Genomic DNA, 57,442 nt, shown 5'->3' on the forward strand with positions numbered 1-57,442 from the left:
GGTCCCGGTCCCCGGCGGCATCGGGCCGCCCAAGGCCGCGCTGGCGGCGGCGCTGGCCGCCGGCGGCGTCCCGCCCGGTCCGGCGCTGCACGCTGTGCTGGTGTTCCGGGCCGCCACGTTCTGGGCGCCCGTCCCGGTCGGACTGCTCGCCTGCCGGACGCTGCGCCGGTGACCGCCTTTACGTTGTAGATCATTAGATCCGGAACACGGCGCGGGCGTTGCCGGACAGGAACGCCTCCCGCGCCGCGTCGTCCAGGCCCAGCCCGTCCAGCCCCCGCAGCGCCCGCTCCGGCGTGATCATCGGGAAGTTCGTGCCGAACATGACCTTGTGGTGCCGGTCCTGCGCCATGTACCGGACGAGCTCCGGCGGGTACCGGCGGACCGTGTACGCCGAGGTGTCGATGTAGACGTTCGGGTGCTTGCGGCACACCGCGACCATCTCCTCCGTCCACGGGTACCCGACGTGGCCGCCGACGATGACCAGCTCGGGGAAGTCCAGCGCGACCTGGTCGACGTACGGGATCGGACGCCCCGTCTCGCTCGGCCGCAGCGGACCGGTGTGCCCGACCTGCGTACAGAACGGGACCCCGAGCTCCACGCATTCGGCGAACAGCGGATAGAACCGCCGGTCCGTCGGCGGCAGCTCCCACAGCCACGGCACCACGCGCAGGGCCTTGAAGCCCAGCTCGTTCACGCACCGCCGCAGCTCCCGGACCGCCTCCATCGGCTTGCGCAGGTCGACCGACGCCACTCCCGCCAGCCGGTCCGGCGCCTGCTCGACGAACGACGCGACCTCGTCGTTGCTCACCAGCGCGCCCTCCGGGCCGTACCAGGCGCTGATCAGCCCGACGTCCACCCCGCCGGCGTCCATGGCGCCGACCGTGACCGAGACCGGCACCTCCTCCTCCGGCGGTTTCTGCCCGGTCCACCGCCACAGCGAGTCCAGCATCTCGTGCCGCAGGAACCGGACCGTTCCATGCTGCATCCACGCGTCGACGATCATCGACGTCTCCTCTCGACCAGGCGATTATCGTGTGCGGCCCACGGCGCCGCGCTGGTACCCTCACGATCATGTCCGGCCCGGAGGCGAACAGACGCTGACCCCCGGCGCGCGCGGCCCCTCGACGGCCGCCGCGCCGCGGTGCGGGCCGCCCTCGACGCCATCGCGTCTCCCTGAGGGCCTCTTCCTTGTGGCCGCCGCCGTCGATGACGGCTCTCCGCGGCACCGCCCCCACCGATTCAGCGCACCCCTGTTCGCCGTCTCGGGAGTTCTGCCTTGCCTCTCGCCGTCTACGTCCTCGGGCTCGCCGTGTTCGCCCAGGGCACCTCCGAGTTCATGCTGTCGGGCCTGCTGCCCGGCATCGCCGCCGGCCTGCACGTGTCCGTGCCCGCCGCCGGGCTGCTCACCTCCGCCTTCGCCATCGGCATGGCGGTGGGCGCGCCGGCCATGGCGCTGCTCGCCCGCGGCCGGCCGCGCCGCCGCGCGCTGCTGGCCTTCCTGTGCGCCTTCATCGCCGTCCACGTGATCGGCGCCGTCACCACCAGCTACGCCGTCCTGCTCACGACCCGCGTCGCCGCCGCCCTCGCCAACGCCGGGTTCTGGGCCGTCGCGCTCGCCGCCGCCGTCGCGCTCGTCCCGCCGGACGCCCGGGCACGAGCGACGTCCGTCGTGGTCGGCGGCGTCACCGTCGCCTGCGTCGCGGGCGTCCCCGCCGGAGCGCTGCTCGGCGAACACCTCGGCTGGCGCTCGGCGTTCTGGGCGGTGGCGCTGGTGTCGCTGCCCGCCGTCGCCGCCATCGCCCGGACGATCCCGGACGACCGCTCCCCCGCGGCGGGCACCGCGAACGAGCTGCGCGTCCTAACCTCCCGGCCGCTCCTGCTCACCCTGGCGATGAACGCGCTGTTCCAGGGCGCGACATTCTGCACCTTCACCTACCTCGCACCGCTCGCGACGCACGTCACCGGCCTGCGCACCGCCTGGGTGCCCGCGCTGCTGGCGCTGTTCGGCCTCGGCTCCTTCGCCGGAGTCACCATCGGAGGCCGCATAGCCGACACCCATCCGCGCATCCTGACCATCGCCGGGATGACCGCGCTGGCGGCCGGCTGGACGGCCCTGGCGCTGACCGCCGGGTCCCCCGCCGCCGCGGTGCCGCTGGTGTTCGTCCAGGGCATGCTGGCGTTCGGCACCGGCCCCGCGCTGATCACCCGCGTCCTGCACCTGGCCGCGGACGCACCGGCACTCGCCGGCGGCCTCACCACCGCCGCGTTCAACGTCGGCGCGACGATCGGCCCGTGGCTCGGCGGCCTGGCGATCGGCGCGGGCCTCGGCTACCGCTCCCCCGCCTGGGTGAGCGCCCTGCTCATGGCGGGCGCCCTCGCCACGGCGGCGTTCGCCCTGCGGGTCAGGTCTGCGCCTGCAGCGACGCCTTCGCCGACCCGGTGAGCGCGGGCAGGTAGCCCAGCCGGTGCCCCGTGGCGGTCGGGTGGTAGCTGGAGCCGATCGGGATCGTCACCGCGTGCAGCCAGTCGTCGCCGGAGCACAGCTCGTGCCCGGCGAACTCGTCGCGGACGTCCGACCAGGTGAACCCGGCCCGCCCGGCCGCCGCCTTCACGGTGCCGTCGAGCACGTCGGCGGCACCGTTCAGCGCCGTCCGCTTGGCGTTGCTCAGCCCCACGCACACGCTCACGATCTTGTAGAGGTGCGGGTACCCGAGCACCACCACCCGCGCGCCCGGCGCCTTGGCCCGGACCTTGCCGTACAGCGAGTCGAGCCTGCCGGGCAGCGTGTTCTTCATGAAGCTCTCCGCCGAGGCCACCGCGCTCTCGCACGTCGACGCCGAGTGCAGCACGCACGTCTGCATCACGTCGCTGAACCCGGCGTCGTTCCCCCCGACCGTCATGCTGACCAGCGTCGTGGCCGAACTCAACGCGCCGAGCTGCCCCGACGCCACGGTCGAGGTCGTCGCGCCCGAGCACGCGACGAACTTGAACGAACTCGTCGTGTGGGCCGCGGCCCACAGCTCCGCATAGGCGTTCTTGCTCCGGTTGCACGACCCGCTCGCCGGGTCGTAGTCCCCGGCCCCCGTACCGGACGAGTACGAATCGCCGAGGGCGACGTAGTTCGTCCCGGCCGCCGAGGCGGCACCGGACCAGGTGATCATGCCGGCGGCGAAGGTCACCGCACCGAAAGCGGCCAGACAGGGGCGGGAGAGACGCATCTGCACTCCGGGGCGACGTATCGAATTGTGTCCCCCACCACGTACCCGCCCGGCCATTCCCCCAAGCCCCGACCTGATCAACTTTCTTTCGTCACATTCCGCCATTGAAATGGCGGATAACAAGGCATCCCCACATACGCCGCAAACCTGGCGATCACCCTGGCCACACCGGCACCACCCGCCCCATCCGCCGTCTGCTCCGCTTCGGGACGCACCGGACCCGCCGTTTCCTCCGAACCATAAAAGGCGAAACGGGAAACGCCCCCATTCCTCTTGCGAGCCGCCCGCCGGGAACGCACTCTTGCTCCCGATGAGCCCCGCTGTTCGGATGGACGGCATGACGGTTCGCATGAACGACGGTCCAGCGGATTTCGGGAAAGAGCTTCGGAGGAGGCGGCTCGCGGCGGGCATGTCGCTCGCGCGCCTCGCCGCCCGGGTGCATTACAGCAAAGGGCACCTGAGCCTGGTCGAGCGCGGACTCCGGCCTCCGGCCCGGGATCTGGCGCGGCTCTGCGACACCGAACTGCGCGCGGACGGCGCGCTCGCGGCGCTCGCCGCCGGTCCCTCCGGGCCCGTGCCGGGAGGGCTCGGAGACCGGGAGGCGGAGGTGTGGCTGATGCGGCTGTCGGCGGACGGCCCGAGCTGGTTCCAGCCCGTGAGCCGGCGGCAGGCGGTGGCCGTCGGCGCCGCGTCCCTCGCGGGCCTCGGGATCGGCCACGCCGGACCGGCGGCCGCCGACAACCCGACGCTCCCGGGCCTCTACCGGTCGATGCTCGCGCAGTACCGGCAGCTCGGCCAGGCGGTCGCCCCCGGCCTCGTGCTGCCCGTCCTCATCGCCCAGACCCACACGCTGCGCGAACTGGCGTCGCACGCCGGCCCGCGTACCCGCCCCGATCTGCTGCGGCTCGCCTCCCGCTACGCCGAGTACGTCGGCTGGCTCGTGCAGGAGACCGGCAACGACGAGTCCGCGCTCTGGTGGACCCGGTACGCGGCCGCCGGCGGCGACCAGGAGCTCACCGCGTACGGGCTGGTCCGCCACGCGCTGGTCACCCTCTACCGGGACGACGCCCGGAGCACGATCGACCTCGCGAGGCGGGCGCAGGCCGGCCGGGTCTCGCCGCGCGTCCTCGGGCTCGCCGCGCAACGGGAGGCACAGGGGCACGCCCTCGCCGGCGACCACGACGCCTGCATGCGCTGCATCGATCGAGCCCGGGACCTGCTCGCCGCCGCGTCGCGCGAACAGGAGACGCCGGTCCTCGGCACCACGAACGTGGCCGATCCGGCGGAGATGGGACGCGGCTGGTGCCTGTACGAGCTGGGACGTCCGAAAGCGGCCGCCGAGATCCTGGACGCCCAGCTCGCCCGCGTACCGCCCGATGCCGTCCGCACCCGCACCCGATTCGGCATGCGGCGAGCGCTGGCGGTGGCTGCGTCGGGGGAGATCGACCGCGCCTGCGAGCAGACCCGCGAACTCCTGGGCGGAGCGGCCACCGTCGCCTCCGCCACCATCGCCACGGACCTGCGCAAACTCGCGCGGACGCTGTCGCGCCATCCGACGAGCCCGTCCGTGCGCGAGCTGGCGCCCGAGCTCGGAACGGCCCTGCGGAACTCGAGCCCATGAAAGGGGACGGGACATGCACGAGGTATTCATCAACTACCGCACCGGGGACGGCGACGAGGCCGCGTTCGCGATCGAACGCGAACTGTCCGGACGCTTCGGCCCCGAAGCGGTGTTCCGTGCGTCCAAATCCATCGGTGCGGGAGAGGACTTCAACAGGGAACTGCTCCGCGCCGCCCAGAACTGCACCGTCCTGCTGGCCGTCATCGGCCCGGACTGGCTCGGTCATCCGCGCCTCCGGGACGAGAACGACTGGGTGCGGCGAGAGATTCTGGAGGCGTACGCCAACGCGGCGATGGTCATCCCTGTCCTCAAGGGCAGGTTGACGGAGCGGCTTCGCAAGGACCTTCTCCCCCCGGAGTTGGGCCGCCTCGCCGACGCCCAGTCGCTTCGCCTGGACGTCCGGGACGGCGAGTCCGGCCTCGCGCGCATCGCCCAGGTCGTCGCGAAGGCGGTCCCGGCCCTGAGGGACGCCGCCTCCGCCGACGCGCCGGGGAAGGACTCGGTGCGCAATTCGTCCTCCGACGCGTCCGGAACCGTCGTCCAGGCACGCGACATCTCCGGCGTCGTCGGCAACCCCGGACCGGTGATCCGGAACGTCCACGGATCCGTCCATGCCGGTTCCGGTGACATGAACAACTATTCCCAGACCTTTTCCGGCGACGGCGCCACCTACATCCAGGGCGATCACCACGGGAACATCGCCCACCGGTTCGGCGGCAAGAGCGACGACGGAGCCGATCGATGACCACGCAAACCGGCCCGCAAATATCCCATGCCCACGGCCCCGTACAAGCGGGCGACGCTCCGCAGAACAATTACAACTACAACTACATGTTGCGGGATTCGAAAGGGAGGGAGCCCAGGAAGAAGGACATCGACGAACTCGAGTGGCTCTGGCAGCGTTTCGTCGAACCACCCGGGCTCGGCACGGCACGCGACGTCCTGAAGCGGCACAGCACCGTCTTCCTCGAGGGGCTGCCGGGCAGCGGAAGGCTCGCCGCCGCGAAGATGCTCCTGTGGCAACTGGCGCAGCGTCCCGTCCACGAGATCGTGCTGCAGGACGAAGAGCGATCGAGCTGCCTGGACCTCGATCACGTCGGCGAATCCGACTGCATCCTGCTGGACCTTTCCACTGCCAGCGAGAACGACTGGAACAAGGTGCACGGCGAACTGTCCAGCCTGCGCAGCCGGACCCGCGACAGAAACGGCCATCTGGTCGTCGTCCTGCCGCCCAGGAACGCATCGCCCCGCAAAGAGTTGGAACTCGAACCAGAACTGCTGCCGTTCTGCGTCGAACTCGGCGAGGTTCCATCCGACACCGTGTTCCGGCGCTACCTCAAGCAGGACGATGTGCCCTTCCCCACGCCGCTGCCCTCGCTGCCGCCGCTGACCGCGCGCCCGTCTCTTGAGAGGGTCGCCCGGTACGCGCACTTCGTCGTGGTGGAGCACAAGAAGGGAATAGGAGGCAGCAGCTTCACCGAGTGGTGCGAAGTCGCAGAACGCGCCCTGTCCGGTCACCGCGATGAGCTCGCCAGACACATCGCCAAGCTGACGCGAGGAACACAACGAGCATTCCTGCTCGTGACCGCGATGTTGCACGGCGCACATGCCGAGACGGTGTATCGGGGCGCCACAGAATTCCTGCGAATCATGGAGCAACCACCGGAGGACGTTCCGCTTCTGGAGCATTCGCCTCTTCAGCAGCGGCTGGCCGACGTCAACGCGAGCCTCGACGACTCGGGTCACGTCCACTTCGAAGAAACCGGCTACGACGCTGCGGTCCGGTCGTACATCTGGACGCACCTGCCTTTCCTTCAAGGGCACATCCGCGAATGGGTCGCCCGGACGGCCCAGGACGCGAGCCTCTCCGACACCGAACGAACGGATCTGATCGGGCGTTTCACCGCGCTGTGCCTCACCGACCGGCACTGCGGCCTTCTGCCGAAACTCGTGGAGAACTGGACGGAGAAACCGCCCTCCCGCCCGAGGATCGCGGCGGCGGCCCTCGTCCTCCAGGACGGACTGCGCCACCGCGCGCACGGCCGCTTCTTCCGCCGGAGGATCTACGAATGGTCCAAGCGGCATGATGCGCCGCCGGCCCTGGCCGAGGTCGTCATGGTCGCCTGCCGGGACGAGATGGTGGTGAGCCATCCGGACGAAGCGATCGTGCGCCTGCACCACCTGGCCAGGCGCGAGCGGGGCACGCGCGCTCGCGACGCCCTGACCGCCCTGGTTCGCGACAATCCTCGTCTCCTCCGCCAGATGCTCGACCGCGTCACGCTGCCGAGCACGGACGAACGGCGGCGGGCCTCCGACGCACCGATCTTCCTCGCGCTCGCCGACCCGGCGCTCTTCACGTCCCCGGGTGCGCGCGGGCGTCCGCTCCTCGACGATGCGGCGGTCCAGGCAGGGCTGACCGACGGCTGGGACCGCGCCATCGGCTCGCTCCCCGAGGAAGCGTGGGCGCCGGCCGCACGCGCCTGGCTGCGTTACGCCTTGGACGACGGGCGACATCGGGACCTGCTGCTCGACCTGCTCATCGCCGGATGCGCGCACCGGCCGCGCGTCCTGGCCCGGATGTACACGCTCGCGCGCGAGGCCGCACCGCACGCGGACCTGGAGGATCTCGTGCTCCGCAAGATCAGGACGGGCAGGAGGTCCGGTTCCCTATGAGCGAATTCGACAAGATGCGCCGCCTCGATGCGGGTCGCGTTCCGCCGGTGTTCTTTCCGCTGCTGATCGGCGGGCTGCTGCTCGCCACGCTGATCCTGCTCGCGCCGGTCTTCGTCTGGGGACCGGTCCTCGCAGTCGCAGCGCTCGCCGGGCTCGCGGTCGTCGCGCGCCGGACGTTCCGCCGTGCGCCGCCGCCCGAGTTCAGGTACGTGCCCGACGCTCCGCCGTCCACCGAGATCGGCCGCATCACCGAGGTGCGTCTGCCGAGCAACCGCCCCGACTACTTCTTCGTCTTCTCCGCGAACGTAGTGTGGACGCGTTCGAACGGGATCGTCGAAGGCTCGGCGATCAATCTGGACGCCGTCGCGCGGAACGCGATCGTCCGGCGTGCGCGTGACATCGTCCGGCGCTGGGATCCCGAGCACGTCTCGCTGGTGGCGCACGAACTCGCCTGCGCGCTGGCCGAGATGCAGCCTGACGCCACCGGCCGCCTCCGGGCCATGGCCCAGGCGGTCAAGCTCTCCGTCCCCGAGGATGACCGGCAACGACTCGACGAACTCGCCACGGTGCGCAAAACGGAGGCCGTCTGGGAGCACGAACGCAAGCAGGAGCAGAGCCGGCGGCGCTACCTCGGCGAGGACGCCCTCAAGGACCCGGGCAGCGCCGTCGTGTGGTGGCTGGCCCGCAACGACGGGCGGCTGGACGGCACCGTCGAGCACATCGACGACCTGAAAGACCTGGCCGACGTCGCGAACAACGTCCAGCCGCCGCCCGAACCGGAGAGGTCCGCCGCCGACCACTTCGGCGCCATGCTGGACCGCCTGGGACTGTCCACCGATGACCCGCAACGCAACCTCGTCGCCCGCGAATTCGCCGACACCATCGCGCACAACGGCCACCCCGGCGTGGCCGACGAGATCAAGGCCCGCTTCGACCCGCCGCGCACCCCGGACGACGCCGACGTGTCCGGCTCCGCACCCGGCCCGGAGCCCTGGCCACCCTCGGACAGCGATCGCTGACGAACCGGGCGGCGGTGACGGAACCGCAGCGCTCACACTCGGAACGCCGGCCGCCACCGAACGGTGACGGCCGGCGTTCGGCCGCGCACGTGCGCCGGTTAGCAGAATGCGCGGCGCGCCGTTCCGGATCACCGCTGCGCCCCGTAAACGGGAGCCTGCGCTGAACCGTCCCACTGAACGGCGGCGGCCACTGCCGCCACTTTTCCCACAGTTGAAGAAAGGCCGGGCCGCATGCCCCGAGAAGTCCGTCCCGACGGCGGTCGTCCATGACCGGCAGCAGGCCGCTGACATCGAGGGACCCGGAGCGGCTCGGCGAGCACCGCCTCCTCGGGCGGCTCGGCGAGGGCGGCCAGGGCGTCGTCTACCTCGCCGAGGACCCGTCGGGCCGGCAGGTCGCGCTGAAGGTCCTGCACGACCGCGGGGGCTCGCGCGACGGATTCCTCAGGGAGATATCGGCGGCCCGCAAAGTGGCGCCTTTCTGCACCGCCGAGATCCTGCGCGTCGGCGAGGACGATGGCCTGCCCTACGTCGTCACCGAATTCATCGACGGCCCTTCATTGCGCGAACTGGTGGACGACACGGGCCCGCAGAGCGGTCCCGCGCTCTACCGCCTCGCGATCGGGACGGCGACGGCGCTCGCGGCCATCCACCAGGCGGGCATCGTGCACCGCGACTTCAAACCCGGCAACGTCCTGGTCGGCCCGGACGGCCCGCGCGTGATCGACTTCGGCGTCGCGCGCTCCGTCGACGCCACCGTCACCGCCGCGAGCACGGTCATCGGCACCCCGTCCTACATGGCCCCCGAGCAGCTCGCCGGCGCGGCCGTCGGCCCGCCCGCGGACGTCTTCGCCTGGGGCGCGACGATCGCCTACGCCGCCAGCGGCCGCCCGCCCTACGGCCAGGACACCATCCCCGCCGTGATGAACCGCATCGTCAAGGGCAAACCGGACCTTGGCGGCCTCACCGGTCCCCTCCGCGATCTGGTCGCCGAGTCCTTGCACAAGGACGCGTCCCGTCGCCCCGAAAGCCGGGACCTCCTCCTCCGCCTCCTCGAACACTCCCAAGGCCCCGTCGCCGCCCCTGAAGCCCTCGCCCAAGGCCGCGCCCTCGCCATGGCGGACGACCGGACCCTCACCGACCGCACTGCCCGCTGGGCAACCGCGCAAGCCCCGCGGCGCCCGCTCTTCCAGCGCCACATCCTCCTCACCGGCATCGCCGCCGCGACCGCCCTCCTGGTCCTCACCACCGCCCTCGCCATCCGCCACCGCACGTCCCCGAACCGCGCTCACCCCATGGCCGCCTCAAGCGGGGGAGCCGCCCCTCTCCCCGCCGCGCGTGCGGCCGTTCCGACCGCGGATCCCACCAGCCCGACACAGATCGCCAGTGCCATCGAACGCGCGGTCGCTCAACGCGAAACCGCCGCCTTCACGGCCACGGGCGCTTTTCCAGAAGGAGAGGACGCCTTTGAGGCACACGGAAGGCTTCACTACCGGCAAAGAGAGAGCACCAATTACGATCTCACGGTCCGGAACCCCAACATCACCGACGACTACGCGCAACGCCTGATCATCCTCGGGGACTGTGCCTACTACCGGGACAACCCGAAGCACTGCGCGCACATCACGGCCACGGCGACCGAACTCGACGACCCCCACCTATGGATGGCCGGCGACGTCCGCTGGGTCAGTTCACCGTACAACCTGCAGGAACTCCTTCAAAACTCCACTTCTCTAACGCATGGCAGTGACGTCGGAACGATCACTTACCGAGGCACCGCATCCGGCGCCGCGATGGCGGCCGGCGGTCCGGTGGCCGCCTTCTACAGATCATTCGGCAACAAGGTCACGAAGATAACCTTCACACTCGTCATCACCCGCGACCACCTGCCGAAACGCCTCGACCTCGATCTCTGGACGACCGTCGAGCCCAAGGTGATCTACCACTCGCTCTTCACCGCCGCCTACAGCGACTGGGGCAAGAGCGGAACCATCACCAGCGCCTACTGACCAATGACGAAAGACCACCAAATCACTGGATACGTCTGCGCCTTCTGCACGAACGATATCCCTATGTCTTCACCGGACCTTCGTCGGCTGAACATCGAGACCATGGACGGGTTCCCCTCCCAGGAACTCTTCGCCCACCGCGCGTGCCTGGCCCGAGCCATTTCACCGGAGATCCCCCTGGGCGAGGTACTCGACGAAGACCCATGAGCGTCACGTCTTGGCAGACTCCCGGTCGCGATAACCACCGACATTCCGCGTCCGGGAACCTGCGACAGGATCGAGCGCGCTCTTCAGCGGTTCGGCGTCCGGCTCTGGCAGGCGCAGCAGGGCCCGGCGGAGCCGAACGCTCCGACCCCGGGCGTTGCGCTCCTCCCCCAGCATCCACGCGATCGCGTCCCGATCCCCGGAGGGTCAGCGGAGACGCCACGGCAGAGGGCAACGACCCGATCACGCTCCCACCGAAGGGACGACAGGGCCGCCCGGCGAATGTCAGCATTGACTGGTAAAAGCGCGGACGGGACGGCGTACTCGGCAGGGGGAAGAATGAAGGCGGGAGAAAGCACACTGCGCAAGCTGATCCAGGGAGAGCAGCAGTTCGTGGTGCCGCTCTACCAGCGCACGTACGCCTGGGGACCGCAGCAGCTGCGCACCCTTTGGTCGGACGTCCTGGATCAGGCGGACGGTCTCGCAAAGGGCCGCGACTCCGGTCATTTCCTGGGGTCGATCGTGCTGGCACCCGGGCCCGACCTGGCCCCGACGAACTCGCAATGGATCGTGGTCGACGGGCAGCAGCGGCTGACGACGCTTCTCCTGGCCCTCTGCGCGATCCGCGACCATCTCGCGGCCGAGGATCCGAGCAGCCTGGACCGGATCAACGAACTGCACCTGATCAACAAGTGGCGGCACGGCGACCTCCGTTACCGACTGCTCCCCACCCAGGCGGACCGGGCCGCGCTCATGGCCCTCATCGACGGGCAGATCGACCAGCGGGTGACCGGCCCGATCGCCGACGCCTACGGGTTCTTCCGCGCGCAACTGGTCGACGCCGACGACCCCGCGGACCCGCACGACATCACGCGGATCGAGAACGTGATCCTCGACCGGCTGAGCCTGGTCCAGATCACCGTGGAGTCCGACGACAACGCGTTCCGGATCTTCGAGTCCCTCAACAACACCGGAACGCGGCTCAGCCCGGTCGATCTGATTCGCAACTACGTCTTCATGTGCCTGCCGAACCGCGGACAGTACGTCTACGACATGTACTGGCTGCCACTCCAGGAAAAGCTCCGGGACCAACACGGGACGCAGGCTCTCGAACTGCTCATGTATCTCGTCCTCGTGCTCAGACTCGGCGAGGACGCGAAGTACTCCGACGTCTACCGCGGGCACCAGGAACTGCTGGACGAAACGGCGGGCGACGAGGCCAAGGTCGAGGCCTACGTCGCCGATCTCGCGAGAAGGGCCGCGCACCTCAAGCTCGTTCTGGCACCGGAAACGGAGAAGGATCCGCGGATCCGGGACAGGTTCCGCTTCCTGAACCAGTGGCAGGCACAGACGACCTACCCGGCCATCATGAAGCTGCTGGAACTCCGCGAGGACGGCGACGCCACCGATGACGACGTGGCCGCTTCCCTCGCTTACATCGAGAGCTTCCTCGTGCGCAGGCTGGTTGGCGGAATCCCGACCCGAAATCTGAACCGGATCTTCCAACGGCTCACCGGCCAGCTCCCAAGGGACGAATCCGTGCCCGAGGCCGTGCAGGCCGCGCTTTCGCCCGCGCGCTCGTACTGGCTGGACGACGACGAGCTGCGGGCCGCGATCCGCAGCAGCAAGTTCTACTGGCAGGGCCGGGCCGGGCAGAAGAAGCTGGTGCTGGGGCGTCTCGCGGAGACGTACCCGGGCGGCGAGCCGGTCAGGCTGGACGACAAGCGGATCACGATCGAGCATGTCCTCCCGCAGCACCTCACCGACGCCTGGCGCGAAGAGCTCCGCGCGAACGGGGAGGATCCCGAGCTGCTGCACAAGGAGCTCGTGCACACGCTCGGGAATCTCACGTTGACCGCCTACAACTCCGAGCTCGGAGACCTGCCGTACGAGCATAAGCGGACCAGGCTGGGCCAGACGGGGATCGCGATGACCCAGGCGATCGTGGAGCGGCCGCACTGGGGCAAGAACGAGATCCTGACCCGCGCCGACGAGCTGGCGGACCGCGCGATCGAGCTCTGGCCCGGCCCCGCCCAACGCGAGCCGGACAGGTCGGCGGGCCGGGACTGGACACTGCTCCACAACGCCTTGGCGGCCCTGCCGACCGGCACCTGGACGACGTACGCGGAGGTCGCCGAGCTGACCGGGTCCGCGGCGCTGCCGGTGGGCGTCCACCTCGCCAACGTCCCGGTGCTCAACGCCCACCGGGTCCTCACCAGCGAGGGACGCCCGGCGAAGGGGTTCCACTGGCATGACCCGGACGACGACCGTGACGTACACGACGTGCTGGCCAAGGAGGGGATCACGTTCGACGAGTCCGGACGGGCCGACCTGGCGCAGCGGATCTCCGCGGCGGAACTGGCCGAGTTGCTCGGCCTCCCGGGCGCGGAGGACATGCAGGCACCCGAGATCGTGGACGTGGATCCCGGGGAGATGTCCAAGCACGAGCACCGGTTCCACAGCCAGGTCGTCGAACGCAACGGCCCCGAGGTGGCGGGGGCGGTGGCGAGGTTGCTGGACCACTGGTCCGCGCTGGGTCTCGGTTGCAGTTTCGGCTCCGCCGCGACCGCACGCTGCACACCGTCGCTGGGACGCGACGGCCGCGGCTACTGGCTCCTCAACATCTACCCGGACGGCGTCGAGGTCCCGTTCTCGCCGTTGACGACTCGGCCCCCGTTCGACGATCCGGAGGTGCGGGACCAGCTGCGCCGGCGACTCAATGAGGCACCGGGCATCGACATCCCCGCGGCGAAACTGGCGCTCTACCCCAACTTCCCGATCTCACGTCTGGCGGACCAGCCGGTCTGGGACGTGGTGGTGGCCACTCTGGACTGGTTCGTCCACATGACCCGGAACGGATAGCGCCGCCCGGCGGTACCGGCGACCACCGAAGCGACGGCCGCTTCGCGGACCGGCCAGCCCCCTTGCGGTAGCGCTCGTCTTCGCAGACAAGCACGTCGAACGGCATGGACGACCAGCGGCTCAGCGCGCCCTTCTCCCGGTCGACGACCAGCAGGGGCTCACGTGGTCGCCGCTGTCGAGGGCGCAGCGGACCAGACATCCGTCCGGGAACTCCCTGACGACCAGAGGGACGGAAGCCGGCGGCGAATTGGGCGTCGGCACGGCGCCCGGCTTCGGCACGGTCGACGGCGCCCACGGAGTAGGCGGCGAGGACATCGGAAACGCTTGCAGCGGTCGTCAGCCGGGAGTCCGTGGGACGATTCGGAGGTGAGCAGGGGCGTGGCGCGGCGGGCGGCCGTTTGGGGTTGGCGGAGGTTGGGCGGGCGGATGCAGTGGCGGCTCGCCCGTTTCCGGCACCACACGTTCCTGGTCTACGCGGCCGGGGTCGTCCGGGACGATCAAGGGCGGATCCTGCTGCTGCGGCACCGGCTCTGGCCGGAGTACCGCGCCTGGGGCCTGCCCGGCGGGTACGTCAACGCGGGCGAGCGGCTGGAGGACGGCGTGGCCCGCGAGATCCGCGAGGAGACCTCACTGGAGGTGGAGGTCGCCGGTCCTCCGGTCCGGCTCGCCAGTGGTTTTCGGTACCGGGTAGAGGCGTACTACGATGCCCGCGTCACCGGCGGGCGCCTCGAACTCGATCCGGCGGAGATCCTCGAGGCGCGCTGGTGTGACCCCGACGAGGTCCCGGACGAGATGTCCCCCTGCCTGCGGCCGGTCGTCCTCTCCCTGTTCCGCTCGTAACCGTCTGCCAGCCGCGCGCCGGTTCACGTCCAGACTCTGGGGCGCACATGGTCGGCACCGCACGTGCACGCGACCTGCGGCCGCGGGCGGGAGCGCCGCGGGACCACGCCGATGTGCGGAACCAGTGTCAAGATCGTGCGGATCTTGCCGAACGCGGGGCGCCCGTTCTCGATCAGCTCGGTCACGAGGAGTGTGACGGCGGCGCGCCAGAGAAGCCGGAACGCTCGGAACGGCCGTCGGTGCGACAGATGCAGCCGTGCCAGTTCGAAGGAGTACTGGATCACTCCGCGCGAAAAGGAGGTCCCCGCGGCCTTGCCCAGGGCCGATTCGAGAAGCTCGAATGCCTTGTCCGGACGCCCGGCCTTCAGTTCCCAGCGGGCCGACGCGTGGTCGAGCTGCGCCTCGCCGTTGCTGACCTGATAGACGCGGCGGAAGAAGTACGCGCATTCGTTCAGGTGGTAATAGGCCTCATCCTGCTCCCCGTACTCGATGAGGATCTCGGCAATGCGAAGGTGATGGAAGCCCCGCCCGGTGAGGCGGCCGGTGGACAGCTCCTGCGCTTCGAGGTACTGCTCGATCGCCTCTCCGAATTCACCCCGGCTGTAGGCCAGACGGCCGAGATAGTGGTGGGCCTGGGCCGCCGACTGGGCGACGTCCGGGTCGTCGCGGTAGGGCTCGGCCTCCTGGATCGCCTGGCGGAACAGTTCTTCGGCCCTGCCGGAGTCCGCGTAGAAGTACGACATCGCCCTGCTGCAGTGCAGGTCGGCACGGTATCTGTCCGTGTCACGTGATCGCCGCATCAGGTTCTCGCAGCCGTCCAGGACCGAATGGGCGGCGCGGTATTCGCTGGTGTCGATATGGAATTTGGCCAGGATCAGTTCCGCGCGCAGCCGCTCCAGCGCGTCCTGGGACGACTCGACCGCCTTCCGTATGCTGCGCCGACGGCGTTCACCGCCGTTGTCGTAATGAGCGTGGTATGCCGCCACAAGCAGCCAGAGGTCGGCGACCCGCACGCCGGCGCTCATCAGCGTTCCGACCGCGGTCTCGGCGACCCCGGCAAAGGCCTCGTCCGACTGCCCCCGCCCGATCCCCTGGGTGATCCTGGCCTCGAGTGCCCTGCGCACCAGTTCGGCGAACAGCGGGTGGCGCGGATCCATGCACTGGCCGACGGCGTTCGCCAGGCTGTCGAACAGGTTGCCGGCGTCGCCGTTGGCCAGATCGTGTTCGATGGCCCGCGGGAGCAACTCCAGTGCCCGGGCACGCATCCGCCGTTTGAGGTCGTTTCCCCTCGAGGACGCTCGTCCGCCGGACGAGGGGTCATCCGGTGAGGAACTCATAGAGCAGGCTGTGGATCGAGTACCGCTTGTCAGGTTCGGTGACGCGGACCAGGTTGAGGCGGCACGCCATCGTCAGGGCTTTACCGAACACCTCGTCGTCGGAGATACCGCTGAGCTGCTTGAGGTCTTCGTACTTCACCGCGTCACCCTTGGGGCGGTTGCGGAAGGCCGCTATGAGGCTCTCCTGGATCTCCGCGTTGAAGCGGTGTTCCAGCCGCTCGAGGGATTGCGTGTACAGGTAGTCGCGTACCTGGGCTCCCGCGTCGTCCGGATTCTCGCTCCGCCTCCCCTGCTCGATCAGCTCGTCGATCACCATTTTCAGCGGACGCTGCTCTTCCTGGTAGAGGCCCACGATGAGCTTGATCAGGTACGGGTTTCCCTCGGCCGTCTCCACGATCCTCGCCAGATCCCGCTGGGACGCCTGCGTGATCGCGTTGCTGAGATCGCCGACGTGCCTGATGAGCTCCATGGCGGCCCGCTCCGACAGCGGCGGGACCGCGATGTTCCTGCTCGCGGCGAGGTTGCGCAGCGGGAGGGAGAACCTCGTCGTCACCAGGACCTTGTGCGGGCGACTGAAACCCGATTTCAGCAGCTTGTCGACCGTGGCCTCCGCGTCCTGGAGATTCTCCAGGTTGTCGAGCACGAGCAGGAAGCGTTCGTGTTCGCCGGCCTGGCCCAGCCGGCCGGAGAGCTGACGATCCCAGAGCGCCGAGTTCGGGCCGGGGTCGGCGCCGAGCTGCAGGACGATCGACCGGACCACGTCCTGCCAGTTGATGGTGCCGATCACCCCGTCGCCCGCCGTTCGCACGCTCATGTGCGCGTCTTTCGCCGACGCCCAGACGATCTCGGTGAACGCCGCGCCGTCGTCGCACTGCCTCGCCACCTCGTAGGCGAGTGTCGTCTTGCCGATTCCCCCGTCCCCCGAAAGGCCGACGACTGCGGCGCCGCCGGGAGCTCTCACCACCTCCGCCACCTCCCGGATCAGGTGCGCGATACCGAAGGTCTTGTCGTGCGAGACGAGTGCGAGGCGCTCCCAGCCCGCCAACCGCGGGGCCGCAGGCTGGGCCGGCGCGGTACGCGGCGGCTCGATAATGGCCTGGTTGCCAAGGGTCGGCTCCGGGGACGGCGGCGCGTTCGAGGACGGCACGGTAGGTGGCGACACGGTGAGCGATGGTGGGGCGTCGCCAGCCCGCAGGGACTCGACCTCCTGGTCTGCAGGCGTCTCCGGATCGCCCTCTCCCTGTCCTTTGCCCAAGCGCGCGCCGATGGATACCCCGAACAGTGTCAACGCACGCCCCTGCCAGAACGCGGCAAGGAAAACACCCAGCGCGATGAGGGCAACGAACACCAGCAGGGACGCCAGCAACCAGGCGGGCATATGATCAGTGAGCCAGCCGAAGACCTTTTCCATACTGTCCTCAGTGTCGGTAGCAGCGTCGCCAGTCTAGTACGGAGATAAACGACCAAGGCTCGGACAGGGAAAGCCGACAGAGGCCGCCGTTGGCCAGAAAGGTCACCGACATACCCGCCCAGGGTGGCCTCAGGAAATTGGAACGATCCGATATCGCGGGTGCTTGCTGATGGCGACCTGTCCGGCACGCCCGCCACCGGGAGTTCCCATCAGAGCCGACGAACGGCTGTTCACCCCGCCCCGCAACATGATCGTCACCGCAACACCGAATATGCCCGATGCTTGACCGCTCTCCTCCGCCTTGCAGTCCTTCCCGCCACTCAGAAATATTTCGACGCCCTACGGCGCCCTTCCAAGGAGGTGAGGGCGACTTCTGGAAGCCGGGGCGCATCCGGTCGTTGCGCGAGACGGAGCCGCACCGGGTCACCCGATTTCACCGCATGCGATTTTTTCGACGCTGTCGACAAATTCACTGCGCGGAACGCCGACGCTCTTCCGATGCGCCGTCTCGACGTCATCGAGAGCGTCTTCGACGTAGGGTGCTATTCACATGGCCGCGCCATGGAGACCTTCCGCGAGCAGCAGAAGATCGACCGAGGCGGCGGCGTGGTGTCCAAATCGTTCGCACTGACATCATCGGCGACTGGGACAACTGGCAGCACAAGAAGCCGTTGACCGGCAATTGAGCATACTGGCCGTGAAAGGCGGGCGGGAGATGGCGTGCGAGCACAAGCTGCAGAAATCTTACCGGCCCGCACTTGTTTCATTCTGGACCACCGGAGCGGTACTGATCGTCGCCATGGTGACGGCGGCCGGTGTAGCGATCAGCGTGGCCGATCTCATCTTCCTTGTCCTCGCCCTTCCGTTCGCATTCAATGCATGGCGATTCCATCGTGAGTCCGTCGAGCGCGAGCACGATGGTGTGCTCCTGCGACGAATGAGAAGTCGGCGGATTCTCTGGTCACAGGTGTCAGAGCTCAAGATCGGGCAAGGTGTCACTGGAAGACGCGTTGTCGTGATGCTTCGCAGCGGCAGAACTGTCGCTCTTCCGGTCCCCCGCGACCTCGGTCCTCTCAAGGAGCGGGCCTTCGGCGAGAAGGCGGCCACACTGGTCTCGTGGCATCGAGAGTCCCAGGCGCGTCTGTAGTGGAAACAGGGTTTCGGGCGGTTCAGGTCGTCTTGTCGGTCAGGTGGGGGCCTGTCGGGCCGGCGAAGGGCTCGCCGCCGGGGGCCTGGTCGGAGGAGGTCGGCGGAGGTTGTTCGTCGCCGGAGCCCGGCGCCGAAGGCTCTTCGGACGGAGTCGGCTCGCTGGTTTCGGGCGGTGAGGGCTCCTCGGTAGGCGTCGACGGTTCTTCGGTCGGCGTCGAGGGCTGCTCGGTGGGAGTCGTCGGCTGCTCGGTGGGAGTCGTGGGTTGCTCCGTCGGGGTGGACGGATGCTCAGTGGGGGTTAAGGGCTGCTCGGTGAAGCCTGGTTCGCAGTCGATGCCATCGTGGTCGCGGTCGATGTACCAGTTGTATTCGGGGTCGATGCCGCGGTAGTACGGGCCGTAGCCGTGGGCGTTGGCTTCCTTGCAGGTGGAGAAGTGCGGGTCCAGGCCAGGGCTCGCGGGTGGGACGGTGGGCACCACGCCGTGGGCGGGTTCGCAGTCGATGCCGTCGTGGTCGCGGTCGATGTACCAGTAGTACTCGGGGTCCCGGCCCTTGACGTAGTCGTGGTAGCCGTGGGCGTTGGCCTCCTGGCAGGTGCGGAAGCGCGGGTCGAGGCCGGGTTGGCCTGGGGTGGGGCTGCCGGCGGGCTGCCTGTGCGGGGCCGGGCTGCCGGGGACGGTGGTGGTCGAGGGCGGGGACGGGGAAACCGTCCGGGTGGGCTCGTTCTGCGTCTGGGACTGCTGTCCGCAGGCCCCGGCGAGCGCGACGGCGGCCAGTCCGGCGAAGGCCGCGGCCAGCCGCCGGCGCGGCGGGACCGGATGTAGCGCCATGGAACGGGCTGTTCCACCACAAAGACCCCTTTAAGGGCATGAAACCTCAACGTTCCCTCAAAGCGCCGGAGGCCGTCCATGAGGCGAGGGCGGGTCTCGGGCGCGGCGGGTGCGGCGCATGGCGGGCAGCGCGGCCTCGTGCTCGCCGATCAGCGGGCGGAAGAGATCGCAGTTCAAGGGGTGCGGCCGTGCGCTGAGGTTGCAACACGTTGTGACCTATGGCCACGGCCCTCGCGTCCCTCCACTTCGCGCCGGACGTGGAGATGATGCGGGCCGGCGGCACAAGGGACCCCCGCCGAGGCGCTGCGCCTGCACGTCCCGTAGGCCCTCGGCCGGTACACGAGGACACGGCTGTTCACGTCCGGCGGGCTCTCCCTCGGCCTGCTCGCCTGCCACGTAATGCCGGAAGTGAATTCAGCGGAGAGGGTTCGCGACCCGGCTGGTGAAGGAGCCATGGAAGCCCATCGGGATGTGGTGGCGCAGGTGGGCGACCGCGAGCGGCTCGGCCTCGACGTCCCGGGCGTCCAGGATCAGCAACCGCGAGCGGTGCTCGTCCGGGTCGTAGGCGAGCGTCAGCAGCCAGCCGTCCCCTTCGTCCGCGTCAGGCGTCCGCGGGACGAAGACAGGCTCACCGAAACCGTGCCCGAGCGGTAGTTCGTGGGTCGCCCGGCGGCCGGTCGCGTGATCGTACGCGTGAATGCCCGTACTGGCCTTCGTCCGACCGGCGAAATAGGTGTAGCGGTGCGGGCGGCCCGCCTGCCGGACGTCAGCGTGCGGAAGCTCCATCGGACCCTTGCAGACCGCCTGCTCCTCGATCCTTCCGGACGGGGTGACGCGGTACCGCATCAGCGCGTCACCCCACGGGAAATCGCTGGTGCGGAAGTCGCGGAACCGAGTGGCGACCTGGTTCCAGTCGGCGAAGCGCACGAACTCCACCACGACGTCGTCGCCGTCCTCGAACGCGTTGACGAAATGGAACCCAAGCAGGGCATCGTGCTCGATGATCCGTGCCTTGCCGCCATCTCTTGGAACGATGGCGAAACACGTCGGCCGGTGCGGCTCGTAGGACAGGGCGTCCGCGATCGACCCGGTGCCGAACAGGATCGGCGCCGCCTTCGGAATGACCGGATTGATGACGAACACGAGATACCAACGGGTCAGCGCGAAGTCGTGATTCCACGGACTGTAGGGCAGCGATATCCGCGGCATGTGATGCAACTTCCCGCCTGGATCGACCCGGTAGCAGCGCAGGCTCCGCAGCCGCGTGAAATCCATTCCGAAGTTGAACAACTCACCGGTCTCCGGACACCGCGACGGGTGGGCCGAGAACGCCGACATCACCTTCAGCCGTCCGTCGAACGAATGCTCACCAATGGTGGCCAGGCTATCCGGATCCAGCCGGTAAGGGCGTCCACCTTCCCACAGCGCCAGCAACTGGCCGCCGTGCAGGATCACCCCCGTGTTGGCGACGTTCGCCGGCGGCCGGAGCATATTGCCCAGCACCCCGCCCGGCCGCTGAGTGCCGAGGCCCCGCAGCCCGGCCCGTCCTTTCCGCTGCCCGTAACGGTAATGCCTCGTCCTCACGTACCGATTCCGGTAATGGATGCGGCCGTCACCCGGAAACGCGAACAGTGACAGCATCCCGTCGCCGTCGAAGATGTGGTCGAGCAGAGTCTCGCCCACCTGCCAGCGCCCTGGACCGTTCCGATAGAGCGTCCCGACGAGACCTTCTGGAAGCCGCCCGTCGACCTCGCCGATCTCGTAGTCGTGCTCCTCGGTGAGCGCCTCGTAAAGCCCATGCCACGCCTCGACGCCCTCGACCGCTGCGGTCACGTTCCGACTCCTCACCCGACGAGGTCCTCAACCAGAAGAGCGTGCCACACTGCCCATGCGTAGTTCAACAGCTAACGACTATCGCTCACCAGGCAAATCTCTATCGCGAACTGCGCATGACCGTCACCACGCCGCCAACGACACGACTCCGAGGTCCATAACGGGAGTCCGAAATGCCCGTATCCCTCGACAAGGCCTTTGACACTCGCGTCGCACTCCGGAAAGATCCGTGTCCAAGTCCCCGCGCCCCATGCTTCCTCGCTCCCCCTTGGAGGTACTTGTGCCGCCGACCCCTCCGGGACTTCCGCCGAACGCGCGCGCCTGGCCCGGACTCGACAGCAAGGGTCCCGACCTGGTCGTCGGCGACCTGAAGACCCTGGCGCGGAGGCTGGAGAAGCAGCTCGAGGACATGATCTCGACCGCCACCGCGCACCTGCAGGCCGCCGGCTCCGCCCCGCCCACCGCCTACGGCCAGTGGGACGCCGCCTCCCAACTCGCCTCGACGGCGTCCACGGCACATGCCGCGATCACCGATCACCACATGCGGTTCATCTACGCGATGCAGGCCGTCGTGAAGAAGCTCTATGCGACCGCGCAGGTGTACGACGAGCACGAGGCGGCGATCGAAGCGAAGATCCGGAAGCTCAACCGCCTGCTCAGCGGGGCTCCGGCACCCACCACCAAGGGAGCCTCCGCGACGAAGACGCCCGGCGCGGGGCCGACATGGCCCGTTTCAGGTTCCGGACCGACATGGCCGCAGGCAGGAGAGTAGTTCAGTGACCACCTACAAGGACTCGCCTCTCCGCACTTCGCCCCCGTCGGGCTCCCCGAACTCATACACGTCCAAAGAGCAGATCACGGCCTACCTCAGGAACGTCGATCCTGGGACGGTGACCACTTCCGGTCAAGGGTATCTCGATCTGGCGAAGAGCTACGACAAGGCCATGACCGAGTTGCGCGGTTTCGCCCACGATCTGAGCGACGCATGGAAGGGCCCGGCATCCAGCGCCGCACAAGCACAATTGCGCGAAATCTTTAGCGCGGCCTTCGTGATCTCTTCTCATTCCCAGCAGATCGGTACCGCCGTCAGGACGCACGGCGACAGTTACCTCGCCTGGTACAAATCCAATATGCCTACCGCACAGACGGTCGAAGAGGCTCGGCAATGGATGCAGGGGGCCAACGAGCGCGCGAGTGAGACTTGGAGCGCCATTCCCGCGGACATCTCTACAGGGCTTCCTTCCGTCACGACGAAGCGGAACGAATTCGGCGCGCCGGCCACCGGTTCCGGGGGCGGCACAGGCGCTGGAGGCACCGGCAGTGGAAGCGCCAGCGCCTCAGGGGGCGGATCCGGGGCAGTGGCGGGGACTGCGGAGGGGTTCACCGGTGGCCACTCGACCAGCCCGTCCAGCGGTCACGCATCGGGGAGTCAAACCGCCCCTCTTTACAGTGATGGCCCCGGCCATGTCATCGGTCAACCAGGCAACAGCACCAACCAGGTCCATGGGGGACCTCTCTCCCCGGGCGATGGCAGCGGTACTGAACTGTCTGGCCTCAGCCCCTCTGGCATGGCCGGAGGGGGTTTGACTACCGAAGGACCCGGCAGCCCTGGCATCGGTGGTGGCGCTTTCGGTGGCGGTCTCGGGCCAGGTGGCTCGGCAAGCCCAGGGCTTCCTGGTGGCAGCACCGGCGGCGGACTTCCCGGTTCGGGCGGCGGGCTCCCCGGCACAGCGGGCGGTTTCGTACCCGGCCCTGGTGCCATTGGCGGTGCGCTCGGGCGAGGTGCTGCGGGCAGTGGTGGCAATCCGATCGCCGGACGTCCTGGCGCACCGGGCACCGGCATTCCAGGGACCACTGGTCACGGCGGGCGCGATGACAAGGAACGGGAACGCGGCGCCTGGCTGCCGGACGACCCGGATATCTGGGACGGAGACATCGAGGCCGTGCCCGGCGTCATCGGCAGCGCTCCCCCGAAGCCCGTTGATCCCGAGAAGCCCGGCCAAGCCGAAAAGACCGACGAGGCAGCGCTTCTGCGCAGAGTACTTGCTCGCTTGGCCGAGCTGGAGACGCAGGCCGATAGCGCTCCGCCGCCTCCGGCGGCACCTCGGATGGAGTGGACGGATTGAGGATCCGAAGACTGAGCCGCCGATTCTGTGCCTTGGCGGCGGCCACCGCCATGACCTACGGAGCAACGGCATCCATTGCTTTCGCGGCGCCGACACCCCGGGCGGACGAGTGGTGGTTCCATGCTTGGTCGGTACAGGGCAAGGTCTGGCCGCTCAGCAGGGGCTCGGGGGTGACCGTCGCGGTGATAGACACCGGGGTGAACGCAAAACTCCCCGAACTTTCCGGCGCCGTCCTGCCAGGCCTCGATACGGTCGGCGGGCGCACCGGTGGCCAAGTCGATTTCGACAAGCCAGGCCACGGTACCGCAATGGCTGCGCTCATCGCCGGTCAGGGCGGAGGCACCACCGACTTCACCGGTCTGGCCCCGGAGGCGAAGATAATGCCCGTTCGCCTATTGGATCGCAGCGAAGGCGACTGGGTCACTCCTATTTCACAGGGGATCAAATATGCCGTCGATCACGGTGCCAAAGTCGTCAACATGTCGATCGGCCAGCAAGCATTTCAATGTCCAGAAGAACTGCAGGATTCCATCGGATACGCGATTCAGCACGACGTCGTCCTCGTCGCTCCAGCGGGCAATGAGGGGCCGACCGGTAACGCGCCGGAGATCCCTGCCAGATGCCCTGGAGTACTCACTGTCGGAGCAGTGACAAAGGAATCAAAGGCCTGGTCGGGCTCAGTTCCGCATAACTACGTCACACTGGCGGCTCCTGGTGCACAGATGGGGGCGGTGGGTAAGGACGGCACCTACTACCCGCATAGCCAAGGCACCAGCGGGGCAGCGGCGTTGACCTCCGCCGCGATAGCACTGATCCGGGCGCACAACCCAACGATGTCCGGGCGAACCGTCGTACAGCGGCTCATCGCCACGGCGATGCGAATAGGCGACAAGAAATGGAATCCGAAGACCGGCTTCGGAGTGATTCTCGTCCGCGGTGCGATGGACCCCGGCAACTACTCTGTATCGGCCAACGCACCCAACCCCGTCTACGCCGCCTTCGACAAATGGAAAGCGTCGACCTACCGCGCACCCTCGAGACCGCTGGCGACGGCGAAACCGAAGACCGTCCATTCGGGCGGAGTCGCGACGTCCACGATCGTCGCCGGAGTGGCTGCGGCATTGCTCGTCGTCGGCGGTTTGATCACCGGACTTCTCGTGCTGAGCCGCAGGCGCGGGCTCGGCCGTACTTCTCACTTGTAGGACGCTCACAAGGAAGAAAGCCAGTGACCGAGACTCGGCAGTTCGGCCCTGCGCACCTGCGGGAGACGGGGAAGTCGGCGGACGACCTCGGCGATCACGTTCAGAAGGCGCTGAAGAGGCTGGAGGACGCGCACCAGGGCGTCAAAAGCGGAGCGGACGGCTTCGCGTTCGCCGGTGCGCTGACCAAGGTGTTCGACTCGTGGGATCACCGGCTGGGGGCGCTGCGTGGCGAGTGCTGGTCGATCGCCGCGACGTTCCGCGCGAACGCGGGCAACGACCAGGCGACGGAGCAGGGGCTCGTGGCCGGGATGAACAAGAATTTCAACGACCTGATCAATTTCAGAACGGCCGACTGACATGGTGTCGATGGAGCAACTCCAGAAGCTGGATCTGGCGCCGGTGAAGACCGCCGCCGACGGCTGGGGCGGCCTCATGTCGGATCTGGAGACCGGTCAGCACACCACCGACCGCCGGATCATGGCGCCGCTGCACGGCACATGGCAGGGGAAGGACGCGGAAGCCGCGTTCCAGCGGCTGTCCCGGTTGAGCCAGAACTTCGAGTACGGAATGACGGAGTCCGGAGACGTCCGGACGTTGCTGGCCTCGATGCACGCGGAGCTGAGCGCCGAGCAGAAGTCCCTCCAGCAGGCGCTCGCACAGGCGGCCAGGCTCGGCTTCACCGTCAGTCCCGACGGACGGGTCGGTTACCCGGCCTCTCCCCCGATGCTGAACGGCGGCAGCGCCACCGGGTCCGGCGTCGCGCCGTTCGGTGCTCCGGCGGGCGACAACAGGGCTCAGGCGCAAGCGATCGCCGATCAGATCCGCCGCGCCGTAACCCAAGCGACCGCAATCGACGAGAAGTACGCCACCGCCCTCGCCAAGCTCGCCGCCACTGCCGATATCCAGGTGACGTCGAAGACGTGGGCGGACGCCCGAGGCGACGGCCGGCTGACGACCCAGCTGGCCGATGCCGGCCTCCGGTTGAAGATCCCGGACGGCAAGGACCCGAAGAAGACGGCGGCCTGGTGGCGCAGTCTGGCTCCCGAGCAGCGCCAGGAGTACATCACCACGCACCCCGACAAGATCGGCGCGTTGGACGGCCTGCCCGCAGAGGTCCGCGACCAGGCCAACCGCCTGGTCCTCCGCGAAACCCGCGCCGACGCCCAGCAACGCCTCAACGCCCTCGGCCCTGAGCCGAGCAGGACCATCATCAATCCGACCCTGGGCCCGATGACGAATCCCACCTACCAGGCGTGGAAAGAACAGCACGATCGACTCACCGGCCAACTGAAGGGTATGGACGCCATCCAGGGGAACCTGGACATGGCCGGCGAGAAGAACCTGCCTGATGGATATCTTCTGGGATTCGATACTCGTGGTAACGGTCACGCTATCGTCGCCAGGGGAAATCCTGACACGGCCACCCATACGGGCGTCTATGTTCCCGGCACGTATGCCAATCTCTCCGGGATAGGAAGTGACCTGACCCGCGCGAACCGTCTCTGGCTGACGTCCGTCCCCCTGGCCGCCGGGCAGCCTGTTTCCACGGTCACATGGCTTGGTTACGATGCTCCGCAGAGCATCCCACTGGAGGCACCATTTCGTCACTACGCCGATCACGGCGCTCCTTCACTGAACCAATTCGTCGACGGCGTCCGTACCTCTCACGAAGGTCCACCGACCCACCTGACGCTGATCGGGCACAGTTACGGAACAACGGTCATCGGTTCGGCCGCGGTCCACGGGCATCTGAACGCGGACGACATCGTCCTCGCAGGAAGTCCTGGCGTGGAGACTCCGAATGCCTCGGGGCTCGGGATCGGCTCCGAGCATGTCTATGTCGACCGCGCACCGGGGGATCCGGTTCCCCCTGGAGGCTCCCAGACTGAGCTACCAGGCAGATACTTGGGCGTACCATCGGTTCCGGGAGACCCGACGTTCGGCGGCAGGACACTGGAATACGGGCTGCGAGCGGACGGCTTCAATCCCCTCAGCGCCCACAGCACTTACTTCGATGAGAACTCGACCAGCCTCAGGAACATGAGCAAAGTAATAGTGGGACGCGAGTGAACCGGCGACATGCAGATATTTCGAGGTAAATTCCGAAGCAGGTTTCTGTCGATAGCACTGATCGTCCTGATATTTTCGAGCGGGTGCCACGGAATGAATGATATCGGATACGATCCCGAAGTGGCCGACCCGGAGGCGGTCCGCGGTCAGATCGAGTCCCACCTGACGGCCGTCAAGAAAATGGCGGACCTCCCAAAGGGCAAGGGGAATCCTCCGGGCGCTCTGATCAACACCGACGACCGTGGCGTTAAACGCGGATACTCCATGTACGGCGTATGGTCCGTGTACGGCCTGCCGAACGAGGAGATCGGTGCCGGATATGCACGGGTCCGGAGTGCGCTCCCGACGGCCGGGTGGCGGATCGTGAACGAAGGCCGGGATGCGACAACGGCTCGCGATCCAGAGCTTTGGGCGGAGAGTCCGACAGATCACGCCAAGCTGATTTTGGAATGGGTGCAACCGTCCCATGGGAAGGGGGCGGTCCTGCTCGCCACCATCGACTCGCGCATCTATGTGGCACCGCCAGACGTCGATTTGAATACGAAAATCTGAGCAGCGGGACCGCAGTCCACCACGCCACAGGCGAGCAGCGTCCGGATGCCGGCAGTCCCGGATTCCGGTAGTGCGTTGCGTGCGAACACGGTCGACTTGATCGGCGTGGGCTGTTCGGATGGATTCGATGTCGATCGCGCCTGCAGTCCGGCAGATGCTGGGCGATCCGTCATCTCCCGAGCGGATGCGGATGTCACGTTCGATCGTGGGAGACCGCCCGGTCCCGGCGGACTCCCAGCGGTCGCCTGGTGCTCGTGTCGGCGGCCGCGGTGGAGACGGGGGCGGCTGCGCTTCGCGGGCAACCAGGGGGACGCTTCAAACGTCCCACCTGGCACAGGAATCGCTTCAAGGGCGGGAACTCAGGGGTCGGTCGGCGGCAGGGCGCGGCGCCTGCCGGACGCGGGCATGTGGGGGGAACAGTTGAGCGGTGATGCGGCGGCGCGGGGGCGGATCGGGCATCTCTACGACTACCTCGGCGCGCTGGCGCAGGAGGTGTACGCCAAACCCATCCGGCATGTCGGCGAGTACGACGCGGTGGCGTCGCCGGACGAGTTGCCCGCGCATGCGTCGGTGCAGGTCGGGGAGGGGGCCGGGGACGCCTGGCTGCGCGTCGCCAAGACGCCGAAGCCGCATCCACCCGGGTGGCCTGCCGGGATCACCGACGCCGTGCGGGACGTCGCGCGCGATGATCCGAGGCGGCCGCCCGAGCTTCCGGAGGACGCGGACGAGAAGGTGCGCGAGGTCTTCGAACGGTGGCTCGAGGACGTGTGGACGCCGTGGGCGGAATCGGCGCGCGATGCCGTGGCGGCGCGGGAACTGTACGAGACGCTGTTCCGGATGCGGCAGCGGATGCGCGCCGACGAGGCCACGCACGAGCTGGTGTGGGGGCATGGGGTCCTCGGCTGGAACCACGGTGGACACCGGCTCTGCCATCCGTTGCTGGTCACGCGGATGCGGATCGTGTTCGACCAGGAGTCCGGCGAGATCGCGATCGTCCCGGACGGTACGCCGGCACTGGAGACCGACTTCCTTCAGGGCCTCGGCGTCGCCGGGCTGGACCGGCTGGAGGAGCTGCGGGGGACCGCCCCGGATCCGTGGACGCCGGAGGAGGCGCGCCCGTTCTACCGGCGGGTGGTGGCGCCGCTCGGGCTGGACGGGCGGGTCGGTGCCGGCCCGGGGCTGCCCGAGGTCGGGGACGCACCGGTGGTCGCGGAGACTTGGCGGCTGTTCGTCCGCAGGCGCCGGGTGATGTTCCTGCGATTCTTCGAGCAGCTCAAGAAGGCCGTCGCGGCGGGCGACCGGCTGCCGGCGCCGATGGTCGCGCTGGCCGCCGGGGAGGACGCGGCGCGGGACGTCCTGGCGGAGGGCGCCGGTGACTGGGCGCACGTCGCCGAGCGGCTGCTGCTGCCGCTGGCCGCCAACGACGAGCAGGAGCAGATCGCGCGCAAGCTCGCCCGGCACAGCGGCGTGACGGTGCAGGGCCCGCCCGGCACCGGCAAAAGCCACACGATCGCGAACCTGGTGTCGCATCTGGTCGCGCACGGCAAGCGGGTTCTTGTCACCGCGCACAAGGACCAAGCGCTGGCCGTCCTGCGCGAGAAGATCCCGCCGGAACTGCGGGACCTCTCCTTGGCGGTGCTCGGCTCGTCGTCGGCGCACCTGACCGAGCTGCAGGGCTCGGTGCAGGCGATCACGGCCGCGGCGGACGGCGTCGACGAGGAGCGGGAGCAGCGGGCCGTCACAGGGCTGCGGGAGCGGCTCGACGCGGTCGAGCGGGACGTGCTGGTGCTGCGCAAGCGGCTGCGCGAGTCGCTCGAACGCGAGCAGGAGAGCCTGGAGATCGGCGGACTGCCGCGCCGGGCGGCGGACGTGGCCGCGTGGCTGGCCGAGCATCAGGACGGGCTCGGCCACATCCCGGACCAGCTGCCGATGTCGTCGGTTCCGCCGTTGAGCGGACCGGAGGTCGTCGAGCTGTACGGGCTTGCCGCCGCGATCGGGGAGCGGGACGCGGCCGCCGCGACCACGGACCTGCCACCCGCCGAGCGGCTGCCGTCGGGTGCGGAGCTGGGGGCGCGGTGGGACGAGCTGCGGCGGCTCGGCGAGGTCCTCGCCGGCTACCGGGACTACGTCGACGACTTGGCCCGTGTGGACGCGGCCGGGGACGCCGAACTGGCCGAACTCGCCGACCGGTGCGCGAGCGCGGGCCACGGCCTCGACGGGCTCCAGGAGCCCTGGCTGCTGCGGCTGCGCGACCAGGTCGTGCAGGGCCCGCAGTGGCATGCGCTGTGGTCGGAGCACGCGCGGCGGCTCGGTGCGGATGCGGCGGAGTGTGCCCGACTGCGCGCCGCGTGCGCGGGGGCGGCGGTCGAGGTCCCGTCCGGCCCCTACCGGGAGACGCTGTCGATGCTGGAGCAGGCGCGGGCCCGGTTCGCGGAGGGCAAACGGGTCTCGGCGCTCACGCAGCGCGGCCTCGCCCAGTTCCTGAAGGCCGCGAGCATCGACGGCGAGTCACCGCGGACGGTCGCCGACGTCGACCGCATCGCCGCGCACGTCGAGCTGCGGCGCCGCCGCGAGAGCGCCGCGCGGTTGTGGAACGACGAGCTGGTCGCCGCACTGGGCGCGCCCGAGCCGCAGGGCGGCGCCGTGGAGATCTGGGTCGACGCGAAGGTCCAGCAGATCGTCGCCGCGCTGACCTGGGAGACCGGCGGCTGGCCGGAGCTGCGCGGACGGCTGTGCCGGGTGATGTCCGCCGAGACGGTGCCGGTGCGTCCCGTCCCGGACGATCTGCATCGTCTCGCCGGCGTCCTCGGCGGGTTGCGGGCGCGCGCACGGCAACGGCGACTCCGGGACGAGCTGGACGCCCTCGCCGGGTTCCTCTCGGACGGGCGGAGCCGTCCCGGCGCGAGCCCGTTGTGGACGGACCTGGCGACCGCCCTCGCGCAGGCGGACCGGCACGTGTGGGAGGCGGCGCTGGCGTCGTCGGTCCGGCTGACTTCGCTGCGGCCGCAGGTCGAGCGGCTGAGCGTGCTGTACGATCGGCTGGCGGCGGTGGCGCCGCGGTGGGCCGGGCTGATCCGCTCGACCGGCGGGGACGTCGCGGAATGCGGCGATCCGGCGCGACTGGATCTGCTGTGGCGGTGGCGGCGGGCCGAGACGTGGCTGCGCGCGATCATCGACGCGGACGACCTGGCGGCCGTGCAGCAGCGCCTCGACCAGGCGCAGGACGAGCAGCGGCGCCTCACCCTGGAGCTGACGCGGCGCTCGGCGTGGCTGGCGATGAAGCGCAACCTCGGCGCCTCCCAGCGGCAGGCCCTCGTCGGCTGGCTGCAGACCCTCCGCAAGATCGGCAAGGGCACCGGCGTCAACGCGAACAAGTGGCGGGCCGAGGCGCAGCGGCTGATGCCGGAGGCCATGGGCGCCGTGCCGGTGTGGATCATGCCGTACTACCGGGTGGCCGAGTCGTTCGACCCGTCCGTCGCACCCCGGTTCGACGTCGTCATCATCGACGAGAGCAGCCAGTGCGACGTCTTCGCGCTCGGCCTGCTCGGGCTCGGCCACAAGGTGGTCGTGGTCGGCGACGACAAGCAGATCAGCCCGTCCGCCGTCGGCGTCCGCCGCGACCGCGTCGACGAGCTGATCCGCACCCACCTGCCCGACTTCCCCAACGCGTTGCTGCTGGACATGGAGTCGAGCCTGTACGACGCGTCCGCGCGGCTCTTCCCCGGCGTCGTGCGGCTGCGCGAGCACTTCCGCAGCCTGCCCCGCATCATCGAGTTCTCGTCGCAGCACTACTACGGCGGCGAGATCCAGCCGTTGCGCGAGGAGTCCGCCGAGCGGCTTCCGGGTTCCGCCGTGCGCGCGTTCTACGTTCCGGACGGCGTCCGCCGCGACCTCCCCATCGGCAACGTGAACGAGGCGGAGGCGGACGCACTGGTCGATCAGGTCGTCCAATGCTGTTCGGATCCGGCCTACAACGGACGCACGATGGGCGTCATCTCCCTGCTCGGAACGAGCCGCCAGGCCCAGTACATCGACGGCGCGCTGCTCACGAAGCTCGGGCCGGAGGAGTATGAGCGGCGCCGGCTGCGCTGCGGCGACTCCTACAGCTTCCAGGGCGACGAACGCGATGTCGTCTTCATCAGCGTCGTCGCGGACTCCAACCGGGCCCCGTTCACGTCCCGGCAGTACGAGCAGCGCGTCAACGTCGCCGCGAGCCGCGCCCGCGACCAGATGTGGGTGTTCCACAGCGTCCAGCCGAACCAGTTGCACCCCGACGACCAGCGCGGGCACCTCATCCGGTACGCCACCGACGGACAGCGCTCCACCGACCTCGCCCGCGGCCTCGAGGCCCGCTGCGACTCCGACTTCGAGCGCCGCGTCCTGCGCATGCTGCTCGCGCGCGACTACCTCGTCACTCCGCAGCACCCCGTCGGCAACCTGCGGATCGACCTGGTCGTGCGCGGCGCCAGCGGCGCCAAGCTCGCCATCGAGTGCGACGGCGACAAGTTCCACGGCCCCGACCAGTGGGAGGACGACCTGCGCCGCCAGACCGTCCTCGAACGCCTGGGCTGGCGTTTCTGGCGCGTCCGCGGCAGCGTCTTCTACCGCGACCCCGAAGTCGCGATGTCGTCCCTGTGGCCCCTCCTCGACGACCTCGGCATCACCCCGGCCGGCCCTCCGCTTCCGGCGCCGGCACCGGTCTCCCCGGCTGAGCCGCCCGCAGCGAACCCCGCCTCCGCGCCCCCAGCCCGCTCAGGCGCCGAGGCCGGCGGGCCTCCCGGGCCGGACGACTTCATCACGGCCTTCGACGTCTTCACTCCCCCGCCGGCGCCCAGGCCAAAGCCGTCCGGCGAGAGCGCACCACCGGCCGGAGCGCCGGGCCGGACCGCCACCATCGAAGAAGTCCGAGCCTGGGCCCGCGAAACGGGCCGGCATGTCGGCGCCCGCGGCCGCCTCGCGAAGGCCGTCATCGACGACTACAACTGGGAGCACCCCGAAGCCCAGCACAACCCCGACCCCTCCAAACCTGGAGTCTCTACGTAGAGCTTCTGGTGCGGCACGGATTGTCACACCCTCTTGCCATGCTGGCTCTCGACCAGGGAGGAGCCATGGCGAAGAGACCGATGGTCGTCGGACGCGAGAATGTCCACGCAACACTCGGGCTTGCCGTTTGGGAGATCGAACTTGCGGTCGAGACGGGTCTGCTACGCCGTTCGACGACCGGACCTTCAGCCCCGTGCCAGTTCGGGCGGTACAGGACGACCTGGGCGGCTTCCGGCAGTCACTGAGCCGCGAGCATCGGTGCAACGCGACCGAGTCGGCCGCAAGACTGGGGATCACGATCCCATGCTTCAAACGCGTGGCCGCAGCCACCGCCCTTTCGAGGGAACGGGCTGCCCCGAAGGCCGCCGCCACACGAAGCGCAACACTCGGCTCGCCACCGCGGCAAGAGCAGAGTTGGAGGCACGCCACCCTGAAAATGCTCCGACCCCATCGAAGTGACGGCGATGGCAATCGCACTGACGCGCATCCTCGGAGAGGTCCCGGCATCGCTCGAAGGATGCGCGAACACGAGCAAATCCCGAATCGGAGAATGAGCATTACTTCTCCGCCGCGTACGCCTCGGTGACGATAAGCTTCGCACCTTTTGGAAGGCATCCGGGCGCGCGCGGCCGAAGCCGCATGCCAACTCGCCGATCCGAGTGAGGTGCGGCGAGTGCTCGGTATACCGGCCGCCCGGCAGAACGACCGCGCCGAGGCACTCGCTATCGAGTCGGCCTTACGAGCGACATCGAAATTGAGCGATGCCACGGTAGCCGATCTTTTCTGCCTCACCGAAGAGGTCGTCTGGCACCTGAGACCGCGCGGCGGGCACTGGAACGCCTCGTTTGTCGAAGGGCTACTGCGACGCCGGCCCGAGTGGTCGCTACGGAAGTCGCCGCTTGGGCGGAAGTCGACCCACGAAGACGCAAGTAGGAAGGACGAGAGGAGCGGTGGGCCTCCTGGCGCCGGACCTGGGCCCGGACGCTCGGGGTCCCCGTCGACGCCGTTCCGCAAAACGTGGGGCGCCCAACTCGTAAAGCCCTGGCCGCAGCCAGGGAATCGCCGCCCAACTGGTCAGAAGAGCGGTCAGTGGGTTGTGGTTTGGGGGCGGGGGGTCAGTTTGGCGCGGAGGAGGCCGCCGAGGCCTTTGGCGGAGGCGGTTAGGAAGGTGGTCCAGTCGAAGTAGTCGCGCCAGAGGGTGATGAGGCCGTCGTGGACCTCGAAGGTGCCGCAGACCCAGAACTCGGCGCGCCAGGCGCCGGCTTCGAGGACGTCGGTGCGCTCGGTGAGGACGACGGGGCCGTTCGCGGCGATGTTGTGCAGGCGGGCCTCGAAGCCGGTGCCGTAGCGGGTCATGGCGCGCAGGGTCTTCTCGACGGCGGGCAGGCCGCGGGCGGGGGGAAGCGGGACGTTCTGGTAGACCATGGCCGGGTCGGCGAGGGTGAGGGCCCGGTCCACGTCGAGGGCCTCGAGGGCGGACAGGAAGTCGCGGACGGTCTGGATCTCGCTCATGGACGACCACGGTACTTGAGGTGATACGCCAGAATCAGGGCCATGCTGTTCGGCGTTCTGGGGTCCGTCGAGGCCCGTGGCGGTGCGGGGGCCGTGCCGGTGGGGGGTCCGCGGGTGCGGGCGCTGCTGGCGATGCTGGCGCTGGACGCGGGGCGGGTCGTGACGGGCGAGCGGCTGATCGACGGCCTGTACGGGGAGGATCCGCCGGCCGGGGCGGCGAACGCGCTGCAGTCGCAGGTGTCGCGGCTGCGCCGGGGGCTCGGCGACGCCGGGCTGGTCGAGGGGCATCCCGCCGGGTACCGGCTGCTCGCCGAGCGGGAGCAGGTCGACGCGCACCGGTTCGAGGCGCTGGCCCGGGACGGGCGGCGGGCGCTCGCGGCGGGCGACCGGGCGCGGGCGGCCGTGCTGCTGAAGGAGGCGCTGGAGCTGTGGCGGGGCCCGGCGCTGGCGGACGTGCGGTCGGCGCCGTTCGCGGAGCCGCAGGCGGCGCGGCTGGAGGAGGCGCGGGCCGCCGTCGCCGAGGACCACGCCGAGGCGCGGCTGGCGCTCGGCGAGTTCGACGCGGTGGTCGCCGCGCTGCGCGAAGTGCTGGACGGGCGGCCGCTGCGGGAGCGGGCGCGGGCGCTGCTGATGCGGGCGCTGTACGGGGCCGGGCGGCAGGCGGAGGCGCTGGAGGTGTTCGAGGAGGGCCGGCGGGTCCTCGCGGACGAGCTGGGCGCCGATCCGTCGCCGGAGCTGGCGGAGGTGCACCTGGCGATCCTGCGCGGCGGCCTGGAGGGCCCGGCGGCGGGGGCGGAGAGCGTCCGGCTCAACCTGCCGGCGCAGCTCACCAGCTTCGTCGGGCGCGACGAGGAGGTCCGGCGGGTCGGGGCGATGCTCGCCGAGGGCCGGCTCGTGACGCTGCTCGGCCCCGGCGGCGCGGGCAAGACGCGGCTGGCGGTCGAGGCGGCGGCCCGCGAGGACGGCGAGGTCTGCTTCGTCGACCTGGCGCCGGTCGACCGGGCCGAGGTGACCACGGCGGTGCTCGGGGCGCTCGGGCTGCGCGAGGGCGGGATGATGCCCGCGCCCGGGGAGCGTCCGGCGGACGCGGCGGAGCGGCTGGTCACGGCGCTGAGCGGGCGGCGGATCCTGCTCGTCCTGGACAACTGCGAGCACGTGGTGGCGACGGTCGCGCCGCTGGCGCACCGGCTGCTGAGCGCCTGCCCCGAGCTGCGGGTGCTGGCGACCAGCCGGGAGGCGCTGGCGATCACCGGGGAGGCGCTGTGGCCGCTGCCGCCGCTGGCGCTGCCGCCGGAGGGCACGCCCGCCGGCGACGTGACCCGGTACCCGGCGGTGCGGCTGTTCGCCGACCGGGCCGCGGCGGTCCGTCCCGGCTTCGCGGTGGACGAGGGCAACGCGGAGGCGGTGCTGCGGATCTGCGGGGCGCTGGACGGGCTGCCGCTGGCGATCGAGCTGGCGGCGGCGCGGCTGCGGTCGCTGCCGGTGGAGCAGGTCGCGAACCGGCTGGACGACCGGTTCCGGCTGCTGTCGCGCGGGAACCGGACGGCGGCGCCCCGGCACCAGACGCTGCGGGCGGTCGTGGAGTGGAGCTGGGAGCTGCTGGACGAGGCGGAGCAGACGCTCGCGCGGCGGCTGACGGTGTTCTCCGGCGGCCTGACGCTGGAGGCGGCCGCGCAGGTCTGCGACCTCGACGACGCCGACGAGCTGCTGGTCGAGCTGGCCGACAAGTCGCTGCTGCAGAGCGACGGGACGCGGTACCGGATGCTCGACACCGTCCGGGCGTTCTGCGCCGAGCGGCTCGCGGAGGCGGGCGAGGCGGAGCGGTTCGAGCGGGCGCACGCCGCGTACTTCCTCGACCTGGCGCGGCGGGCGGAACCGCATCTGCGGGGCGCCGAGCAGCTGGAGTGGCTCGGGCTGCTGGCCGCCGACCACGGCAACCTGCACGCGGCGCTGCGCCGGTGCGTGCGGCTGGACACCGTCGTCGCGCTGCGGCTGGTGGCGGCGATGTCGTGGTACTGGTGGCTGCGCGGGCGGGTCGAGGGCGCCTCGATCGCGTCCGGGCTGCTGGACGTCGTGGGCCTCGACCCGCCGGAGGGGTGCGAGGAGGAGTACGTCCTGTGCGTGATGAACGCGGTGTCGGCGGGCGTGACGGGCGGGCGCGCCCAGGCGTGGCTGGACCGGGCCGAGGCGCTGCTGCACGGCATCCGCCGGGTGCTGACGTACCCGTCCACGATCGTGCAGTACGCGCTGACCGCCGGGCCCAGCCGGACGCAGTTCGCGGTGTTCGCGGTGCACGTCGGCGCCGACCCGTGGGCGCAGGCGCTGATCCACATGAGCGACGGGTTCCTGCGCCAGTTCAGCGGCGACGTCGACCGCGCGGAGGAGTCGTGCACCGCGGCGGTCGCGGGCTTCCGGGCCTGCGGCGACCGCTGGGGCACGGCGAACTCCCTCGACCCGCTCGCCCAGGTCGCGGCCTGGCGCGGCGACCTGGACCGGGCGCTGGAGCTGCTGGACGAGGCGCTGGAGCTGACCGGGCAGCTCGGCGCGCTGGAGGACACCGCGGATCTGCTGTACCGGCGCGCGGAGGTCCTCGTCCGGGCGGGCGACGCGGACCGGGCGGCCGCCGAGCTGGAGCGCGGCATCGAGCTGGCGCGCCGGGCGGGCGCCCCGGACAAGGTCGCCGGCGGGTACGCCGGGCTCGCGCGGATCGCGCGGCTGCGGGGCGACCTGGGCGAGGCGCGGCGGCTGTACGAGACGGCGCTGACCGGGTTCGCGTCGGAGCGGTTCATCGCGACGGCGGTGCGCGGCACGGCGCTGGTCGGGCTCGGCTGGCTCGAGCTGGACGGGAACGCCGACGCGGCGCGGGCGCGGGAGCTGTTCCGCGAGGCGCTGGACATCTCGTTCGACCATCCGATCTTCACCTACCAGGCCGCGGCGGCGGTCGGGCTGGGCGGCGCCGCCCTCGCGGACGGCGACGCGAAGCGCGCGGCGCTGCTGGCGGGGGTCGCGTCGACGCTGCGCGGCGTCCAGGTCCCCGGCGACGATGACGCCGGACGGGTCGCGGCGGACGCCCGGGCCGCGCTCGGCGACGCCGGTTACGACGCCGCCTTCGCCGAGGGCGCGACCCTCACCCGCGACGAGGGGCTCGCGATGCTCAACGTTGGGGGCGGCCTGCCCCAGCCCGATTCCTGGCGGGAACTGACCGAGGGCTGACAGCCGGGCGCGGGCCCGGCGCGAGCCACGCACGAGCCGGGCGCGAGCCACGCACGAGCCAAGCGCGGGACGGTCAGCGGACGGTGCGCGCACGGTCAGCGCACCCGGCGAACCTTGCGGACATGTACTCCTCAGCCCGCAAATGGGGCACGTTCGCGATCTGCTGCCTGCTCGCCATCGTGCCGAACATCGACATGACCGCGCTCAACCAGGCCGTCCCGCACCTGAGCGCCGACCTGCACCCCTCGGCCACCCAGATCCTGTGGATCGCGGACGCCTACGGGTTCGCGCTCGCCGGCCTGCTGATCACCATGGGCGGGATCGGCGACCGGATCGGGCACAAGAAGCTGCTGCTGATGGGCACGGCGCTGTTCGCCGCCGCGTCCGCGGTGACCGCCTACGCGCCGAGCGCCGAGCTGCTGATCGCGGCGCGGGCGCTGCTCGGCGTCGCCGGCGCGACGCTGATGCCGTCCGGGCTGTCGCTGATCCGCCGGGTGTTCACCGACCCGAAGGAGCGGACGATGGCGGTCGGCATCTTCAGCGGCGTCGGCGGCCTCGCGGTGGGGCTCGGCCCGGTCATCGGCGGCGCGCTGCTGGACCACTTCTGGTGGGGCTCGGTCTTCCTGATCAACGTCCCGATCATGCTCGTGGCGCTCCTCGCCGGGTCGGTCGTGCTGCCGGAGGCCCGCGCCGCGGTGACCGGACGGCTGGACCTGGCCAGCGTGCCGCTGTCCATCACCGGCGTCCTCGGCCTGGTGTACGCGGTCAAGGAGGCGGCCGCGCACGGGCTCGACGAGCCGAAGGTCGCCGTCGCCGCGGTGGCCGGCGCGGTGGCGCTCGCCGCGTTCTGGTTCCGGCAGACCCGGATCGCCGAGCCGCTGATCGACGTCCGGCTGTTCCGCCGCGCCGCGTTCTCCGGCTCGGTCGGCACCAACATGTTCGCGATGTTCGCACTGGTCGCCCAGTCGCTGATCTTCTCGCTGTTCTTCCAGCTCGCGCTCGGCTGGTCGCCGCTGAAGGCGGGCCTGGCAGGGCTGCCCGGCGCGGCCGGCGCCATGATCGGCGGCGCCGCGCTCGCCCCGCCGCTGATCGGCGCCCTCGGCCGGGCCCGCGTCGTCGCGATCGGCATGCTGGTCGCCGCCGGCGGGTTCTCCCTCTTCCTCACGGTCGGCCTGGACACCTCGTACTGGACGATGCTGCCGGCCATGCTGCTGTCCGGCACCGGGATGGGAATGGCCCTGACCACCACCGCCGACACCGTCCTCGCCTCGGTCCCGAAGGACCGCTCCGGCGCCGCGTCGGCGATCTCCGAGACGGCCACCGAACTCGGCGGCGCGCTCGGCATGGCGATCCTCGGCAGCGTCCTGAACGCCGTCTACCGCGACGCGCTGCACCTGCCGGCGAACGTGCCCGCGCCGGCCGCGTCCGCCGCCCGCGACTCCCTCGCCGGCGCGTTCGAGGCCGCGTCCGCGCTTCCCGGCCGGCTCGGCGGCCAGGTCCTCGGGGCCGCCCGCGGCGCCTTCGTGGACGGCATGCACGGCGCCCTGCTGTGCAGCGCGGGCCTCGCCGCCCTGGTCGCGGTGTTCGCCCTCGTCACGCTCCGGTCCGTCCCCAAGGTCATCCCCGACGCCGTCGAGGACGCCGGCGCCGGGCCCGTCCCGGCCGCCAAGTAGCCCCTCCCGGAAGCGCCCGGTCCCGTCCAGGGCCGGGCCTTCCGCGTTTGGATAAAGTGATATCACTTTGCTATGTTGGTGATAACCGAGGAGGAGGCGAGCGTGGTGGACGCTACGGCGCAGGTGGAGATGCCCAGGCCGCGGATCGGGGAGCGCGCGGCGCGCGACCGGGGCGGGTGGCCGATGCTGGGGGCCGCCGCGGTGCTCGTGCTGGCCGGGATCGCGGTGCTCGTGGCCGGCTTCGCCGCCGGCGGCGGCGCCGCGATGGCGGCCGGGATCGCGGTCGGGGTGCTGCTGATCATCGCGGGGATGGTCGCGGCGGCGGGGCTGACGCCGGTGGCGCCGGGCGAGGCGCGGGTGCTGCAGCTGCTCGGCCGGTACAAGGGGACGGTCCGCGAGGACGGGCTGCGCTGGGTGAACCCGCTGACCGAACGGCGGCGGGTGTCGACCCGGATCCGCAACCACGAGACCGGGCTGGCGAAGGTCAACGACCTGGACGGCAACCCGATCGAGATTTCGGCGGTGGTCGTCTGGCAGGTGCGCGACACCGCCCGTGCCGTGTTCGAGGTGGACGACTTCGTGGAGTTCGTCGCGTTCCAGACCGAGGCGGCCGTCCGGCACATCGCGGGCAGCTTCCCCTACGACGCCGGCGACCGGACCTCGCTGCGCGACAACGCCGACGAGATCACCGGGCAGCTGTCGGAGGAGCTGCGGCAGCGGGTCGCCTCGGCGGGCGTCGGCATCGTCGAGTCGCGGATCACCCGGCTGGCGTACGCGCCGGAGATCGCGCAGGCGATGCTGCGCCGGCAGCAGGCGGGCGCGGTCGTCGCCGCGCGGGAGCGGATCGTGGACGGGGCGGTCGGCATGGTGCACCGGGCGCTGGAGCGGCTGGACGAGGAGGACGTCGTGGAGCTGGACGAGGAGCGCAAGGCGGCGATGGTCAGCAACCTGCTGGTCGTGCTGTGCGCCGACCGGGACGCCCAGCCGGTGGTCAACACCGGCACCCTCTACCAGTGACCGCGGGCCGTGGCCACGGAGCGCAAGAAGATCCTTCTGCGGCTGGACCCGGCCGTGCACGACGCGCTGGCGCGGTGGGCCGGGGACGAGCTGCGCAGCACCAACGCCCAGATCGAGTTCCTGCTGCGGCAGGCGCTGGCCGACGCCGGGCGGATGCCCGGGGCGGCCGGGCGGATGCGACGGCCGGGCCGGCCGCGCAAGGGCCCCGGCGAGCACGGGGTATCGGATGGACAGGGGGCGCCGGGCGACGAGCGCGGCCCGCGGCCCGGGGCGAGCGAGGAGTAGGCATGGTCGAGGTTCCGGACACGCTGCCGGCGAGGATGTACCTGCTGGCGTACGACCTGCGCAAGCAGAAGCTGACCGCGCGCGGCCCGCAGCTCGGGTACGTGCTGCGGGCGGCGGCGCTGACCGAGCTGTTCCTGGACGGGCGGCTGGAGGAGCGGCGGGGCCGGCCGGTGCCGGGCACGCCGGGCGAGGACCCGTACGGCGTGCTGGCGCAGATCTCCGCGTCGCGCCCGCGGTCCTGGCAGCACTGGGTACGCAAGGACAGCCGGGCCTTCGTCCGGACGGTCCGGGACGAGCTGGTGCGGGACGGCTGGATCCGGGTGCGGGGGCGCCGGAGGCTGGGGCTCTTCCCGTACGAGGAGGTCACCGTGCGGGACCCGCGCGTCGTGAAGGACCTGTGGGGCGGGGCGTCGTCGGCGCTGCGGGGGCGTCCGGTGGCGCACGTGAACAGCTACGACGCGGCGGCGGTGGCGCTGGCGGCGGCGGGCGAGCTGAAGTCGGTGCTGCCGGGGCCGGAGCGGCGGCGGCACAAGCAGCGGATCAAGGAGCTGACGGCGCGGTCGGGCCCGGCGCCGGTGGCGGCCCGCAAGGCCCTCCGCTCCCAGCGTGCCGCGATGGCCTCGGGCGCGGCCTCCGGCAGCGGCTCCTGACGTCGGCGGAGCGTCCGCCCCAAGGGGCGCCAGTGCGGAGACCTACAAATTTCCAAGGGTCGAACTTGTAACGGTGCCCCACCGCCGGGGCGGGCGCAGGCGCCATAGCGTTCTCGGACATGGATCCCGAACGCGTTGTCTATCCCCTGATGAAGTACGTCGTTCTCGGCCCCGCGATGCGGGTGGCGTTCCTTCCGCAAGTGAGCGGTCTGCGGAACGTGCCGCGCACGGGGCCGGTGATCCTGGCGGCCAACCACCTGGCGTTCGTCGACTCGTTCGTGCTGCCGCTGATCGTGCCGCGCCGCGTCCACTTCCTGGGCAAGAACGAGTACTTCACCGGGACGGGCATGAAGGGCCAGGCGACCGCCACGTTCTTCCGCGGCGTCGGCGCGATCGCGGTGGACCGCTCGGGCGGGCGGGCCGCGTTCGACGCGCTCGACACCTGCGCGGCCGTGCTGGAGCGCGGCGACGTCTTCGCGATCCACCCCGAGGGGACCCGGTCGCCGGACGGACGTCTCTACCGCGGCCGGACGGGGGTGGCGCGGCTGGCGATGCGGACCGGCGCGCCGGTCGTGCCGGTGGCGATCAGGGGCACCGACAAGGTGCAGCCGCGCGGGCAGGTCGTCCCGAAGCCGGGCCGGATCGGGGTGCGGATCGGTCCGCCGATGCGGTTCGCGGGGCGCGACGACGGGATGCCGCGCGGCAAGGTCGCCCGGCAGGTCACCGACGAGATCATGGAGGCGATCCAGAGCCTGTCAGGGCAGGAGTACGTGGACGACTACGCGCCGCGCCCGGCCGAGACGCCCTGACGGCGGCGGGGCGCCGGGAAAACCGGTCGTGCCGCCGGCCCGCGCGCCGGTACCGTCGCGGTCCATGGACGAGCGGTTCGGCCGGTACCTCAACGTGGTCGACGTCGAGGCGACCTGCTGGGAGCACCGGGCCCCCGGACAGGTCAACGAGATCATCGAGATCGGGCTCTGCGTCGTCGACCTCGGCGAGCGCAGGCGCGTCGCGAAGCACCGGATCCTGGTGCGGCCGGAACGGTCGGCGGTCAGCCCGTTCTGCACTGAGCTGACCGGGCTCACGCAGGACGAGGTGGACGGCGGGATCTCCTTCGCCGAGGCGTGCGCGCTGCTGGAGCGCGAGCACCGGTCGCATTTCCGGGCGTGGGCGAGCTGGGGCGACTACGACCGCAAGCAGTTCGAGCGGCAGTGCGCCGGCGGCGTCCGGTACCCGTTCGGGCGGCGGCACACCAACGCCAAGGCCGCCTACTCCGCCGCGCACGCGCTGCCGCGCCGGCTGGGCATGGCCGGGGCGCTGCGGCACGCGGGGCTGCCGCTGGAGGGCCGGCACCACTGCGGCGCCGACGACGCGTGGAACATCGGCGCGCTCGTCCTGGACATCGCGGGGCGCGGCGCATGGCCGGACGGTGCCGAGGGGAACGCCGGGACCGCCGGGGCCCATGGGGCTTCCGCGGACTGAACCGGATGTTTGAGCGCGGGCGCCGGGGCACCAGTCATGGTGACGGACGCCGGAGACGACGGAGACGCGACATGGACATCAGCCTGGACCTCCTGCTCCCCCGGGAGACGGCGAGCGTCCCCGCGACGCGCAAGATCCTGGACGCGTCGTTGCAGGCCCTCGGCGTGGACGAGCACATCCGCGGCGACATCGAGATCATGCTGACCGAAGCGTGCACGAACGTGATCAGGCACGCCCGGCACGGCGACGACTACACGGTGCGCGCCGCGATCCACGACGAGCGCTGCGTGATCAAGGTGATCGACTCGGGCGGCGGCTTCGACGCCGAGCGGGTGCCCGAACCCGACCCGGTCTCCGAGCACGGCCGCGGCCTGATGATCATGCGGTCGCTGGCCGACGACGTGCGCTTCGACTCCTACCCCGAGGACGGGGCGCTCGTCGCGCTGGAGAAGCACCTTGACTACGCCGCCGGCAGCATCGGCGGCCGGCTCGCCGACACCCGCTCCCCGAAGGCCTGACCGGGAACCCTGCGAGCGGGGGCCGGCCGGTGCCCCGGCCGGCCCCCGCTCGCAGGGTCACCGCCGGACCCGCAGCACGACCACCGCGACCAGCAGCGCTGCGGCAGCGAAGCCCGCGCCGGTCGCGAACGCGGCGTCCATGTCGTGCAGGAGCGCGGCTGTGTCGGCGTGCCGCGAGCCGAAGACCGTCACCATCACCGCCGAGCCCAGCGACCCGCCCGACCACAGCATCGTCTGCGCGACGCCGGAGGCGGCGCCGGAGTCCGCGGGGTCCACGCTGCCGAGGATCGTCGCGTTCAGCGGCATGATCGACAGGCCGCCGCCCGCGCCCATCAGCATGAACGGGCCGAGCACCCCGGCCGCGTACCCGTCCCCCGGGGAGAGCCGGGTCAGCCACAGAAGCCCGGCCAGGGCGCAGGCCATGCCGGCGATGACCAGGACGCGGGCGCCGAGCCGCTGCAGCAGGCGCGGTGCGGCCCGGACCGTCACGAACTGGAGCCCGACGAACGGCAGGAACGCCGCGCCGGCCCTGAGCGGCCCGTAGTCGAGGACCTGCTGGAGGTAGAGGGTGCAGAAGAAGAACGCGCCGAAGTTCGCCCCGACCAGCAGCAGCTGGCACAGGTAGGACGCGGCGCGGTCCCTCCCGGTGAGCAGCCACAGCGGCATGACGGGCTGCGGGACGCGGGGCTCGACGAGGACGAACCCGGCGAGCAGGACGGCGGCGGCGCCGAACGCGGCGAGCGCCGGGCCGTCGCCCCAGCCGTCCGAGCCGGCCCGGATCAGCGCGTAGACGAGCGCGGTCATCCCGGCGGTGGACATCACGGCGCCGGTCACGTCGAAGCGTCCCGGGCGGCGGGCCGTCTCGGTGAGCACGCGCGGGGCGAGCAGCGCCAGCACGACGCCGACCGGAACGTTGACGAAGAAGACCAGCCGCCAGGACGCGGCCTCGGTGAGCACGCCGCCGACGAGCATGCCGACGGCGGCACCGGCGCCGGTGACGGCGGAGAAGACGCTCAGTGCGCGGACGCGGGCGGGCCCCTCGAAGTTGGTGGCGATCAGCGCCATGGCGCTGGGCGCGGCGACGGCGGCGGCGACGCCCTGCGCGGCGCGCGCCGCCAGCAGCCACCAGCCGGCGTTCGCGAACCCGCCGAGCAGGGACGCGGCGGTGAACAGGGCGACCCCGGCGGCGAACGTGCGGCGGCGGCCGAACACGTCGCCGACGCGCCCGCCGAGAAGCAGCAGGCCGCCGAATGCGAGCATGTAGGAGTTCTGGACCCAGGCGAGCCCCCCGGTCGACAGCCCGAGGCCCGCCCGCAGGTCCGGGAGCGCGATGGTGACGACGGAGGTGTCGAGGCCGATCATGAGCTGGCAGCCCACGATGACGGCGAGGACGGCCCCTGGACGATGATGGGGGCGGGGACCGGCCGGCGGAGCGGCGGGCTCCTGCGGCGCGGCCGTCCGACCGTGCGGTGCGGCGGGCAAGGCGAACCTCCGGAACAGAGATTTAGGGAACGGCGACGTACACTATGCGAGGAACGTACCACCGATCGGCAGAAGAGAGAACGTCCGCGTTCACTATTTTCGGGAGGGCGCGGTGACCCCGGCCACCCGCAGGCGCGGCGGCGCGCTGGAGGCGGCGATCTACGACGCGGTGTTCGAGCAGCTCGAAGCGGTCGGCTACCGGAAACTGACCATGGAGGGCGTCGCCGCCGCCGCCCGCACCGGCAAGGCCGCCCTCTACCGGCGCTGGCAGTCCAAAGACGAGCTCATCACCGACGCGCTCAAGCACGCGCTCCCTGAGCCGCCCGCCCAGGAGCCGACCGGCGACGTCCGCGCGGACGTCCTGCGGCTCTGCCGGACGTTCCGCGAGACGATCGAGACCTGCCACGGCGCGCCGATCCGAGTGCTCAAGGAGGAGACCAGCGGCACCGAGGGCAAGGGGCTCATGCACGACGTCGTGAAGTCACGGCTGAGCGAACCGCTCAAGGAGGCGCTGTACCGGGTGCTCGTGGACGGCGCCGAGCGCGGCGCGGTCCGTCCCGGGGCGGCCACCCGGCAGGTCGCCAACGCCGGCCCCGCGATGATCGTGTACCACACGCTCACCGAGTCGTCCGAGATCACCGACGCGTTCGTCGTCTCGCTGGTCGACGACGTCATCATGCCGATGCTCCGCCCCTGACCGGGCGGGTCACCGGGGCGGCCGGGAGCCGCGGGTCACCGGGGCGGTCGCACGCAGCGGGCGGGCCCGCCGTGCGGGTCAGGGCGCCGGATGCGGGACGGCGGCGCGGTTGGAGGCGGCGGCGTCGGGCGCGGCGGGCAGGATGAGCTGCCGGCGCGGATACGGGATCTCGATCCCCTCCTCGCCGAACCGGCGGTGCAGCCGCTTGACGAACTCGTGCTTGATCCTGAACTGGTCGCCGAACTCGCCCGTCCGCAGGATCACGGTGAAGCCGATCCCGGACTCGGCGAAGGTGTGGAAGCGCACCAGCGGCTCGGCCTCCTTGACGCCGCCCTCGACCTCGTTCATCACCTGCCCCCCGACCTCGACGACGACCTTCTCGACGTGTTCCAGGTCGCTCTCGTAGGCCACGCTCGCCTGGATCAGCAGCGACATGTCCTGGGCGGGCCGGTGGTAGTTGGTGAGGATGGAGTCGGAGAACCGCGCGTTCGGAATGACCTCGATGTTGTCCGACAGCGTCCGGATGGAGGTGTTGCGCCAGTTGATGTCGACGACGTACCCCTCCTGGCCGGTGCTCAGCTTGATGTAGTCGCCCGGCTCGATGGTCTTGGACGCCAGCACGTGCACGCCCGCGAACAGGTTGGCGAGGGTGTCCTGCAGGGCCAGCGCCACCGCCAGGCCGCCGACGCCCAACGCCCCGAGCAGCGGGGAGATCGAGATCCCGAGGCTCTGCAGCATGATGAGCACGCCGAGGCCCATCACCACCACGCGGGTGATGTTCGCGAAGATCGACACGTTGGCGGCGACGCCCTGCCGGGCGGACGCGACGGAGCCGACCACCCCCGCGATCAGCCGCGCCAGCGCCAGCGACACCACCAGGATCGTCGCGGCCGTCAGCACCTTGGCCGAGACGTCCAGCGTGCCGCGCCGCAGCTCCAGCACGTTCGCGGCGATCCACGCGCCGCCGAGCACCGCGACCGGCATCGCCAGGTCCCGCACCAGCCGCGCCGCGAGGTCGTCCCAGGCCCAGCGGGTGTCCCCGGCCCGGCTGAGCAGGCGGCCGGTGAGCAGCCGCAGCACCACCGCGATCGCCAGGGCGACGACCATCACGACGGCGGCGGCGACGACCCGCTCCCAGCTCACCCCGTCAAAGGCGTGCATCGATCCCTCCCCCGGACGGCTCGCGCCGCCCGTTCCATCGGCAACGCGCCATCCTTGCCGCAAACCGCCCTCGATCGTAGTGAAACCCCGCGACTCTGCGAGACACCTCACAGCCATGCCCCCCTCTCGCGGCGGATACGATCGATCAAGTGGTAGGCGTGGAGAGGATGCGCCGGCTCGGGGTCACGGCGCTCGGACTGCGGAACGGCCCCCACAAGGTGACGGTCGACCGCGACCTGAAGGTCCCGGCCGCCGACGGGGTGACGCTGCTCGCCGACCGGTACGCGCCCGCCGACGTCGACCGGGCGCCGGTCGTGCTCGTCCGCTCGCCGTACGGGCGGCGCGGGCCGTTCGGGCTGATGTGCGGGCAGGCGTTCGCCTCGCACGGCTTCCAGGCCGTGGTGCAGAGCGTGCGCGGCGGCTTCGGCTCCGGCGGCGTGTTCGAGGCGCTCGACGAGCGCGAGGACGGCCTGGCCACCATCGCCTGGCTCAAGGACCGGCCGTGGTTCGGCGGATCCTTCGCCATGCACGGCCCGAGCTACCTCGGCTACGTGCAGTGGGCCGTCGCCGCCGAGGCCGGGCCGGAGCTGAAGGCCCTGTCGATGCAGGTCACCGCGTCCACCTTCCGCGACGCGATCAACGTCGGCGGCACCTTCGCGCTGGAGTCCCTGCTGATCTGGGTCGACCTCACGGCCCGGATGAAGAACTCACTCTCCGGCATCACCACCGGCATCATGTCGCCGCGCCGGGCCCGGCGCGCCGCGCTGTCGGGGCGCCCGCTCGCCGAGCTCGACCGGCTCGCGACGGGCGAGCAGCAGCGCTTCTTCCAGGAGCTCCTGGTCAACGGCCCCGACACCCCGTTCTGGGACAAGCGCGACTTCAGCCCCACCGTCTCGCAGGTGGACGCGCCGGTGAACATGACCGGCGGCTGGTACGACATCTTCCTGCCGTGGCAGCTCAAGGACTACGCCGCGCTCCGCGCCGCCGGCCACCGCCCCTACCTCACCATCGGGCCCTGGTTCCACGCCGACCAGCGGATGATGCGCGGCTCGGTGGCCGAGTCCGTCAAGTGGTTCCGCGCGCACCTGCTCGACGACCCGTCCGGCCTGCGCGAACAGCCCGTCCGGCTGCTGGTGACCGGCGTGGACGAGTGGCGCGAGTTCCCCGACTGGCCCGTCCCCGGGATGCGCGAGGAGCGCTGGCACCTGCAGCCCGCCGGCGCCCTCTCCCCCGACGAGCCGCCCGCGTCCGAACCCGACACCTACCGGTACGACCCGGAGCACCCGACGCCGTTCCTCGGCGGCCCCACCCTGCTCGGCGAGACCCACCCCGTCACCGACCAGCGCCGCCTCGAACGCCGCCGCGACGTGCTCGTCTACACCTCGCCGGTGCTGGACGACGACCTGGAGATCATCGGCCCGGTCACCGCCGACCTGCACATCCGGTCGAACCGGGAGCACACCGACTTCGTCGTCCGGCTCTGCGACGTCGACCCGGACGGCGAGTCCCGCAACCTCTGCGAGGGCATGCGGCGGCTCGTCTCCGGCACGCCGGAGACCGGCGAGGACGGCGTCCGCCGCGTCACCGTCGAGCTGTGGCCCGCCGGTCACCGCTTCCTGCGCGGCCACCGCGTCCGCGTCCAGATCGCCAGCGGCGCCTACCCCCGCGTCGCCCGCAACCCCGGCACCGGCGCCCCCATCGGCACCGCCACCGAGATGCTCACCGCCGACCAGGAGATCCTGCACACCCCGGACCACCCGAGCGCCATCGTCCTCCCGGTAGTGCCCGCCCCCTGAGCAGCGGAGCGCCGGCGGAGTGGAGGGCGCCTACTTGCGGGCCCGCAGGGCTTCCAGGGCCTTGTCGGCGTGGGTGTTCATGCGGACCTCGCTCTTGACGACGGCGAGGACGCGGCGGTCGGTGTCGATCACGAACGTCTGGCGTTTGGTGGGCATGAGGGCGAGGCCGCGCTTCACGCCGAAGCGGGCGCGGACGATGCCTTCGGGGTCGGACAGGAGGGGGTAGGCGAAGGAGTGCTTCTCGGCGAACTCCTTCTGCTTGGCGACCGCGTCGGCGCTGACGCCGACGGGGTGGGCGCCGACCTCGGCGAGCTCGGCGACGAGGTCGCGGAAGTGGCAGGCCTCGGCGGTGCATCCGGGGGTCATGGCGGCCGGGTAGAAGAACAGGACGACCGGCCCCTGCTCCAGCAGGCCGGTCAGGGTGCGCGGTTCGCCCGTCTGGTCGGGCAGTTCGAAGTCGTCAACGACGTCACCGACGTTCATGCGACGACGGTAGCCCCGTGGCGCGGTCGGCGGGACGGCGGGGCGGGTCGAGGAGGGCGGCGATGCGGTGCGGGGTCCAGGCGCCGCGGGCGCCGGGGCAGGCGGCGAGGTAGGCGGCGGCGCGGGCGGGCGCCCAACCGTGCGCCTCGTGCAGGCCGTGGCCGAGCATGGTGAGGTACGGCGCGGACGGCGCGTTCAGCTCGGCGGCGGAAGAGGCGTGCGGCGCCGTGAAGGTCAGCATCGGGTGGCCGCCCCGCTCCCCGACCCTGACGATGGTCTCGTAGCGGCCGGGGCCGATGCGCTGGCGGCCGTGCGCGACGGCCTTCGACAGGTCGTGGTCGGTGCCGACGTCGCGGCGCATCTCCTGGGACATCACGTCGCAGAACTGGCGGCGGGTCAGCAGGTAGGCGCGGGCGGCGGCCCGTCCGGGCAGGGCCGGGTCGTAGAAGGCCATGCCGCCGCCCCACACCTGGGAGATCAGCGCGAAGTAGATGCCGCCGGGCACCGTGATCGACAGCTCGGCGCGCGCGGGCCGGGGGTCGCGGCAGCCGGTGTAGCGGCGGGCGCCGCCGGCGGGACGGCCTCCGGACAGGTAGCAGGCGAACCTCTCGCGGAAGAGGTTCGAGCCGTACGCGACGTACCAGAGCGAACTTTCGTCCATCCCTTCCAGTATCCACGCTGGTGAGGGGCGGAGCCGGGGCGCGATGGGGAGAGCGTTCCGATTCGCGAGGTTTGACGGAGAGAGCGGCCGGAAATAGTCTCCAGCGAGTCAGGTGTCTACGACGCAGATACCTCCAGGCTTCCCCTGTGTTGTCCCGGAGGATACGTCATGCACCGCAAGCTGAACATCGCTCTCGTGTCCGCCTCCGACCTTGACGGCGAACACCTGCAGTCAGTCCACGTCCGGGATCTCGCCCGTTCCCTCGCCCGCGGTGACGCGGGCCACCAGGTGACGGTCTACGCCCGCCGCCAGGACGAGGACGCCCGCGGCCGGGTCCGGCTCGGCCCCGGCGCGACCCTGGTGCGGCTGGACGCCGGCCCGGCGCGCCCGCTGACCGACGACGAGCTGCTCGAGCACGTCCGCGACCTCGCCGACGAGCTCCGGCACCGCTGGTCCGGTGCCGGACGCCCCGACATCGTCCACGCGCACGGCTGGATCGGCGGCCTCGCCGCCTGCGCCGTCGCCCGCGAGCTCGGCATCCCCTTCGCGCAGAGCTACCACGGTGTGGCCGCCGCCGAGCGGCGCGCCGGGCGCACCGTGCACCCGCACCGCGACCGGCTGGAGAAGGCCATCGGCCGCGGCGCCGACATCGTCGTCGCCGGGCACGCCGAGGAGGCGGGCGCGGTGGTCCGGATGGGCGTGCCGCGGCCGTCGGTCGCGGTGGTCCCCTACGCCGTGGACGCCGAGCAGTTCGCGCAGGTCGGCCCGGCGATGCCGCACGGCGACCGGGACCGGCTGGTCATGGTCTGCGACGACCTGGAGACCGGCGACGTGGCGACCGCGCTCCGCGCGCTGGTGCACGTGCCCGGCGCCGAGCTGGCCGTGGCGGGCGGTCCCGCCCGCGAGGACCTGGAGAACGACGCGGTCGTCCACCGGCTGATGATGCTGGCCAAGGAGCTGCACGTCGCCGACCGCGTGATCTTCCTGGGCCGGCTGCCGCGCAAGTCGCTGCCGAAGCTGCTGCGCACCGCGAGCCTCGCGCTGTGCCTGACCCCGGCGCAGCCGTCCCCCGCGGCGCCGCTGGAGGCCATGGCCTGCGGCGTGCCGGTGGTGGCGACGCCCGCCGGCGGCAACACCGACGAGGTGCTCGACAAGATCACCGGGCTGCACGTGCCGGCCGGGCGGCCCGCGATGATCGGCCGCGCGGTGCGCCGGCTGCTCGGCGAGGAGACCACGCTGCACGGCTACTCGATCGCGGCGGCGGACCGGGCCCGGTCCCGCTACTCCTGGGACCGGATCGCGGGCGAGACGCTGCGCGCCTACGAGCGGGTGCTGCCGGTCCCCGAGCCGGAGCCGACCGCGGAGGCGGCGGAGGACGAGACGGAGCTCGAGGCCGAGAAGGTCCCCGCCCTCGCCGGCTGACGCCTCCGTCCAAGACGGGCCCCGGATCCGCCCCCGCCGGATCCGGGGCCCGCCGCTGTGCGGGCAGGGCGCGGAACGGGGGCGCGGCCATGCCGTTCGCGGGCCGTGTCTTCGCAGGTCAGAGGGCATGTTTTCGCAGGTCGGAGGGTACCGCTACGCACTGTGAACACTCTTCGACGCATTGAGATCGGCTGGCCCGTGCTGGGCGTCACCGTGGCCGCCGACCTGGACGAACGCAACGCCGTGCTCGCGGACGCGCTCTGGGACGCGCTGCCCTACCGGAGCCTGCAGGGCCACGCCCTCGTCGCCGGCCACCACCTCTACCACGTCGCGCCGGTGCACGAGGTGCTCCACCTGCCGGCCGCGTACCGGGTGGACCGGCGGACGGTGCCGGACGGCACGCTGTTCTGCTCGCGGCTCCAGCATCTCGGCATCAAGTACGGCGAGCTGACCGAGCCGATGGCGGCGACGCCGGTCGGGCGGGTCGTCCCCGGCGACCTGGACGCGCTCACCGACGCCGGACGGGCCGTGTGGGAGTCGGTGTACTCGTCCAAGAAGCCGGTGGTGGCGGAGGTGCGCCGGGCCGGGGAGCCGGGCGGGCACCGGCTGCCGCGGCTGCACGCGGCCGATCCGGAGATGGACGCGCTGGCCGGCGACGTGCACGCCGAGACCGAGCGGATCTGGCTGGACCCGCCGCGCGAGCTCGCCGACCTGCACGACGGGCGCATCGCCTCGCGCGCCGGCACGCACGGGACCGTGCTGACGACGCTGCTGTTCGTCAACGGCGAGACCCGTCCGCTGGGCTACAACGCCTACAGCGGACTCGTCCGGCTGGCGCACGAGGGGATGCCGCTGGAGTCGCTGCGGATGGCGGCCCGCGCGATGATCGCGGTGCCGGCGGAGTTCCTGGCCTACTGCGGCCTGGAGACGCTGGGAGCGTTCACCGAGCGGCTGCTGGACGGCCTCGACCGGCTCGCGACCCGCCAGGACTTCGCCGCGGTGCTGGCGCACATGGCGCTGTACGTCAACTGCCTGGGCGGATGGAACCTGCACCTGTTCCCGTGGAGCGTCGGCGACCACCTGCGGCAGACCGGGGCCGCGTCGTGAGCCGCGGGCCGGCGGCGGTGATCGGCGGCGGGGTCGTCGGGCTGTCGGCCGCCTGCCACCTGGCCGAGGCGGGCGTCGAGACGGTGCTGCTGGAGCGCGACGCGCTGGGGTCGGGCGCGTCCCGCGCGACCGCGGACGTCGTCCGCACCTACTTTCCCGGCAATCCGGTCAGCTCGGCGATGGCCGTCCGGAGCCTGGCCGCCTACCGGACGTTCGCGAAGCGGTCCGGGAGGGCGATCCCGCTGCGGCCGGTCGGATACCTCGTCCTGTTCAGCGAGCCGGAGCAGGTCGCGGCGTTCGAGGCCGACCTCCCGGCGCAGCGCGCCGCCGGCGTGGACGTGCGGCTGATCGACGCGGACGAGGCGCGGCGGCGCAATCCGCTGCTCGGCGACGTCCCGCTCCTGGCGGCGGCATGGTCACCGGACGCGTACGTATCGGACACCGCGGCGATCGTCGGCGGGTTCGCCGAGGCGGCGCGGCGGGCGGGCGCGGACCTGCGGACGGGCTGCCCCGTCAAGGCGGTCGACATCGCGTCCGGCCGGCTGGACACCGGCGACGGCCCGCTCACCGCCGCCGCCGTCGTCTGCGCGGCCGGCGCCTGGTCGGCGCCGCTGGCCCGCACGGCCGTTCGGGAGTTGCCGCTCGGCGACCCGGTCGAGCAGGAGCTGCTGGCCTGCGGCCCGCCGCCGTCCGGGGAACCGGTGCCGGACGTCCCGATGACGCTGCACGCGCCGAGCGGCCTGCTCGTGCGCAAGCGCGGTGACGGGCTGCTGGTCGGCATGGGCTATCCGGGGCCCGACCGGGAAGGGTGGCGGGCGCGGGTCCGCGAGCGGCTCGCCGCCGTGTACCCGGCGCTGGCCGGGGCGGAGGTGCGGACGGCCTTCACCGGCGTCCGCGACGCCAGCCCGGACCGGACGGAGTTCATCGGCCGGCTGCCGGGCGAGACGCCGTTCCTGTACGCGGCGGGGTTCTCCGGGCACGGCCTGTGCACCGCGCCGGCCGCAGGCGAACTGGTCCGCGACCTGTACTTCGGCCGGACGCCGGAGTTCGACGCCGGGCGGCTCGCCGCGACCCCGGAACGGGTGTGAACGCCATGGCTCTGACGACCGAAGAACCCGCCCGTTTCGTCCTCGATCCGGCGACGCTGGACGTGCACGGGGACAACGAGCGGCTGCGGGCGGCCGGCGCGCTGGTACCGGTCGAGATCGAAGGCGTGCGGGCATGGGCGGCGGCGCGGTACTCGGCGCTTGAGGCGGTCCTCGCCCATCCGGACCTGTCCCGGGACGTCCGGCACTGGTCGGCGGAGGGCCGCCGGTCGCTGTGCCCGGCCGGCACGCTCGCGCAGGTCGTGCTCGCCCGGACGATGCTCAACGCCGAAGGGGACGACCACCGGCGGCTGCGCGGCCCGCTGTCGCCGCTGTTCTCGGCGCGCCGGATCGCCGCGCTGCGGCCCCGCGTCGAGGCGGTGACCGCCGACTTCGTCGACCGGCTGGCGGAGCTGCCGCCCGGCCCGGCCGACCTGCGGCGGGAGTTCGCCTACCCGCTGCCCTGCGACGTCATCTCCGACATCATGGGCATCCCGCGCGACCGGCGTCCGGTGCTGCACGAGCACGGCCACGTGCTCGCCACGACCAGGGGCGGCGCGGACGAGCTGACCGGCGCGCGCACCGCGCGGGACGCGGTGATCCGCGAGGTCGTCGACGAGCGGCGGCGGAACCCGGCCGGCGACCTGATCAGCGAGCTGGTCGCGCTGGAGGGCCGGGAGCTGACCGCCGGGGAGGTGTTCGACACCGTCCAGGAGGTGTTCGTCGCGGGGCACGCGACGACCGTCAACCTGATCACCAACGCGGTGCGGCTGCTGCTGTCCCGCCCGGACCAGCTCGCCCTGGTGCGCTCGGGCGCCCGGCCGTGGAGCGCGGCGGTGGAGGAGGCGCTGCGGCTGGAGCCGCCGCTGCGCCACTTCCCCATGCGGTACGCGACGCGGGACGTGGAGATCGGCGGCGTCACGGTCCGCCGCGGCGAGGCCGTCCTCGCCTGCTTCGCAGCGGCCGGGCGGGACCCGGACCGGTACGGCGAGCGGGCCGCGCGGTTCGACCTGGCGCCGGACGCGCCGCCGCACCTGTCCTTCGGGCACGGCCCGCACTTCTGCCTCGGCGCCCCGCTCGGCAGGCTCGTGGGCGAGGTCGCGCTGGCGGCGCTGTTCGAGGCGTTCCCCGGCATCGCGCTCGCGGCGGCGGAGGACGAACTGCGCCCGGTGCCGTCGGTGCTCGCGGTCAGCACGACGTCCCTGCCGGTGCTGCTCGGCGGGCGGGCCCGGTGACCGCCGGGCTCGGGCCCGCGCTGCTGGACGGCCTGCGGGCGGCGGGCCCGCGCGAGGCGCTGGTGCACGGCGGCCTGCGGCTGTCCGGCGACGACGTCCTGGAGATGGTGTCGGCCGCCGTCGCCCGGCTGACCGAACGGGGCGTCCGCCCGGGCGACACGGTCGCGTGCCTGTACGGCGACGGGACCGAGTCGCTGCTCGGCCGGATCGTCGCGGTCGCCCTCGGATGCCCGTTCGTCCAGGTGTGGAGCGGCGTGCCGGTCGAGGTCGCCGTGCGGGCGCTGCGGGCGCTGGACGCGTCGGTCCTGCTGTACGCGCCCGGCCGGCGCGACGACGTGCAGCCGCTGCTGGCGGCCTGGCCGATGCGCGTCCGGCAGGCCCTGGACGACGAGCTGTTCCTCTCGCCGGCGCCCGGCCCGGTCGGCGAGCCGCATCCCGCCGATCCCGGCGCCGTCTCCTTCGCGACGTTCAGCAGCGGGACGACCGGCCCGAGCAAGATCGTGGCGTACGCGCACCGGACCGAGGCCGCGCACCTGGCCGCCGCGCGGGCCATGTTCGGGCCGCCTCCCTGGCGCCTGCTGGTCACCCCGCGCGCGGGCTACCTGCGGAAACTGTTCGCGTTGTGGACGCTGGCGGGCGGCGGCACCGCGATCCTGGAGCCGGACGGGCCGCCGGCGCGGCTCGCCGAGGCGATCGAGCGGGAGGGCGCGACGCACCTGATGGCCGGCCGCCCGGCCGACCTGTACGCGCTCGCCGAGCATCTGGAGGACGCGCCCGCCGACCTGACGACGCTGCGCCTGATGATCTACGGCGGCGCCGCCGCGGTCCCCGCCCGCACCGCGCGGGCCGCCGGACGGCTGGGCCCGCTGCTCATGCAGAACTACGGGACGACCGAGAGCGGCTTCCTGACCGTCCTGGAGCCGCGCGACCACGCCCGTCCCGAGCTGCTGATGTCGGTGGGACGGGCCGCGCCGGGCGTCGAGCTGCGCGTCCGCGCCCCGGACGGGACGGACCTGCCGCCCGGCGAGGTCGGCGAGGTGTGGGTCCGGACGCCGCAGCGGATGATCGGTTACGTGGACGACCCGGCCCGCACCGCGACGGCGGTGCAGGACGAGTGGGCGCGCACCGGCGACGTCGGCCGGATGGACGGCGACGGGTACCTGTTCCTGCTCGACCGGGCCGAGGACCGGCTGCCGGGCGGCCTGTACGCGCACCCGATCGAGCACGTCCTGACCGGCCACCCCGCCGTACTGGACGCCGCCGTGTTCGCGCTCCCCCACGCCTCCGGGCGCGTCCTGGCGGGCGCGGTCGTGGGGCGGGACGGGCGGCGCGTCGATCTCGACGGGCTGCGCGCGCTGGTCCGCGGGTCGCTCGGCGAGCGGTGCGAGCCGCATCGGCTGTGGGTGGTCGACGAACTGCCCCGCACGCCCGGCGGCAAGCCCGACAAGGCGGCGCTGGCCGCGCGGTTCGCCGCCGACGCGGGCACGGGCGCCGGCGCGGGCGCGGGCGCGCGGGCGCCGGGAGGGCCGTCCGTCCCCTGATCGTTCCGGGCCCGGAACATCCCGATCGCTGGGATACTGTGCGGGATGACCGAAGGGGGCGTCGGGTGCTGATCGGTAGGACCGCCGAACTGGCGGAGCTGACCGCCGCGCTCGACCGGGCCGCCGCGGGCGGCGCCGCCGTCGTGCTCGTCAGCGGCGACGCGGGCGTCGGCAAGACGCACCTGGTGTCCGCGCTCACCGCCACCGCCCGCGAGCGGGGCTGCGCGGTGCTGGTCGGGCAGTGCGCCGAGCTGGGCGAGAGCATGCCGTACCTGCCGCTGGCCGACGCGCTGTGGACCGCGTCCCGCGGCACCGGCGCCGAGGCGGAGGACGTCCGCGCCGCGCTGGAGGAGCGCCCGGTGCTGCGGGGGCTGCTCCCGGACGGCGAGGGCGGCCCGGACGCGGCGTCCGAGCTGGGCCAGCAGCAGCTGTTCGGCGCGGTGCTCGGGATGCTCGGCGCGCTGGGCGCGCCGACCGGCGAGGCGGACCGGCCCGTCCTGCTCGTGCTGGAGGACCTGCACTGGGCGGACCGGTCGACCCGGCACCTGCTGACCTTCCTCAGCCGGGTGCTGTCGCGCGAGCGGGTCTGCCTCGTCGGCACCTACCGCTCCGACGACCTGCACCGCCGCCACCCGCTGCGGCCGGTGGTCGCCGAGCTGCTGCGGCTGCCGACCGTGACCGGCGTGGAGGTCCGGCCGTTCGGGCCGGGCGAGATCGCCGAGTACCTGGCCGGGCTGGCGGGTGGCGGGGCGCCGGTGACCGCCGAGACGGTCGAGCGGGTGTACCGGCGCTCGGAGGGCAACGCCTTCTACGCCGCCGAGCTGTACTCGGCGGCGAGCACCGGCGAGGAGCTGCCCGCCGGCCTGGCGGACCTGCTGCTGTCGCGGGTCGAGCGGCTCTCGGACGGCGCGCAGCGCGTCGTGCGGGTCGCCGCGGTGGCCGGGCGGCGCATCGACGACGAGCTGGTCCGCCGGGTGGCGGGCCTGGACGAGGCCGCGGTCGGGGAGGCGCTGCGCGAGGTCGTCTCGCACCAGCTGCTCGTCCCGGCGGGCATCGGGTACACCTTCCGGCACGCGCTGCTGCGCGAGGTCGTGTACGCCGACCTGCTGCCCGGCGAGCGGACCCGGTTGCACGCCGACTTCGCCCGGCTGCTCGCCGCGGCGCCGGCGGACGGGCGTCCGGGCGAGCGGGGCGGGTCCGCCGCGGAGCTGGCGCACCACAGCCTCGCCGCGCACGACCTGCCGACCGCGTTCGCCGCGTCGGTGCGGGCGGGCCGCGAGGCCGAGCGGCTCGGCGCGCCCGCCGAGGCGTTCGAGCACTACGACCGGGCGCTGGAGCTGTGGGAGGCCGTGCCGGACCCGGACGGGGCCTCCGGCACCGACCGGATGGGGCTGTCCCTGGACGCCGTCCGCACCTCGGGGCGGGCGGGCGAGCAGCGCCGGGCGATCTCCCGGCTGCGCCGGCTGCTCGACCTGGCCGACCCCGCGGACGTGCCGCTCGGCGCCCGCCTCCGCGACCGGCTCGCCGAGTACCTCGGCGACGTCGACGAGGACGACGAGTCGCAGGAGATGGCCCGGGCCGCCGTCGCGATGCTGCCGGCCGACCCGCCCACGCCCCAACGCGCCGCCACCCTGGCCACCTACGCGCGCACCCTGCTGTACCAGGACGAGCGCGGCGAGATGCCGGCGCTCGCGGAGCGGGCCATCGAGCTGGCGCGCGAGACCGGGGCGACGGGCGCCGAGGCGAGCCTGCTGGTGACGCTCGGGGTCTTCCGGGAGTCGCGGGAGGCCGCCACCGGCGTCGCCGAGGTGTTCGCGCGGGCCCGCGACCTGGCGCTGCGGGAGGGCCGCCAGGTGGTCGCGCTGCGCGCCGCGTTCCACTACGCCCGGACGAAGTTCGACCGCGGCGACCTGGCCGGCGCGACCGCCGCCGCCGACGAGGCCGTGAAGTGGACCCTCGACAGCGGCCTCGGCTGGAGCACCTACGGCACCGTCCTGCGCTGCCTGCGGTACCTGATCCACTACACGTCCGGGGACTGGGCCGAGGCGAACCGGCTCGCCGAGGACTTCGGCATCCGGGTCACGCGGACGGCGGAGGCGCAGGTGTCGGCGTACGCGCTGTTCACCGAGGTCGCCCAGGGCAGCCCGGCGGTGGCCGAGCGGCTGCGCTGGATCGCGCCGCTGTGGGGGCGGGACGCGTTCCTCACCTACGTCGCGCGCGGCCTGGCCGCCGAGCACGCGCTGTGGAACGGCGACCCCGACGCGGCCGCGGAGCAGGTCGAGCGGACGCTGCGGGAGAGCGTCTACGTGCAGGAGGCGCCCGTCATCCGCCTCGCGGCGACCGGCCTGGCGGCGCAGGCCGCGCGGGCGGCCCGCGCCCGCGCCGCCGGGGACGAGGCGACCGTCCGCGCCGCCGTCCGGATCGGC

Annotated in this window: 44 protein-coding genes; 32 read left to right on the forward strand and 12 right to left on the reverse strand. The window is 71.6% G+C overall.

All coding sequences use genetic code 11. From position 1 onward, the window contains the following. Nucleotides 1-193: 193 nt before the first annotated feature. A complete protein-coding gene (locus ABD296_RS31510) occupies nucleotides 194-1,003 on the reverse strand; it encodes an amidohydrolase family protein (protein WP_344275427.1) in 810 nt (269 codons plus the stop codon). A 273-nt stretch (nucleotides 1,004-1,276) separates the two neighbouring features. Between ABD296_RS31510 and ABD296_RS31515 the strand changes: the two genes are divergently transcribed. Next, nucleotides 1,277-2,443, forward strand: coding sequence for a Cmx/CmrA family chloramphenicol efflux MFS transporter (locus ABD296_RS31515; protein ID WP_344275430.1), 1,167 nt, complete (start codon nucleotides 1,277-1,279; stop codon nucleotides 2,441-2,443). Here the strand turns inward: ABD296_RS31515 and ABD296_RS31520 are convergent. After that, nucleotides 2,403-3,179 (reverse strand): SGNH/GDSL hydrolase family protein, encoded by a 777-nt coding sequence (locus tag ABD296_RS31520; protein ID WP_344275433.1) that lies wholly within the window; start codon nucleotides 3,177-3,179, stop codon nucleotides 2,403-2,405. The genes ABD296_RS31515 and ABD296_RS31520 overlap by 41 nt on opposite strands. 376 nt (nucleotides 3,180-3,555) lie before the next feature. Between ABD296_RS31520 and ABD296_RS31525 the strand changes: the two genes are divergently transcribed. The 7 genes from ABD296_RS31525 (at nucleotide 3,556) to ABD296_RS31555 (ending at nucleotide 14,443) form a co-directional block, all read left to right on the forward strand. After that, nucleotides 3,556-4,839 carry a helix-turn-helix domain-containing protein gene (locus tag ABD296_RS31525; RefSeq protein WP_344275435.1) on the forward strand — a complete coding sequence of 428 codons (1,284 nt, stop codon included), beginning with the start codon at nucleotides 3,556-3,558 and terminating at the stop codon, nucleotides 4,837-4,839. 13 nt (nucleotides 4,840-4,852) lie between these two features. After that, nucleotides 4,853-5,584 (forward strand): toll/interleukin-1 receptor domain-containing protein, encoded by a 732-nt coding sequence (locus ABD296_RS31530; protein ID WP_344275438.1) that lies wholly within the window; start codon nucleotides 4,853-4,855, stop codon nucleotides 5,582-5,584. After that, nucleotides 5,581-7,512, forward strand: coding sequence for a hypothetical protein (locus ABD296_RS31535; protein WP_344275441.1), 1,932 nt, complete (start codon nucleotides 5,581-5,583; stop codon nucleotides 7,510-7,512). Before ABD296_RS31530 ends, ABD296_RS31535 begins: the two co-directional genes overlap by 4 nt. Next, nucleotides 7,509-8,531, forward strand: coding sequence for a hypothetical protein (locus ABD296_RS31540; RefSeq protein ID WP_344275443.1), 1,023 nt, complete (start codon nucleotides 7,509-7,511; stop codon nucleotides 8,529-8,531). Before ABD296_RS31535 ends, ABD296_RS31540 begins: the two co-directional genes overlap by 4 nt. Before the next feature lie 266 nt (nucleotides 8,532-8,797). Continuing rightward, entirely contained in the window at nucleotides 8,798-10,537 is a 1,740-nt protein-coding gene (locus tag ABD296_RS31545; protein ID WP_344275447.1) for a serine/threonine protein kinase, read from the forward strand. Nucleotides 10,538-11,080: 543 nt separating this feature from the next. Then, nucleotides 11,081-13,603 carry a DUF262 domain-containing protein gene (locus tag ABD296_RS31550; RefSeq protein WP_344275450.1) on the forward strand — a complete coding sequence of 841 codons (2,523 nt, stop codon included), beginning with the start codon at nucleotides 11,081-11,083 and terminating at the stop codon, nucleotides 13,601-13,603. Nucleotides 13,604-14,029: 426 nt separating this feature from the next. Continuing rightward, nucleotides 14,030-14,443 (forward strand): NUDIX hydrolase, encoded by a 414-nt coding sequence (locus ABD296_RS31555; RefSeq protein ID WP_344275453.1) that lies wholly within the window; start codon nucleotides 14,030-14,032, stop codon nucleotides 14,441-14,443. Nucleotides 14,444-14,466: 23 nt separating this feature from the next. Here the strand turns inward: ABD296_RS31555 and ABD296_RS31560 are convergent, their stop codons facing one another. Together ABD296_RS31560 and ABD296_RS31565 are read right to left on the reverse strand one after the other, a co-directional pair. Beyond that, on the reverse strand, nucleotides 14,467-15,708 hold the full coding sequence (locus ABD296_RS31560) for a tetratricopeptide repeat protein (protein WP_344275456.1): 1,242 nt from the start codon (nucleotides 15,706-15,708) through the stop codon (nucleotides 14,467-14,469). Nucleotides 15,709-15,760: 52 nt separating this feature from the next. Then, complete coding sequence (locus ABD296_RS31565) at nucleotides 15,761-17,191, reverse strand: NB-ARC domain-containing protein (RefSeq protein WP_344275459.1); 1,431 nt, start codon at nucleotides 17,189-17,191, stop codon at nucleotides 15,761-15,763. Between the two features lie 498 nt (nucleotides 17,192-17,689). Here ABD296_RS31565 and ABD296_RS31570 point away from each other — a divergent pair, with 498 nt between their 5' ends. Next, nucleotides 17,690-17,866 (forward strand): hypothetical protein, encoded by a 177-nt coding sequence (locus tag ABD296_RS31570; RefSeq protein ID WP_344275461.1) that lies wholly within the window; start codon nucleotides 17,690-17,692, stop codon nucleotides 17,864-17,866. A gap of 88 nt (nucleotides 17,867-17,954) precedes the next feature. Here ABD296_RS31570 and ABD296_RS31575 read toward each other — a convergent pair whose 3' ends face one another. The 3 genes from ABD296_RS31575 to ABD296_RS31585 form a co-directional block, all read right to left on the reverse strand. Further along, a complete protein-coding gene (locus ABD296_RS31575; RefSeq protein ID WP_344275464.1) occupies nucleotides 17,955-18,107 on the reverse strand; it encodes a hypothetical protein in 153 nt (50 codons plus the stop codon). 253 nt (nucleotides 18,108-18,360) lie between these two features. Continuing rightward, the gene (locus ABD296_RS31580) at nucleotides 18,361-19,170 is read right to left on the reverse strand and encodes an excalibur calcium-binding domain-containing protein (RefSeq protein ID WP_344275467.1); all 810 of its coding nucleotides are present in this window, start codon (nucleotides 19,168-19,170) and stop codon (nucleotides 18,361-18,363) included. A 414-nt stretch (nucleotides 19,171-19,584) separates the two neighbouring features. Then, the gene (locus ABD296_RS31585) at nucleotides 19,585-21,003 is read right to left on the reverse strand and encodes a carotenoid oxygenase family protein (RefSeq protein ID WP_344275470.1); all 1,419 of its coding nucleotides are present in this window, start codon (nucleotides 21,001-21,003) and stop codon (nucleotides 19,585-19,587) included. 280 nt (nucleotides 21,004-21,283) lie between these two features. Here ABD296_RS31585 and ABD296_RS31590 point away from each other — a divergent pair, with 280 nt between their 5' ends. From ABD296_RS31590 to ABD296_RS31620, 7 genes are all read left to right on the forward strand, one after another. Continuing rightward, nucleotides 21,284-21,775 carry a hypothetical protein gene (locus tag ABD296_RS31590; protein ID WP_344275473.1) on the forward strand — a complete coding sequence of 164 codons (492 nt, stop codon included), beginning with the start codon at nucleotides 21,284-21,286 and terminating at the stop codon, nucleotides 21,773-21,775. Nucleotides 21,776-21,779: 4 nt separating this feature from the next. Further along, the gene (locus ABD296_RS31595) at nucleotides 21,780-23,129 is read left to right on the forward strand and encodes a WXG100 family type VII secretion target (protein WP_344275476.1); all 1,350 of its coding nucleotides are present in this window, start codon (nucleotides 21,780-21,782) and stop codon (nucleotides 23,127-23,129) included. A 32-nt stretch (nucleotides 23,130-23,161) separates the two neighbouring features. Further along, complete coding sequence (locus tag ABD296_RS31600) at nucleotides 23,162-24,331, forward strand: S8 family serine peptidase (RefSeq protein ID WP_344275479.1); 1,170 nt, start codon at nucleotides 23,162-23,164, stop codon at nucleotides 24,329-24,331. A gap of 23 nt (nucleotides 24,332-24,354) precedes the next feature. Then, nucleotides 24,355-24,687 (forward strand): hypothetical protein, encoded by a 333-nt coding sequence (locus tag ABD296_RS31605; RefSeq protein WP_344275482.1) that lies wholly within the window; start codon nucleotides 24,355-24,357, stop codon nucleotides 24,685-24,687. A gap of 1 nt (nucleotide 24,688) precedes the next feature. Further along, a complete protein-coding gene (locus tag ABD296_RS31610; RefSeq protein ID WP_344275485.1) occupies nucleotides 24,689-26,401 on the forward strand; it encodes an alpha/beta hydrolase in 1,713 nt (570 codons plus the stop codon). A gap of 93 nt (nucleotides 26,402-26,494) precedes the next feature. Beyond that, nucleotides 26,495-26,953 carry a hypothetical protein gene (locus ABD296_RS31615; protein WP_344275488.1) on the forward strand — a complete coding sequence of 153 codons (459 nt, stop codon included), beginning with the start codon at nucleotides 26,495-26,497 and terminating at the stop codon, nucleotides 26,951-26,953. A gap of 420 nt (nucleotides 26,954-27,373) precedes the next feature. Further along, nucleotides 27,374-31,996, forward strand: coding sequence for an AAA domain-containing protein (locus ABD296_RS31620; protein WP_344275491.1), 4,623 nt, complete (start codon nucleotides 27,374-27,376; stop codon nucleotides 31,994-31,996). Nucleotides 31,997-33,082: 1,086 nt separating this feature from the next. On the opposite strand, the gene ABD296_RS31625 is transcribed toward ABD296_RS31620, so the two are convergent. After that, nucleotides 33,083-33,508, reverse strand: a complete 426-nt coding sequence (locus tag ABD296_RS31625; RefSeq protein WP_344275494.1) for a limonene-1,2-epoxide hydrolase family protein — start codon at nucleotides 33,506-33,508, stop codon at nucleotides 33,083-33,085. 42 nt (nucleotides 33,509-33,550) lie between these two features. On the opposite strand from ABD296_RS31625, the gene ABD296_RS31630 reads away from it, so the two are divergent. The 8 genes from ABD296_RS31630 (at nucleotide 33,551) to ABD296_RS31665 (ending at nucleotide 42,346) form a co-directional block, all read left to right on the forward strand. Next, complete coding sequence (locus tag ABD296_RS31630; protein ID WP_344275497.1) at nucleotides 33,551-36,721, forward strand: BTAD domain-containing putative transcriptional regulator; 3,171 nt, start codon at nucleotides 33,551-33,553, stop codon at nucleotides 36,719-36,721. A gap of 122 nt (nucleotides 36,722-36,843) precedes the next feature. After that, nucleotides 36,844-38,394, forward strand: a complete 1,551-nt coding sequence (locus tag ABD296_RS31635) for an MFS transporter (protein WP_344275500.1) — start codon at nucleotides 36,844-36,846, stop codon at nucleotides 38,392-38,394. A 72-nt stretch (nucleotides 38,395-38,466) separates the two neighbouring features. Next, nucleotides 38,467-39,411, forward strand: a complete 945-nt coding sequence (locus ABD296_RS31640; protein ID WP_407061534.1) for an SPFH domain-containing protein — start codon at nucleotides 38,467-38,469, stop codon at nucleotides 39,409-39,411. 9 nt (nucleotides 39,412-39,420) lie between these two features. After that, complete coding sequence (locus ABD296_RS31645; RefSeq protein ID WP_344275503.1) at nucleotides 39,421-39,696, forward strand: hypothetical protein; 276 nt, start codon at nucleotides 39,421-39,423, stop codon at nucleotides 39,694-39,696. A gap of 2 nt (nucleotides 39,697-39,698) precedes the next feature. After that, nucleotides 39,699-40,346 carry a GOLPH3/VPS74 family protein gene (locus tag ABD296_RS31650; RefSeq protein ID WP_344275505.1) on the forward strand — a complete coding sequence of 216 codons (648 nt, stop codon included), beginning with the start codon at nucleotides 39,699-39,701 and terminating at the stop codon, nucleotides 40,344-40,346. A 149-nt stretch (nucleotides 40,347-40,495) separates the two neighbouring features. Further along, entirely contained in the window at nucleotides 40,496-41,155 is a 660-nt protein-coding gene (locus ABD296_RS31655; RefSeq protein WP_344275508.1) for a lysophospholipid acyltransferase family protein, read from the forward strand. Nucleotides 41,156-41,219: 64 nt separating this feature from the next. After that, nucleotides 41,220-41,828, forward strand: a complete 609-nt coding sequence (locus ABD296_RS31660) for a 3'-5' exonuclease (protein WP_344275511.1) — start codon at nucleotides 41,220-41,222, stop codon at nucleotides 41,826-41,828. A gap of 71 nt (nucleotides 41,829-41,899) precedes the next feature. Continuing rightward, nucleotides 41,900-42,346, forward strand: a complete 447-nt coding sequence (locus tag ABD296_RS31665; protein ID WP_344275513.1) for an ATP-binding protein — start codon at nucleotides 41,900-41,902, stop codon at nucleotides 42,344-42,346. Between the two features lie 57 nt (nucleotides 42,347-42,403). Here ABD296_RS31665 and ABD296_RS31670 read toward each other — a convergent pair whose 3' ends face one another. After that, nucleotides 42,404-43,828 (reverse strand): MFS transporter, encoded by a 1,425-nt coding sequence (locus ABD296_RS31670; protein WP_344275516.1) that lies wholly within the window; start codon nucleotides 43,826-43,828, stop codon nucleotides 42,404-42,406. A gap of 112 nt (nucleotides 43,829-43,940) precedes the next feature. Here ABD296_RS31670 and ABD296_RS31675 point away from each other — a divergent pair, with 112 nt between their 5' ends. Beyond that, a complete protein-coding gene (locus ABD296_RS31675) occupies nucleotides 43,941-44,525 on the forward strand; it encodes a TetR-like C-terminal domain-containing protein (protein WP_344275519.1) in 585 nt (194 codons plus the stop codon). A gap of 78 nt (nucleotides 44,526-44,603) precedes the next feature. On the opposite strand, the gene ABD296_RS31680 is transcribed toward ABD296_RS31675, so the two are convergent. Beyond that, entirely contained in the window at nucleotides 44,604-45,686 is a 1,083-nt protein-coding gene (locus ABD296_RS31680) for a mechanosensitive ion channel family protein (protein ID WP_344275522.1), read from the reverse strand. Between the two features lie 167 nt (nucleotides 45,687-45,853). Between ABD296_RS31680 and ABD296_RS31685 the strand changes: the two genes are divergently transcribed. After that, complete coding sequence (locus ABD296_RS31685; RefSeq protein ID WP_344275548.1) at nucleotides 45,854-47,482, forward strand: CocE/NonD family hydrolase; 1,629 nt, start codon at nucleotides 45,854-45,856, stop codon at nucleotides 47,480-47,482. 30 nt (nucleotides 47,483-47,512) lie between these two features. On the opposite strand, the gene ABD296_RS31690 is transcribed toward ABD296_RS31685, so the two are convergent. Continuing rightward, the gene (locus tag ABD296_RS31690) at nucleotides 47,513-47,965 is read right to left on the reverse strand and encodes a peroxiredoxin (protein ID WP_344275525.1); all 453 of its coding nucleotides are present in this window, start codon (nucleotides 47,963-47,965) and stop codon (nucleotides 47,513-47,515) included. Then, entirely contained in the window at nucleotides 47,952-48,626 is a 675-nt protein-coding gene (locus ABD296_RS31695; protein WP_344275528.1) for a histone deacetylase, read from the reverse strand. Before ABD296_RS31695 ends, ABD296_RS31690 begins: the two co-directional genes overlap by 14 nt. Before the next feature lie 168 nt (nucleotides 48,627-48,794). On the opposite strand from ABD296_RS31695, the gene ABD296_RS31700 reads away from it, so the two are divergent. The 6 genes from ABD296_RS31700 to ABD296_RS31725 form a co-directional block, all read left to right on the forward strand. Beyond that, nucleotides 48,795-50,048, forward strand: coding sequence for a glycosyltransferase (locus tag ABD296_RS31700; protein WP_344275531.1), 1,254 nt, complete (start codon nucleotides 48,795-48,797; stop codon nucleotides 50,046-50,048). 162 nt (nucleotides 50,049-50,210) lie between these two features. Beyond that, nucleotides 50,211-51,155 (forward strand): cucumopine synthase-related protein, encoded by a 945-nt coding sequence (locus ABD296_RS31705; RefSeq protein WP_344275534.1) that lies wholly within the window; start codon nucleotides 50,211-50,213, stop codon nucleotides 51,153-51,155. After that, nucleotides 51,152-52,243, forward strand: a complete 1,092-nt coding sequence (locus ABD296_RS31710) for an NAD(P)/FAD-dependent oxidoreductase (protein ID WP_344275537.1) — start codon at nucleotides 51,152-51,154, stop codon at nucleotides 52,241-52,243. Before ABD296_RS31705 ends, ABD296_RS31710 begins: the two co-directional genes overlap by 4 nt. A gap of 5 nt (nucleotides 52,244-52,248) precedes the next feature. Further along, nucleotides 52,249-53,475, forward strand: a complete 1,227-nt coding sequence (locus ABD296_RS31715; protein ID WP_344275540.1) for a cytochrome P450 family protein — start codon at nucleotides 52,249-52,251, stop codon at nucleotides 53,473-53,475. Next, nucleotides 53,472-55,016 carry a class I adenylate-forming enzyme family protein gene (locus ABD296_RS31720; RefSeq protein WP_344275542.1) on the forward strand — a complete coding sequence of 515 codons (1,545 nt, stop codon included), beginning with the start codon at nucleotides 53,472-53,474 and terminating at the stop codon, nucleotides 55,014-55,016. The genes ABD296_RS31715 and ABD296_RS31720 overlap by 4 nt, the downstream gene beginning before the upstream one ends. 65 nt (nucleotides 55,017-55,081) lie before the next feature. Further along, nucleotides 55,082-57,442: ATP-binding protein (locus ABD296_RS31725; RefSeq protein WP_344275544.1), on the forward strand; the 2,361-nt coding region annotated here is incomplete at its 3' end.

It is taken from the genome of Actinomadura napierensis (assembly GCF_039529375.1).
GTDB classification, from domain to species: Bacteria; Actinomycetota; Actinomycetes; order Streptosporangiales; family Streptosporangiaceae; genus Spirillospora; species Spirillospora napierensis.

Excerpts from the sequence above, each read along its gene's own strand:
- ABD296_RS31580 (WP_344275467.1), bottom strand. The coding sequence starts at position 19,170 with ATGGCGCTACATCCGGTCCCGCCGCGCCGGCGGCTGGCCGCGGCCTTC.
- ABD296_RS31555 (WP_344275453.1), top strand. The coding sequence starts at position 14,030 with ATGCAGTGGCGGCTCGCCCGTTTCCGGCACCACACGTTCCTGGTCTAC.
- ABD296_RS31535 (WP_344275441.1), top strand. The coding sequence starts at position 5,581 with ATGACCACGCAAACCGGCCCGCAAATATCCCATGCCCACGGCCCCGTA.
- ABD296_RS31685 (WP_344275548.1), top strand. The coding sequence starts at position 45,854 with ATGCGCCGGCTCGGGGTCACGGCGCTCGGACTGCGGAACGGCCCCCAC.
- ABD296_RS31630 (WP_344275497.1), top strand. The coding sequence starts at position 33,551 with ATGCTGTTCGGCGTTCTGGGGTCCGTCGAGGCCCGTGGCGGTGCGGGG.
- ABD296_RS31640 (WP_407061534.1), top strand. The coding sequence starts at position 38,467 with ATGTTGGTGATAACCGAGGAGGAGGCGAGCGTGGTGGACGCTACGGCG.
- ABD296_RS31550 (WP_344275450.1), top strand. The coding sequence starts at position 11,081 with ATGAAGGCGGGAGAAAGCACACTGCGCAAGCTGATCCAGGGAGAGCAG.
- ABD296_RS31525 (WP_344275435.1), top strand. The coding sequence starts at position 3,556 with ATGACGGTTCGCATGAACGACGGTCCAGCGGATTTCGGGAAAGAGCTT.
- ABD296_RS31665 (WP_344275513.1), top strand. The coding sequence starts at position 41,900 with ATGGACATCAGCCTGGACCTCCTGCTCCCCCGGGAGACGGCGAGCGTC.
- ABD296_RS31635 (WP_344275500.1), top strand. The coding sequence starts at position 36,844 with ATGTACTCCTCAGCCCGCAAATGGGGCACGTTCGCGATCTGCTGCCTG.
- ABD296_RS31565 (WP_344275459.1), bottom strand. The coding sequence starts at position 17,191 with ATGGAAAAGGTCTTCGGCTGGCTCACTGATCATATGCCCGCCTGGTTG.
- ABD296_RS31545 (WP_344275447.1), top strand. The coding sequence starts at position 8,798 with ATGACCGGCAGCAGGCCGCTGACATCGAGGGACCCGGAGCGGCTCGGC.
- ABD296_RS31625 (WP_344275494.1), bottom strand. The coding sequence starts at position 33,508 with ATGAGCGAGATCCAGACCGTCCGCGACTTCCTGTCCGCCCTCGAGGCC.
- ABD296_RS31540 (WP_344275443.1), top strand. The coding sequence starts at position 7,509 with ATGAGCGAATTCGACAAGATGCGCCGCCTCGATGCGGGTCGCGTTCCG.
- ABD296_RS31610 (WP_344275485.1), top strand. The coding sequence starts at position 24,689 with ATGGTGTCGATGGAGCAACTCCAGAAGCTGGATCTGGCGCCGGTGAAG.
- ABD296_RS31560 (WP_344275456.1), bottom strand. The coding sequence starts at position 15,708 with ATGCGTGCCCGGGCACTGGAGTTGCTCCCGCGGGCCATCGAACACGAT.
- ABD296_RS31615 (WP_344275488.1), top strand. The coding sequence starts at position 26,495 with ATGAATGATATCGGATACGATCCCGAAGTGGCCGACCCGGAGGCGGTC.
- ABD296_RS31655 (WP_344275508.1), top strand. The coding sequence starts at position 40,496 with ATGAAGTACGTCGTTCTCGGCCCCGCGATGCGGGTGGCGTTCCTTCCG.
- ABD296_RS31570 (WP_344275461.1), top strand. The coding sequence starts at position 17,690 with ATGCGCCGTCTCGACGTCATCGAGAGCGTCTTCGACGTAGGGTGCTAT.
- ABD296_RS31650 (WP_344275505.1), top strand. The coding sequence starts at position 39,699 with ATGGTCGAGGTTCCGGACACGCTGCCGGCGAGGATGTACCTGCTGGCG.
- ABD296_RS31690 (WP_344275525.1), bottom strand. The coding sequence starts at position 47,965 with ATGAACGTCGGTGACGTCGTTGACGACTTCGAACTGCCCGACCAGACG.
- ABD296_RS31700 (WP_344275531.1), top strand. The coding sequence starts at position 48,795 with ATGCACCGCAAGCTGAACATCGCTCTCGTGTCCGCCTCCGACCTTGAC.
- ABD296_RS31715 (WP_344275540.1), top strand. The coding sequence starts at position 52,249 with ATGGCTCTGACGACCGAAGAACCCGCCCGTTTCGTCCTCGATCCGGCG.
- ABD296_RS31510 (WP_344275427.1), bottom strand. The coding sequence starts at position 1,003 with ATGATCGTCGACGCGTGGATGCAGCATGGAACGGTCCGGTTCCTGCGG.
- ABD296_RS31660 (WP_344275511.1), top strand. The coding sequence starts at position 41,220 with ATGGACGAGCGGTTCGGCCGGTACCTCAACGTGGTCGACGTCGAGGCG.
- ABD296_RS31695 (WP_344275528.1), bottom strand. The coding sequence starts at position 48,626 with ATGGACGAAAGTTCGCTCTGGTACGTCGCGTACGGCTCGAACCTCTTC.
- ABD296_RS31680 (WP_344275522.1), bottom strand. The coding sequence starts at position 45,686 with ATGCACGCCTTTGACGGGGTGAGCTGGGAGCGGGTCGTCGCCGCCGCC.
- ABD296_RS31530 (WP_344275438.1), top strand. The coding sequence starts at position 4,853 with ATGCACGAGGTATTCATCAACTACCGCACCGGGGACGGCGACGAGGCC.